Source organism: Treponema sp. R80B11-R83G3, assembly GCF_054786115.1.
Map to the genome: position 1 here is coordinate 1 of NZ_BDHF01000015.1, position 40,921 is coordinate 40,921.

Annotated in this window: 60 protein-coding genes and 2 pseudogenes; 39 read left to right on the top strand and 23 right to left on the bottom strand. The window is 43.3% G+C overall.

What is annotated here, in order from left to right; all coding sequences use genetic code 11:
• Positions 1–675: 675 nt before the first annotated feature.
• The 11 genes from rpmE to ACYVRH_RS03820 form a co-directional block, all read right to left on the bottom strand.
• Positions 676–879 carry a 50S ribosomal protein L31 gene (gene rpmE / locus ACYVRH_RS03770; RefSeq protein ID WP_461251228.1) on the bottom strand — a complete coding sequence of 68 codons (204 nt, stop codon included), beginning with the start codon at positions 877–879 and terminating at the stop codon, positions 676–678.
• Between the two features lie 52 nt (positions 880–931).
• A complete protein-coding gene (gene rho, locus ACYVRH_RS03775; RefSeq protein WP_461255598.1) occupies positions 932–2,518 on the bottom strand; it encodes a transcription termination factor Rho in 1,587 nt (528 codons plus the stop codon).
• Between the two features lie 121 nt (positions 2,519–2,639).
• Positions 2,640–3,188, bottom strand: coding sequence for a CinA family protein (locus ACYVRH_RS03780; protein ID WP_461255599.1), 549 nt, complete (start codon positions 3,186–3,188; stop codon positions 2,640–2,642).
• Positions 3,175–3,603, bottom strand: coding sequence for a bactofilin family protein (locus tag ACYVRH_RS03785; protein WP_461255600.1), 429 nt, complete (start codon positions 3,601–3,603; stop codon positions 3,175–3,177). Before ACYVRH_RS03785 ends, ACYVRH_RS03780 begins: the two co-directional genes overlap by 14 nt.
• 2 nt (positions 3,604–3,605) lie before the next feature.
• Positions 3,606–4,334, bottom strand: a complete 729-nt coding sequence (locus ACYVRH_RS03790; protein ID WP_461255601.1) for a response regulator transcription factor — start codon at positions 4,332–4,334, stop codon at positions 3,606–3,608.
• Positions 4,331–5,962 carry an apolipoprotein N-acyltransferase gene (gene lnt, locus ACYVRH_RS03795; RefSeq protein WP_461255602.1) on the bottom strand — a complete coding sequence of 544 codons (1,632 nt, stop codon included), beginning with the start codon at positions 5,960–5,962 and terminating at the stop codon, positions 4,331–4,333. The genes ACYVRH_RS03790 and lnt overlap by 4 nt, the downstream gene beginning before the upstream one ends.
• A 3-nt stretch (positions 5,963–5,965) precedes the next feature.
• Positions 5,966–6,289 (bottom strand): HU family DNA-binding protein, encoded by a 324-nt coding sequence (locus ACYVRH_RS03800; RefSeq protein WP_461255603.1) that lies wholly within the window; start codon positions 6,287–6,289, stop codon positions 5,966–5,968.
• Between the two features lie 17 nt (positions 6,290–6,306).
• Positions 6,307–6,579 carry a 30S ribosomal protein S20 gene (gene rpsT, locus ACYVRH_RS03805; protein ID WP_461255604.1) on the bottom strand — a complete coding sequence of 91 codons (273 nt, stop codon included), beginning with the start codon at positions 6,577–6,579 and terminating at the stop codon, positions 6,307–6,309.
• Positions 6,580–6,663: 84 nt separating this feature from the next.
• The gene (locus ACYVRH_RS03810) at positions 6,664–6,834 is read right to left on the bottom strand and encodes a hypothetical protein (protein ID WP_461255605.1); all 171 of its coding nucleotides are present in this window, start codon (positions 6,832–6,834) and stop codon (positions 6,664–6,666) included.
• Between the two features lie 73 nt (positions 6,835–6,907).
• Complete coding sequence (locus tag ACYVRH_RS03815) at positions 6,908–7,633, bottom strand: late competence development ComFB family protein (protein WP_461255606.1); 726 nt, start codon at positions 7,631–7,633, stop codon at positions 6,908–6,910.
• Between the two features lie 16 nt (positions 7,634–7,649).
• Positions 7,650–8,963: an HD domain-containing protein gene (locus ACYVRH_RS03820; protein WP_461255607.1), complete on the bottom strand. Its 1,314-nt coding sequence runs from the start codon at positions 8,961–8,963 to the stop codon at positions 7,650–7,652.
• A gap of 51 nt (positions 8,964–9,014) precedes the next feature.
• Between ACYVRH_RS03820 and ACYVRH_RS03825 the strand changes: the two genes are divergently transcribed.
• Together ACYVRH_RS03825 and ACYVRH_RS03830 are read left to right on the top strand one after the other, a co-directional pair.
• A complete protein-coding gene (locus tag ACYVRH_RS03825; RefSeq protein WP_461255608.1) occupies positions 9,015–9,644 on the top strand; it encodes a hypothetical protein in 630 nt (209 codons plus the stop codon).
• A gap of 3 nt (positions 9,645–9,647) precedes the next feature.
• Complete coding sequence (locus ACYVRH_RS03830) at positions 9,648–10,883, top strand: PilZ domain-containing protein (protein ID WP_461255609.1); 1,236 nt, start codon at positions 9,648–9,650, stop codon at positions 10,881–10,883.
• Positions 10,884–11,140: 257 nt separating this feature from the next.
• Here ACYVRH_RS03830 and ACYVRH_RS03835 read toward each other — a convergent pair whose 3' ends face one another.
• The 3 genes from ACYVRH_RS03835 to ACYVRH_RS03845 all read right to left on the bottom strand — a co-directional run bounded on the left by ACYVRH_RS03835 (position 11,141) and on the right by ACYVRH_RS03845 (position 13,466).
• Complete coding sequence (locus ACYVRH_RS03835; protein ID WP_461255610.1) at positions 11,141–11,719, bottom strand: hypothetical protein; 579 nt, start codon at positions 11,717–11,719, stop codon at positions 11,141–11,143.
• A 2-nt stretch (positions 11,720–11,721) separates the two neighbouring features.
• Complete coding sequence (locus ACYVRH_RS03840; RefSeq protein WP_461255611.1) at positions 11,722–11,919, bottom strand: hypothetical protein; 198 nt, start codon at positions 11,917–11,919, stop codon at positions 11,722–11,724.
• A 674-nt stretch (positions 11,920–12,593) separates the two neighbouring features.
• Positions 12,594–13,466: a hypothetical protein gene (locus tag ACYVRH_RS03845; RefSeq protein ID WP_461255612.1), complete on the bottom strand. Its 873-nt coding sequence runs from the start codon at positions 13,464–13,466 to the stop codon at positions 12,594–12,596.
• 164 nt (positions 13,467–13,630) lie between these two features.
• Here ACYVRH_RS03845 and ACYVRH_RS03850 point away from each other — a divergent pair, with 164 nt between their 5' ends.
• The 33 genes and pseudogenes from ACYVRH_RS03850 to ACYVRH_RS04010 all read left to right on the top strand — a co-directional run bounded on the left by ACYVRH_RS03850 (position 13,631) and on the right by ACYVRH_RS04010 (position 30,843).
• The gene (locus ACYVRH_RS03850; RefSeq protein ID WP_461255613.1) at positions 13,631–13,930 is read left to right on the top strand and encodes a helix-turn-helix domain-containing protein; all 300 of its coding nucleotides are present in this window, start codon (positions 13,631–13,633) and stop codon (positions 13,928–13,930) included.
• Between the two features lie 374 nt (positions 13,931–14,304).
• Positions 14,305–14,679, top strand: coding sequence for a 30S ribosomal protein S12 (rpsL, locus tag ACYVRH_RS03855; RefSeq protein WP_461255614.1), 375 nt, complete (start codon positions 14,305–14,307; stop codon positions 14,677–14,679).
• Between the two features lie 11 nt (positions 14,680–14,690).
• Complete coding sequence (gene rpsG / locus ACYVRH_RS03860) at positions 14,691–15,161, top strand: 30S ribosomal protein S7 (RefSeq protein WP_461253676.1); 471 nt, start codon at positions 14,691–14,693, stop codon at positions 15,159–15,161.
• A 257-nt stretch (positions 15,162–15,418) separates the two neighbouring features.
• A complete protein-coding gene (tuf, locus tag ACYVRH_RS03865; protein WP_461255615.1) occupies positions 15,419–16,609 on the top strand; it encodes an elongation factor Tu in 1,191 nt (396 codons plus the stop codon).
• A gap of 104 nt (positions 16,610–16,713) precedes the next feature.
• Entirely contained in the window at positions 16,714–17,022 is a 309-nt protein-coding gene (gene rpsJ, locus ACYVRH_RS03870) for a 30S ribosomal protein S10 (RefSeq protein ID WP_461255616.1), read from the top strand.
• A 123-nt stretch (positions 17,023–17,145) separates the two neighbouring features.
• Complete coding sequence (gene rplC / locus ACYVRH_RS03875; RefSeq protein ID WP_461255617.1) at positions 17,146–17,772, top strand: 50S ribosomal protein L3; 627 nt, start codon at positions 17,146–17,148, stop codon at positions 17,770–17,772.
• 2 nt (positions 17,773–17,774) lie between these two features.
• Positions 17,775–18,413 carry a 50S ribosomal protein L4 gene (gene rplD, locus ACYVRH_RS03880; protein ID WP_461255618.1) on the top strand — a complete coding sequence of 213 codons (639 nt, stop codon included), beginning with the start codon at positions 17,775–17,777 and terminating at the stop codon, positions 18,411–18,413.
• Positions 18,413–18,697 carry a 50S ribosomal protein L23 gene (locus ACYVRH_RS03885; protein WP_461255648.1) on the top strand — a complete coding sequence of 95 codons (285 nt, stop codon included), beginning with the start codon at positions 18,413–18,415 and terminating at the stop codon, positions 18,695–18,697. Before rplD ends, ACYVRH_RS03885 begins: the two co-directional genes overlap by 1 nt.
• Before the next feature lie 9 nt (positions 18,698–18,706).
• Positions 18,707–19,537 carry a 50S ribosomal protein L2 gene (gene rplB / locus ACYVRH_RS03890; protein WP_461255619.1) on the top strand — a complete coding sequence of 277 codons (831 nt, stop codon included), beginning with the start codon at positions 18,707–18,709 and terminating at the stop codon, positions 19,535–19,537.
• A gap of 64 nt (positions 19,538–19,601) precedes the next feature.
• Positions 19,602–19,883: a 30S ribosomal protein S19 gene (gene rpsS / locus ACYVRH_RS03895; protein ID WP_461253681.1), complete on the top strand. Its 282-nt coding sequence runs from the start codon at positions 19,602–19,604 to the stop codon at positions 19,881–19,883.
• 8 nt (positions 19,884–19,891) lie between these two features.
• A pseudogene (gene rplV, locus ACYVRH_RS03900) lies at positions 19,892–20,233 on the top strand (50S ribosomal protein L22); the annotation flags it as partial.
• 86 nt (positions 20,234–20,319) lie between these two features.
• Positions 20,320–21,024 (top strand): 30S ribosomal protein S3, encoded by a 705-nt coding sequence (gene rpsC / locus ACYVRH_RS03905; RefSeq protein ID WP_461253682.1) that lies wholly within the window; start codon positions 20,320–20,322, stop codon positions 21,022–21,024.
• A gap of 3 nt (positions 21,025–21,027) precedes the next feature.
• On the top strand, positions 21,028–21,456 hold the full coding sequence (rplP, locus tag ACYVRH_RS03910; protein WP_461255620.1) for a 50S ribosomal protein L16: 429 nt from the start codon (positions 21,028–21,030) through the stop codon (positions 21,454–21,456).
• Between the two features lie 9 nt (positions 21,457–21,465).
• Entirely contained in the window at positions 21,466–21,690 is a 225-nt protein-coding gene (rpmC, locus tag ACYVRH_RS03915; RefSeq protein ID WP_461255621.1) for a 50S ribosomal protein L29, read from the top strand.
• Complete coding sequence (rpsQ, locus tag ACYVRH_RS03920; RefSeq protein WP_461255622.1) at positions 21,690–21,962, top strand: 30S ribosomal protein S17; 273 nt, start codon at positions 21,690–21,692, stop codon at positions 21,960–21,962. Before rpmC ends, rpsQ begins: the two co-directional genes overlap by 1 nt.
• A gap of 12 nt (positions 21,963–21,974) precedes the next feature.
• Positions 21,975–22,346, top strand: coding sequence for a 50S ribosomal protein L14 (gene rplN / locus ACYVRH_RS03925; protein WP_461255623.1), 372 nt, complete (start codon positions 21,975–21,977; stop codon positions 22,344–22,346).
• A 9-nt stretch (positions 22,347–22,355) separates the two neighbouring features.
• Complete coding sequence (gene rplX / locus ACYVRH_RS03930; protein ID WP_461255624.1) at positions 22,356–22,679, top strand: 50S ribosomal protein L24; 324 nt, start codon at positions 22,356–22,358, stop codon at positions 22,677–22,679.
• The gene (rplE, locus tag ACYVRH_RS03935; RefSeq protein WP_461253688.1) at positions 22,679–23,233 is read left to right on the top strand and encodes a 50S ribosomal protein L5; all 555 of its coding nucleotides are present in this window, start codon (positions 22,679–22,681) and stop codon (positions 23,231–23,233) included. The genes rplX and rplE overlap by 1 nt, the downstream gene beginning before the upstream one ends.
• 8 nt (positions 23,234–23,241) lie before the next feature.
• Complete coding sequence (locus tag ACYVRH_RS03940) at positions 23,242–23,427, top strand: type Z 30S ribosomal protein S14 (protein ID WP_461255625.1); 186 nt, start codon at positions 23,242–23,244, stop codon at positions 23,425–23,427.
• A gap of 9 nt (positions 23,428–23,436) precedes the next feature.
• Positions 23,437–23,835: a 30S ribosomal protein S8 gene (rpsH, locus tag ACYVRH_RS03945; RefSeq protein ID WP_461253690.1), complete on the top strand. Its 399-nt coding sequence runs from the start codon at positions 23,437–23,439 to the stop codon at positions 23,833–23,835.
• A gap of 9 nt (positions 23,836–23,844) precedes the next feature.
• On the top strand, positions 23,845–24,384 hold the full coding sequence (gene rplF, locus ACYVRH_RS03950) for a 50S ribosomal protein L6 (RefSeq protein ID WP_461255626.1): 540 nt from the start codon (positions 23,845–23,847) through the stop codon (positions 24,382–24,384).
• A gap of 9 nt (positions 24,385–24,393) precedes the next feature.
• Positions 24,394–24,756 (top strand): 50S ribosomal protein L18, encoded by a 363-nt coding sequence (gene rplR, locus ACYVRH_RS03955; RefSeq protein ID WP_461255627.1) that lies wholly within the window; start codon positions 24,394–24,396, stop codon positions 24,754–24,756.
• Positions 24,757–24,797: 41 nt separating this feature from the next.
• Positions 24,798–25,421, top strand: a complete 624-nt coding sequence (gene rpsE / locus ACYVRH_RS03960) for a 30S ribosomal protein S5 (RefSeq protein ID WP_461255649.1) — start codon at positions 24,798–24,800, stop codon at positions 25,419–25,421.
• A 66-nt stretch (positions 25,422–25,487) separates the two neighbouring features.
• Positions 25,488–25,670 (top strand): 50S ribosomal protein L30, encoded by a 183-nt coding sequence (gene rpmD / locus ACYVRH_RS03965; protein WP_461255628.1) that lies wholly within the window; start codon positions 25,488–25,490, stop codon positions 25,668–25,670.
• On the top strand, positions 25,670–26,179 hold the full coding sequence (gene rplO, locus ACYVRH_RS03970; protein WP_461255629.1) for a 50S ribosomal protein L15: 510 nt from the start codon (positions 25,670–25,672) through the stop codon (positions 26,177–26,179). Before rpmD ends, rplO begins: the two co-directional genes overlap by 1 nt.
• Entirely contained in the window at positions 26,180–27,508 is a 1,329-nt protein-coding gene (gene secY, locus ACYVRH_RS03975) for a preprotein translocase subunit SecY (RefSeq protein WP_461255630.1), read from the top strand.
• Positions 27,509–27,536: 28 nt separating this feature from the next.
• Entirely contained in the window at positions 27,537–27,650 is a 114-nt protein-coding gene (gene rpmJ / locus ACYVRH_RS03980; RefSeq protein WP_010259325.1) for a 50S ribosomal protein L36, read from the top strand.
• Between the two features lie 14 nt (positions 27,651–27,664).
• Positions 27,665–28,030, top strand: a complete 366-nt coding sequence (gene rpsM / locus ACYVRH_RS03985) for a 30S ribosomal protein S13 (protein WP_461255631.1) — start codon at positions 27,665–27,667, stop codon at positions 28,028–28,030.
• A gap of 15 nt (positions 28,031–28,045) precedes the next feature.
• Entirely contained in the window at positions 28,046–28,429 is a 384-nt protein-coding gene (rpsK, locus tag ACYVRH_RS03990; protein ID WP_461253698.1) for a 30S ribosomal protein S11, read from the top strand.
• Between the two features lie 43 nt (positions 28,430–28,472).
• The gene (gene rpsD / locus ACYVRH_RS03995) at positions 28,473–29,108 is read left to right on the top strand and encodes a 30S ribosomal protein S4 (RefSeq protein ID WP_461255632.1); all 636 of its coding nucleotides are present in this window, start codon (positions 28,473–28,475) and stop codon (positions 29,106–29,108) included.
• A gap of 9 nt (positions 29,109–29,117) precedes the next feature.
• Entirely contained in the window at positions 29,118–30,170 is a 1,053-nt protein-coding gene (locus ACYVRH_RS04000; RefSeq protein ID WP_461255633.1) for a DNA-directed RNA polymerase subunit alpha, read from the top strand.
• Complete coding sequence (rplQ, locus tag ACYVRH_RS04005; protein WP_461255634.1) at positions 30,160–30,627, top strand: 50S ribosomal protein L17; 468 nt, start codon at positions 30,160–30,162, stop codon at positions 30,625–30,627. Before ACYVRH_RS04000 ends, rplQ begins: the two co-directional genes overlap by 11 nt.
• Positions 30,628–30,843, top strand: coding sequence for a hypothetical protein (locus ACYVRH_RS04010; RefSeq protein WP_461255635.1), 216 nt, complete (start codon positions 30,628–30,630; stop codon positions 30,841–30,843). It abuts the gene before it with no gap.
• Positions 30,844–30,873: 30 nt separating this feature from the next.
• On the opposite strand, the gene ACYVRH_RS04015 is transcribed toward ACYVRH_RS04010, so the two are convergent.
• A complete protein-coding gene (locus ACYVRH_RS04015) occupies positions 30,874–31,185 on the bottom strand; it encodes a helix-turn-helix domain-containing protein (protein ID WP_461255636.1) in 312 nt (103 codons plus the stop codon).
• A gap of 180 nt (positions 31,186–31,365) precedes the next feature.
• Here ACYVRH_RS04015 and ACYVRH_RS04020 point away from each other — a divergent pair, with 180 nt between their 5' ends.
• Complete coding sequence (locus tag ACYVRH_RS04020) at positions 31,366–31,704, top strand: hypothetical protein (protein WP_461255637.1); 339 nt, start codon at positions 31,366–31,368, stop codon at positions 31,702–31,704.
• A 69-nt stretch (positions 31,705–31,773) separates the two neighbouring features.
• Positions 31,774–32,100 (top strand): hypothetical protein, encoded by a 327-nt coding sequence (locus ACYVRH_RS04025; protein WP_461255638.1) that lies wholly within the window; start codon positions 31,774–31,776, stop codon positions 32,098–32,100.
• Positions 32,101–32,129: 29 nt separating this feature from the next.
• Here ACYVRH_RS04025 and ACYVRH_RS04030 read toward each other — a convergent pair whose 3' ends face one another.
• The 6 genes from ACYVRH_RS04030 to prfA form a co-directional block, all read right to left on the bottom strand.
• The gene (locus ACYVRH_RS04030; RefSeq protein WP_461255639.1) at positions 32,130–32,384 is read right to left on the bottom strand and encodes a hypothetical protein; all 255 of its coding nucleotides are present in this window, start codon (positions 32,382–32,384) and stop codon (positions 32,130–32,132) included.
• A gap of 8 nt (positions 32,385–32,392) precedes the next feature.
• Entirely contained in the window at positions 32,393–32,788 is a 396-nt protein-coding gene (locus ACYVRH_RS04035; protein ID WP_461255640.1) for a PIN domain-containing protein, read from the bottom strand.
• Positions 32,785–33,054 (bottom strand): hypothetical protein, encoded by a 270-nt coding sequence (locus ACYVRH_RS04040; RefSeq protein ID WP_461255641.1) that lies wholly within the window; start codon positions 33,052–33,054, stop codon positions 32,785–32,787. The genes ACYVRH_RS04035 and ACYVRH_RS04040 overlap by 4 nt, the downstream gene beginning before the upstream one ends.
• Positions 33,055–33,233: 179 nt before the next feature.
• Positions 33,234–34,496: a CapA family protein gene (locus tag ACYVRH_RS04045; RefSeq protein WP_461255642.1), complete on the bottom strand. Its 1,263-nt coding sequence runs from the start codon at positions 34,494–34,496 to the stop codon at positions 33,234–33,236.
• Positions 34,486–35,352: a peptide chain release factor N(5)-glutamine methyltransferase gene (gene prmC, locus ACYVRH_RS04050; RefSeq protein ID WP_461255643.1), complete on the bottom strand. Its 867-nt coding sequence runs from the start codon at positions 35,350–35,352 to the stop codon at positions 34,486–34,488. Before prmC ends, ACYVRH_RS04045 begins: the two co-directional genes overlap by 11 nt.
• A gap of 4 nt (positions 35,353–35,356) precedes the next feature.
• Entirely contained in the window at positions 35,357–36,445 is a 1,089-nt protein-coding gene (prfA, locus tag ACYVRH_RS04055; protein WP_461255644.1) for a peptide chain release factor 1, read from the bottom strand.
• A 260-nt stretch (positions 36,446–36,705) separates the two neighbouring features.
• On the opposite strand from prfA, the gene ACYVRH_RS04060 reads away from it, so the two are divergent.
• Complete coding sequence (locus ACYVRH_RS04060; protein WP_461255645.1) at positions 36,706–37,095, top strand: hypothetical protein; 390 nt, start codon at positions 36,706–36,708, stop codon at positions 37,093–37,095.
• Positions 37,092–38,963, top strand: a complete 1,872-nt coding sequence (locus ACYVRH_RS04065) for a hypothetical protein (RefSeq protein WP_461255646.1) — start codon at positions 37,092–37,094, stop codon at positions 38,961–38,963. Before ACYVRH_RS04060 ends, ACYVRH_RS04065 begins: the two co-directional genes overlap by 4 nt.
• Positions 38,964–38,966: 3 nt before the next feature.
• On the opposite strand, the gene ACYVRH_RS04070 is transcribed toward ACYVRH_RS04065, so the two are convergent.
• Both ACYVRH_RS04070 and ACYVRH_RS04075 read right to left on the bottom strand, forming a co-directional pair.
• Positions 38,967–40,616 (bottom strand): ABC-F family ATP-binding cassette domain-containing protein, encoded by a 1,650-nt coding sequence (locus ACYVRH_RS04070; protein ID WP_461255647.1) that lies wholly within the window; start codon positions 40,614–40,616, stop codon positions 38,967–38,969.
• Positions 40,613–40,921 (bottom strand): annotated as a pseudogene (locus ACYVRH_RS04075) (hypothetical protein); the annotation flags it as partial. The pseudogene ACYVRH_RS04075 and the gene ACYVRH_RS04070, both read right to left, overlap by 4 nt.

The following is a 40,921-nucleotide window of genomic DNA, read 5'->3' on the forward strand; positions in this document are numbered from 1 at the left end:
GGCTTAATAGATGCAATTATATTAATGCATAGTATAAAAAACAATTCAAAAATTTGGACTTTAGATAATAAATTTTTAATAATAATACCGGAAGAATTAAAATATATAGATAGTTAACCGAAACTGTGATAAGATAATTCTCGATGTTTGCGCAAAATTATTTTAGTACTTAAAGATAATCGGAATGAGTTCCGGTATAGGCAAAAGATATTTTGTTTTCTTCAAGCTGATAGATCAAAATCCAGCAACTGTTAAATGTCCAAGTCCTTTCTAGCTTCTTCAATAGATTTGTACCATTTTGTAGGAATATCGCCACGCATTATAGCCTTGCTTTCTTTAATGGCCTGCAAGCATTTTAGCGTTAATAAGGAGGATTTTCGGCGTGAAGGGGACAGTTCTCTCCGTAAATACATTCAGTAGAGGTTTCAGTTTCAGGCACTGCAATCATAGGAATCTCCTCTATTTCAATATACGGCTTTTACGGCAAAATCACAAATTTTATGGTGATTTACAACGAAGTTTTTCCCCTATGGCGGTTTACGACGTTCCGCCGTAGGCGGAATGTAGGGTGGCTGCGCCGCCAGGCGCAAAAGCCACCCGTAAACCGCTGCGATAAGCGACGTTGCGAAGCAATGTCGCTTATCGTGATAGTATCTGCCGTTTTAATGGCAGATACTATTCTTTTATGTTGTACTTCTTCCTGAACCTTTCAATGCGTCCGGCAGTGTCTACAAGTTTTTGCTTGCCGGTAAAGAAAGGGTGGCAGGCTGAGCAAATTTCAACCTTTATGTTCTTTGTGGTGGAACGCGTTTCTATCACGTTTCCGCAGGCGCACGTGATTTTAGTCATCTCGTACTTTGGGTGTATTCCGCTTCTCATATAATCCTCCGAAAATTGTCCAACTCCGCCTTGTTTCAGGCAGTTTAAGGACCTAATCCATGCCCCCTGTTCCAGTATTCATGGATTTTAGGAATGCTTCATTATTCTTACTTTTCTTCATTCTGTCAACTAGCAATTCGATAATTTCGATGTCGTCCATAGGATTGATAACTTTGCGTAAAATCCAGATTTTTTGGATTTCTTCCTCCGTAAGCAGGAGTTCTTCCTTGCGTGTGCCGGATTTCTTGATATTGATTGCCGGGAAAAGGCGGCGGTCGGAAATGCGCCTGTCAAGGTTAATTTCCATATTGCCGGTACCTTTGAACTCTTCAAAAATTACTTCATCCATGCGGCTGCCGGTCTCCACAAGGGCTGTGGAAATGATTGTTAAACTGCCGCCTTCTTCTATATTACGCGCCGCGCCGAAAAAGCGCTTTGGCTTGTGAAGGGCGTTAGAATCAACGCCGCCTGAGAGGATTTTTCCCGACGTGGGGACTGTTTGGTTATAGGCGCGGGCAAGGCGGGTAATTGAGTCCAAAAGGATTACCACGTCTCTTTTGTGCTCAACAAGACGCTTGGCCTTTTCAAGCACCATCTCAGTAACCTGAACATGGCGGCTTGCCTGCTCGTCAAACGTTGAGGAAATAACTTCCGCGCGCACGGTGCGCTCCATGTCGGTAACTTCTTCGGGGCGTTCATCTATTAACAGGACGATAAGGTATACTTCCGGGTGGTTTTTAGTTATTGCGTTAGCTATTTTTTGCATCATTATTGTCTTACCGGTTCTGGGAGGAGCGACGATTAGAGAGCGCTGGCCTTTGCCGATAGGGCAGAACAAATTGATGATTCTTTCGCTTACGCCTTCCGTTGAGGTTTCAAGGTCTAATTTACGGTTGGGGTATAAAGGAGTGAGGTTGTCAAAAGGAATGCGGTTTTGGGCGACGGTGGGGTCATCGTAGTTGACGGTTTCCACCCTGAGCATGGCAAAAAATCTTTCGCCTTCTTTTGGACTGCGAATTTGCCCGTAAACCGTATCGCCTGTTTTAAGCGCAAAGAGCCTAATTTGGCTTGGGCTGATGTAAATATCATCAGGGCCGGGAAGGTAGGAATTTTGCGGACTGCGGAGAAAACCGTAACTGTCCGGCAGAATTTCCAAAGAGCCATAAGCGTAAATAATGCCGCCCCTTTCAGTGTGCGCTTTAAGGAGGGCGAAGACAATTTCTTGTTTTTTAAGAACTACCATGTCATCGTGTGTGATGTTGTAGCAGGAGGCAAGCTCACGCAGGTCTTTCATGTTGAGCCTGATAAGCTCGTTTATTGTAAGGCGCGGTTTGCCGTTGTCCTGATCCTGCCGTGGAATTGGTTTGCCGTACAGGTCGGGCATTGAAGGCAGTTTTGGCAATGCCGGCAAATCCGCCGATACGCCTGTCTGCCCGTTTGTCTGTTCTTCTGATTCGCCGTTTTTGTAATCAGAACCGTTCTGTTCCCCGTATGGCTTTCTGCGGACAACTACGCGTCCCGCTTTACCGCCATTGCCGTTTTCATTGTTTTGTTCCGTTTCTTCTGAATTCACTGTTTCCTCACCATTACCCTCTGATGTTGATTCTTCAGGCTTTCTGCCTCTTCTTACAATTGCCATTTTTACCACCCATGGATTGTATTTTTTTTGACTGGATTCACATTAATTCTAATTAATAAATTGATTCATGATATTGAATGGATACTTAAACTTTAATAATTTCTTTTATTAATGTCAACCCTTAATTTAAGATTTTTTGAATTTCTTCAAGTACCGCACAAGCGGCGCGAAGGCGGACTTCATTTCTGGAACCCTTAAAATGATACGCCTTCGTCTTAATTTCTCCGTCCCGTAAAGCAGTTGCAACCCATACCGTCCCCACAGGGATGCCGCTGCCGTCTCCATCGGGGCCGGCAAGCCCCGTAACTGCGGCTGCAATATCCGCGCCGCTTTTCTTAAATACTCCCCCAACCATTGAACGCGCTGTTTTTTCGCTTACAAGGCCGTCGGCGGAAAGCCCACTTTTTTTTAGCCCAAGCATGGAAATTTTCGCCTCTCTTGTGTAACACACAAAAGAACCCCACAATACAAGCGACGCGCCCGGCACTTCCGCCAATAACGATGAAATTAAGCCGCCGGTACACGATTCCGCCAACGCCAGTTTTTGTGATACGTCTTTTAGTTTTTTTATCAAGCAGACCGCTTTTTTTTCGGCCTGTTTAATTAATTTTTCATCTGTCGGAGTATAAGTCGGATACTCCGTCGGAGTATCCGCGTTATGTTCTGACATTGCCGCGCTGTAAATCCGCTTTTATTTCTTCCGTAGGACGGTGAAAAATTTCCACGTCTTTTTCCACGTTAGTCATTTTGCATTTGCCTTCAAAAAGAACCCCGTCCGCTATACGCAGTCTTGCCGCGCTTACGTCGCCCTGAACTTTAGCGCCGCCCATCATGTCAACCTTGTCCATCGCGTGCACCGTTCCTGAAACATTGCCGTATACCGTAAGGGAATTTACCGTTATGTGATCAGCGTCAACTACCGCCTCTTTATCTACAATTAAATCGCCTGTGGCGTCTATTGTTCCCTTAAAGCTTCCCTGAATGCGCAGTTTTGTCGCAAATTTAAGTATTCCCGTAAAATTTGTGGTCTTGCCCAGAATTACAGTTTCCGCTTTATTTTTCTTTCTTCCTTCACGCTTTGACATTTTTACTGCTGCTCCTGATGTAAGAATTTTCGTATTTGGCTTTCAAGCACGGAAAGCCCGATTTCGTCTTTCTTTAGATTATCCCATTCATTTATTGTTTTTTCTATCCTCGCGTCAAGAGCCGCAATATGCTTGCGCACGGAAAGAATTTTTTCACTTACCGGATTTAAATGCTGGATAAGGGTTTCTTGATTTAAATTTTCGCCGATTGCCGTATTCTTGCAGATCAGGGCGATAGCCCTGTCCAACTCGTCAATGCTTCCGATAAAGATTGAAAGATTTTCTTTTAAATGCCTGTTTAATTCTTCGGCAAGGGCAAGGCGGGTTTCCCGAGCTTTTATCTGTTCGAATAACGCGCGGTTGCGGAAGACCGCGTTAATGCGCGCCAGGACTTCGGAAAAATTGAACGGTTTTGTTATATAATCATCAGCGCCGGCTTCAAAACCGGCAACTTTGTCTTTTACATCGTCAAGGGCTGAAAGCATAATTATAGAAATATTTTCAAAATTTGGATCGCTTTTAAGGATTTTTGTTACTTCGCGTCCGGTTAATCCCGGCATTATATTGTCAATAATGACCAAATCCGGCATGAATTTTTTAACTTTTTCCAAAACTTCAGGACCGTTATCGCATTTTTCCACAACAAAACCGAGTTTGGACAGCATTACTTCAAAGAAGTCAAGATTAATTGTTTCATCATCCGCAATCAGTATCTTCTTCTGAACGTTCATGGCTTTATTGTACACCATAGCGCTTTGAAGATCAACAAGGCGGCAGTCAGAAAAACAAAGAAAATCGCCAAATAATCGCCGTAAAGCGTGTAAATTGCGGTTTTATTTACAAGAGGCACTGTAACATTAAGAAAAGCTTCCGTAAATGGCGTTGCCATTGCCGTTACTCTGCCGTTTGGGTCTATGGCGCAGGTTTGTCCCGTGGATGTTGACCTGACCATGGGACGGTAATTTTCCACCGCTCTGAAGACCGCCATTGAAAGATGCTGATACTGCGCGGGAAGGCTTTTTGACCACGCGTCGTTTGAAAGGTTTACAAGCGCGTCTGCGCCACGGCGTACAAAATTTCTTGACAGGTAGCCAAACGTGTCTTCAAAACAAATTGGAGCGGAAAAAGTAAATCCCTGTATTTTAAAAATGGTCTGCTCTTCGCCCTTTTCCCAAAAATGAGTGTCGGCGCTTTTAAGCCATTTATAAATTGACGGAAACTGTTTCTTATAAGGGAAATGCTCGGTAAACGGAACTAAATGCAGTTTCCTGTAGACGGCGGTGGTTTCCCCTTTTTCAAAAAGCAAGGCCGCGTTGTAGTCCACGCGGAATTTTTCTTTTGGGTCAGGATTTCTTGAGCTGTCCATGCGTCCATCGTCATTTCCAATTAAGAAGGGAACGTCTTTTGAAAAAAGATACTCTAAAAGCTCTTTTACAATCAGCCATGAATCTTGATCGTCACGGTATGTCGTATGCCAGTAAATTCTTGGAATAAACGCGGTTTCAGGCCATACTACAAGGGTAGGTTTTGGAGTAGAAGACAGGGCTTCATCGGAAAGGCGCGTTAATTTTTTAAGGTCATTGCGGTATCCTTGAATTATTTGCCATGAAGACGGAGATTTGGCTGCTTCCCATGGGTCGGTATTGTGCTGGATTAAAGCGATGGGCGCGTTTGGGTAAGAAGAAAAATCTTTGATGTTTATAAAGCCAAAAATTAAAGTAGCGATAAGAGCGGCAAACCAAAAATATGCGGATATTTTTTCTTTAAAGAAGAATGACGCAAACGAAGTTTTTAAATCAAGCTTTTTTAAATTATTAAAAACCTGCGCCAGCCAGAAAGAGGGAAACGTGACAAGGGCGCTAACCCCCCACACGCCCGTGATGCTTGCTATCTGTATTAACGGTATCACGCGCCATTGCGAATAACCCGTTATTCCGTAGGAGTACCCTAAAAATCCTTTTACGCGCAAGTATTCATAAGTAAGCCATACAGCCCATTGAACAATATATCCGCGCTTTGGAAAAAGAATACAGGCCAATTTGAGAAATACAAAAGTAATACTTAAATAAACAAGATAGATACTGTAAACGATTATTCCCGCCAGCGGATGAAATTTTCCAAGCCAGTAATTGAAAAGGGCATAGGCGATTATGCCGTAAATCGCGCCAAAACCCGCGCAAGCCAAAAGATTATTTTTACGAATAATAATAAGAATTGGGATGTACGCAAACCACGCGAGGAATGGCAAGCCGTTTATAAATATTATATTGGGAAAAGAGGCGGCAAAAAGAATTGACGCTGAAAAAATAAGTCCCAACTGGATTAAAACATTTTTAACCCGGTTGTTTCTTGTTTCCATTTGTTACTTTTTAGAGGCTTTTTTATCATCGTTTAAAGCCCATACGGCTTGTTTTAATTCACGGCCTGAACGGAAAGCGACTACGCCATGTGAATGTATAACGATGGTTTCGCCTGTTTTGGGATTTCGCGCCCTTGGACGCGCTTTTCGCACTTTTACTTCAAATGTCCCAAAACCGCGCAATTCAATAACCTGACGGCGAATTAGAGCTTCCTTCATTTCATCAATGAAAAGATCGACAACGCCCCGAATCTCCGTGCGGCTCATTCCCATTTTTTCATAAAGGGCGTCTACAATGTCAACTTTTGTAAATTTTTTCGCTGCCATAGCCTGCCATAAAAATATTATTGCGCTGATTTCATCGTATTATAATAACGCTGCATCCTTGATTTTTTTCTGGCTGCCGCGTTCTTTTGAATTATTCCCTTTCTTGCGGCAGTGTCAATTTTCTTGATCATTTCTTTTAAAGCAGCGTCCGCTCCCGGGTCTTTTTTCTGAGCCAGAACCGTAAATTTTTTTACGCTTGTCTTTACCGCGCTTTTTGCCGATTTATTGCGCAAGCGGCGTTCTTCACTCTTGCGATGCCGCTTTTCCGCTGAATTGCTTTTCTTTGCCAAAGAATTCCTCCAAAAAATTTTTATAAGGAAGTTTTTCGGGAACTGAAGTTTCCGAAAAACTCTACTTAATTTTGCCGTTGTAAATCAGCGGAAATCGGAAGGACGTCTTTCCTTTCGTTTGCACTTTTCACATTCCGCCATGTTTTTTACTTTACCGTCTTCAAATAGAGTTTTCATTTTTATTTCTCCACCGCAGGAACACATAAATTTTTGTGTCGCGCTGGAAGTACGGCTGTTTTTACTGGCCTGTGCCATATTTTTCTCCTAATAATTAGTATGCGGCAAGAATACTATAATCACCTTATGATGTCAAGATGCCTTATGTCAGTTATTGACCGTCATTAATTTCCGCTTCTCCTGGCGGAAAAAGATATAAATCCGGCAGTTTGAAAGTGCGGTTTAAAGCATAGGACTGCGGATTATGAAATTTACTAACCGACGAAATAGTAAAAAAGTGGCTTAAAGGTTCATAGTCTGGAGAATTCACCTTTATTGTAAACTTAAAATCTTTTGTGATATCGGGAACATCCGCGACAAGAGGGGAAGGCCAAAAACTGAATATACTTGGAGTGTTGGAAACTATTCTGTACGGGTTTTGCCAATTAGTGTTCCTCATTTGGACAAGTTCGCCATTGTAAAACAACTCTACATCAATGTCCACAATCGGCTCGAAACTTACGCCGTGGAAGATTCTGCCTGCTATAGTCGGGATGTCAAATAAGGGAGGGGTGATCTTATGCGTAGCATCGCTGGTTCCGTCGTGAGGCGCTGTCGGACGCAGGTTATGATTTACAAGACGCAGACCCTTGTAAATTAGCGCGTTTATATCCGCTTCGCTTTGCTGCTGGTGTATGCCTTCTTGATAAGTTCTTGTAAACCCGCGATTTGACACTATGTAATTCGGAGAAATGCGGTTAAGCGTATAACAGATTGTGTCTATTCTGCATTGATAACACATGCAGAATTGTTCGGGATTACCGCTTCGTTGTATTTCGTCAAAAATTTTCTGTACCGATTCAAATACTACATCTTCGTTTGTATTATGAATGTCCATATTGTTCTCCCCACTCTTATTGCTTAGTATCCGTCGTTTTAATCGCAGACGCTAATTCATAAAGTATACTACATAATTTAGAAAATGTCTTTATTTTTTCCTTATATTTTTGATTAATAAATATTCTGATTGTATAAAGCGTCTGTATAAAGGCATTTACCGTCTGAGGCTTGAACGCGCTGGAACTGTCGCTAAAACTGCGTTTTTCATCAATAATAAAAAGTCCTGTTTCAAAAGAAACGGGTTCGGGTATATCGATTATTATATCTTCCCCCCTAATTTCAAATCCGCGTCGGCGCAGTCCCTCTGCAAGCTTTTCTTCGTATTTTGCCCTGTCTTTAATACTCCTCATAGCCTGAAAATCGACTTTTTCAGATGAAATTTCCGCCGCTGTGGCGTAAAATTTCCCTTCACGCACAGATTTTAAAAGATTTACCCCATTAATTGATGAATCACTGCCATTTTTTCTAATTTTTTGCTCAAGAAGTGTAAAAAGGCTCGAATCGTCAAGGTTATACAGGTCTTCCCCCTTTATTTGACTCGATTCAAGGCCGTTTATCAGTAGTTTTTTAAGCATAGCGGTAACTGCGCGTACATTGCGATGCCAATAAACTGTCCGGTACATCAAATATTTTGAAAAAAGGACGGATTCGACATTAGGAATAAGGCGGGAATCGATGTCTGCACCGTGTTTTTTATTGGGATGAAGTTTTGAAAGAATAAAATCAACATCCTGGGCGCCGTAAGGGACGCCGCAATAACGGGCGTCGCGGTTCATGTAGTCAAGTTTATCAGGATCAAGCGTCCCTGACAGGAGTTTACGGTAAAAATGAAGCTCAGTGCCGGAAACAGCCTTTTCTTTGTCAATTATGGCGGCTGTTAGGGCAGGATCTGCTCCTGTTGCCCCCACGAGGCTTTTCATTGGTTCTTTAAGGATAATTTCGCCTGTAAGCGCCTCATGGGAAGAGAGGGACAGTTCTTTTAAAGAGTGGGTATATGGAAAGTGTCCCAAATCATGGAGTAGACAGGCGGCAAGGAAGGATTTTATCCCTTCCGCCGTAAGCCAGTCTTCTGCGCCCCGTTCCGCCAGATTCTTTAAAAGCCGTTTGCCCAGATGGTATACGCCGATTGAATGGCTTGCCCTTGTGTGCGTGGCGCCGGGATAGACAAGGTATACGGGGCCAAGCTGCATAATCCTGTTCAGGCGCATAAAAGGGGCGGATTCCGTCAATTTAGCCTGTTTTTCCGTCATATAGACGTGCCCCCACAAGACATCCCTTATGGGGTGGGTATAATTATCAATTAATGATTTTTCTTTTTTTTTCTTCATTGTCTGTGATATTATAGATATAAATTATTATTTTTACTAGAATATAAGGTAGTGCGTATTTTAAGGATTGTGCGCCCATTGGCGTTGGGTTTATTTTTATTAATCTCAATCTCCGCCGTGTCTTGGCAGTCGGCGGTTGCTCAAGAGCAGACTGCTCTTGAACAGATGGACGTTGTATCCAGAGGTTCCATCCCTGAAGAATTACTGCGTCCAAAACGGGGTGAATCGCCGCATTATCCAATTGATACTGTAATTGGAGAACTTGGAAGGGGAAAAGCTTCGGAGGTCGCTTTTACTTTTGCCAATAATATCGGTTCCGCTTTATTAGAAGGGGACAAAGCGAATTCCGCTCTTGCTTCCATTGAAAAGGCTGTAAAAGAAAACCTTTTATCCGCGCTGGAAGTTATCGTTCCGGTAAGTTTTAGAATTGGCGGCGGAAGGGAAGAAGCGGACGGCGCGGTTTCATTCTTAGTGCGGTTTATCGGAAAAGATCAGGGGATTACAGGGGAATTGTATATCAGGTATAAAACAAGGCAAAACCAGGGACAGGACGGAGAAGTTAAAACGACAGGTTACTGGGTATTTGAAGAATTGCTTCTTGAAGAAGCGAAAGATCGTGAGGTCGAACAAAAGGAGTCGATATACCGTCATGATTTTTATCCATATGAGAGGTTTTACTAAATTATGGCTACGCCGGTAGGAAGAATAGAAAAAGAATTTCTTTTTAATATTTTATATGAAGAAAAGATTCCTGTAATATATCTAAAAGACAGAATTGAATATAAATTTAAACTTGAACAGCCTGCGGGTGAAGAGTTGGTTTTACGTCCTGAAAAGCCTTTGGGCAAGTTAAAAAACCATATAAAATTGCCGTTTAAATTTGATTACAAGGGGCAGGTGATTGATTTTTCCGCTGAAATATTGGCGCAAAAAGATGAGCTTGTTTTCTGTAAGTCTCCCGCGACATTATATAAAAATTTGGATCGTAATTATTTAAGGGTTGACACTCCGACTGATATAAAAATTCTTTTTACATTCCGGGGAGATCGTTATAATCTGGCGTTTCCAAAGGTTTCGGAATACGAAAGTATTGCGGCGAGTGATCTGGCAAAAAACTTTGATCCCCGCAATCTTTCAGGCTTGATAAGGCAAATAACGGGAATGTTAAGTAATTTTGCGGACGGATACAAGATAGTCAATTTTAAAGATAAAAAACCTGAGTCTATTGAAGAGAGAGTAGTATCGGAGACTGGAAAAACTCTTTTTATTCCCTCAACTGTGGGATTCTTGCCAAAGACGGATCCGTATCCCAAAAAACGCATAATAACCGAGGAATTGTTCCACAGGTATTTGGAAACTACCGGCATCGGCAAAAAATTTCTGGAAGAAAACACCGCGCGTTTTCTAAAGAGTAAATTTGACGACAGCATATTTTCCGACGCATGGGTACCTATTCTGTTTCATGAATATGTTATTGGGTATATTCATATTTGGATTGATAAACAGGGAAAGCTTCCGTTTGATTTCAGCGTGCTGGATAATGTTTACCAATACACGAAAGTGCTTGCCTTTGCGTTAAAAGAGAACGGATATTTTGAACATGGAAAAGTGGAAAATCAGTCGTTTGAAGGCAGGGTTCTTGATATAAGCGCATCCGGTTTATTATTTGCCTATCCCCTTGGCTCCACTCTTCTAGCGACTCTTTTAGTTGACTCGGAATTATCAGTTACTATAGAAACTTCAGACCGCACGATTAACGTTCTCGCAAAAATTGTCCGGCGTTTTAAAGATAAAAATGCGGGCTATTTAGGTTGCCGCTTCATAAACATGGTTCCCGAAGATACGCGCTTCCTTTTTGAACATCTGTACGGCAGACAAATTGATGATACAGATTCTGCTTTCTTGGCCGGGCAGGTTTAATTCCAAAGACCTCACACTCTTTAAACAAACGCCTGACCATTTGCAAGTGGTCAGGTTAGATAAAAAATGCCATTTATTCCCGAAAACTTCCAGACTCTCCTGTCCGGCATAAAAAAATACCGATAGTTACAGAGATGAGTATTCAACAATTATTCGTGTTTTTAGAGGCTTCGCATTAAATAAAAAACCGCGTTTTTTTTGCGATAATTGCGGCAATGAAGTGGGCAGCGAAGTAAAAAACTGCCCCTGATTGTGTTTTATGTTAAAACTTTTTCAATAAGCTCGTGTTTTCTCACTAATTCCGTATATGCCTCAATAAAAAATAGAACATGAGAAAACGCGAATATATCATAGCAATTGTTGAGCTTTGAGTAATAAAGCATTTTATAAACATGTGTTGGATAGCTATCATGTTGACATTCTGGAAAAACAAAACCCCTGTTAAATATTTCTTGTTTATTTTTATCGGATTTATCGTTGGCGTCTTGTAAGATAAAAGACCAAACAATAGCTAAAGCTACATGGAATCCTAATATTTCATTAGCGATAAAAGAAGAGCTTTTTAACATTTGTTTTGCGTGAAGATATTTCAACTCAAATGGTTTGTTTATAATTATAGAGTATAGCATTACTGATGCAATTTTATGCCTGTCAATTCGCCCGTCTGGATTGTGCATATATGTGTGGACTTTATTCTTGTATTCCTCATAGGTTAGCCAAACTCTTTCTTTAAATTGCCCATCATTAAAAATAATATCGTCATCATTTGACAACATCTCATTAATTTTGGGCTTAATGATATTTTCCCATAATCTTTCATAAGTATTAATATCCACTATTACTCCATATCAATATGTGGATAGTTTAAAAATTTCACTGTTTCAATGGGAATATCTGAGTTGTGAGAGGTCATCATTTTATGGAATTCTTCTTTAGTACATTTTTTATCTAATTCTTTTGGAAATTCTACTAAATTTTTCGTTAGAATCGAGTCTTCTAAACTAAATAGCTCTCTCTTTACTTCAGTATTTGTCATTTTTTACCACCAATTAGGAAGGCAATTCTTCCTAGGCTAGCAGGGTATTTCTGAGGGCTGTCGTTCCAGTTACCCTATGCCGTCCGTGGCACTGGAAGCCCCTTATATTAAGTATACAGAATTTTACCATTGGTTGTCCAATGTAAAAAATACCCCTTACGAACCCTAAGTTCGCAAAGAAAGTGCGAAAAAACCCACGGTAAAGAAACCTGTCTATTATTTTAGCATTTCTAACGAATTTTGTCTAGTATTTTTTCAAAAGATCCTCACACAAAGGTACAAAAAACACAAAGAATAAAGGAATAGGGGTTATTTCTGTATTATACTGCGCCCGGTTTTTTTATATCAGGTTGATATTTTTCATATTTACGGGCTAAAAAGAAGATGGTTAGACCAAGTATTACAATCACTATTGAAATTATTAATTGAAAAATCATATTACCTCCCCATTATTATATACCATTTTTGCAAGTCTTTATTGTGTTTTATTCGAAAGATCCTCACACAAAGCTCACAAAGGTACAAAGAACACAAAGAAGGAAGAGGGACTAATGAGCAGTGAGCAATTAGCAGTGAGCAATGTTGTTGTTCGTTATCAATGCGTAAACTTTCACGATAAGATAACGGTTAAAAATCTTCTCTCCATGCACTGTATCATGCATGGAGAATAATTTTCAATATTCTTGTTTATTAAATTGACTAAATGGAATGGTCGTTGTGGCTTGAGTAAGATTATATGTAATAGGACTGTTACCACTTCCTGTATAAAAATAGGTAGCGTCATCGTTTAAATTATCAAGTGTACCATGTATGTCAATATAAAATAAAATATAAAAACTACCTGTGCCGGTAAATGATCTACTTGTTGTTGCTGACATCAATGGGATTTCAACAGTTGCGCTATTGATATTTACCTGATTAAAAGCAACTAAATTCATTTTATTATTAGAGTTGTTAGCAATAGCTACTATGATTTGCTTTCCGGTTAACGTGACTCCGCCTTCAGTTGTAGGAACACCGGTGATAACCAGAGTTTTTGGCTCTTCGTCGCTATCGCCGCCTGTATCTGGGAGAGAAAGTTCAGTAAAATTACTAAATGACACTGTTGTAGTCTCTGAAACAAAATTTACCGTACTTAATTTAAAAGCCCTTGTTTCATCAGAGTACCAGTTTTCAAATAATACATATATGTCATATTTTCCATTTCCAGTCCACCGAGCAGAAGCAACATAAAGAGGGATTTTCATGGAAACGGCAGCAGGACCGTACATTATTTCAATATCATCGTCCGAATAAGTACCAGCAACAAAACCTTCCATCATTAATGCTTGTTCTGGAGCAGTTCCAACAACAAATAACCCCAAATCTATATCCCAATCCTCGTGCAATTCGCCAGCAACAAACTCAATTGGAATACCATTAATAATGAGTGTTTTTGGATCAGAGTTACCATTTTTATTAGGCGAATCGTCCTCACACCCAAAAACCGTCATTCCGAATACCAGAACAATTACCAGTATTCCCAACCAGATTTTCCTGTTTACCATTTTTTTCTCCTTAATTCAGACATCAATTTTCTTTCTGTACCATTGTTTCAACGAAATCACTGTACAATTTTTAAAAATGCCTGATTATAATTATATCAAATATAATATAATATTATATCAAATGTGTCAATATAATATAGAAATATATCAATAATAATAATAAAATGAGTCTTGAACGGCTGGTTATTGATAATATAAAGAGAATTCGTAAAGAAAAGGGAATTTCGCAGGAAAAACTGGCTGAAGCGTGTAATACCGCTACCAGTTATATCGGTTTAATGGAAATTTATCGAAATGTTCCTAAACTTTCTACTATAGAAAGAATAGCGGAAGCTTTGAATGTTGACCCTTTGGAGCTTTTTGAGCAACCCAACCAATATCCGGCTATAAAACAAAAAAACTTGTTAAAAAAAAGGATTTTATCCGCTGTGGATAGGGAAATTGATAAAATATTGGGGCAGTAGTCTGTAAGCAAGCTGAGTCTTATAATTTCACGATAAGATAACGGACAAAAACCCCTGATTCTTCTTTGTGATCTTTGTATCTTAGTGTTCTGCGCACTGACGGCTGCCTAAAGTCAGCCTTGCTTTATTGTAAACAACGGCGTTTATTGGTGCTACATTATGCGGCATTATTCATCCACACGGCTACGCCGTGCGATTATTTAATGTGTGAGAAATCTTCTGGATAATTGATAAATAAAAATTCACATTTTTTTTCAAAACCGCTTGACATTTTTTTTAAATTTCTATAGATTTTGGTTTCTACCCCTTATTTTTCTTAGGGGCAAGGAGACAGTCTAAAACTGTGTCTAAGTATATTAAGGAGTTTTTGAGGAATGCCTACTATTAACCAGTTGGTTCGTTTTGGACGGCAGAAAGTTACTTCCAAGACGAAATCCCCGGCACTTAAATCTTGTCCGCAAAAGCGGGGGGTTTGTACCCGTGTAATGACCGTAACGCCCAAAAAGCCCAATTCGGCTCTTAGAAAAGTTGCCCGTGTGCGGCTTTCCCATGGGACGGAAGTTACCGCTTATATTCCGGGAATCGGACATAATTTGCAGGAACACTCAGTTGTTTTGGTAAGAGGCGGGCGTGTCAAAGACCTCCCCGGCGTGCGCTACCATATTATCCGAGGCGCAAAAGATACTTTGGGCGTAACAGACCGCAAACGCGGGCGCTCCAAATACGGCGCGAAACGCCCCAAGGCTTAGGTAGATAGATTATGGGAAGAAAGAAAAAAACAATTGATAGGGGAATCCTCCCCGATCCTAAATATAACAGCGTTGTAGTTTCCAAGTTTGTAAACAGAATGATGTGGGAAGGGAAACGTTCCCTCGGTCTTCGCATCATTCATGAGGCTCTTGATATTCTTCAGAAAAAAACAGAAAAGCCACCCCTTGAAGTTTTTTTAAAAGCTTTAGATAATGTAAAGCCTGTAATAGAAGTTAAGTCCAGACGCGTAGGCGGAGCGACTTATCAAGTTCCCGTGGAGATTCGGGAATCAAGGCGCGAAGCCCTCGGTATGAGGTGGATAATAAGCGCCGCCCGGGCGCGCTCGGGAAAAGGCATGGGAGATCGGCTTGCTGCCGAGCTTATGGATGCCTATAATGATACCGGTACCGCCTTCAAAAAGAAGGAAGATACCCACAAAATGGCCGAGGCCAATAAGGCATTTGCCCACTATAGATGGTAGATGATATGTAAATGGTAGGTTTCCAAACCGATCATGGCAACTTGCTGCGCAAGTTGCTTGCAGTTGCTTCGCAACTGCCTGTTTGATAACCGATGGTTGTCAAACTGAAAGTGAGAAAGGTGGAACGATGTGGATGCTGCGTAACGTGCAAACTTGCATAGACGGCTGATTTTCCGCTTAATTCCCCACTCAATGAAAGTATTTATGTACGGAAAGTACGAAGAAAATATATTTAGTGTTCATTAAGGAGGACACAGATGGCAAAGGATAAATTTAATAGAACAAAGATCCACATGAATGTTGGAACGATTGGTCACGTCGATCACGGCAAGACTACTCTTTCTGCGGCTATTACCATGCACTGCGCCAGAAAATTCGGCGACAAGGTAATGAATTACGATGACATTGACAATGCTCCCGAGGAAAAAGCGCGCGGTATTACCATTAATACACGCCATCTGGAGTATCAGTCAGACAAGCGCCATTACGCGCACATCGACTGTCCCGGCCACGCCGACTACATCAAAAATATGATCACGGGCGCCGCGCAGATGGACGGCGCTATTCTTGTAGTATCAGCGCCCGACTCGGTCATGCCCCAGACCCGCGAACATATCATTCTCGCCCGTCAGGTAGGCGTACCCAACATGATTGTCTATCTTAACAAGATCGATCTTCTTGACGATCCCGATTTGGTGGAACTTGTCGAAGAAGAAGTAAAAGACGTTCTTACAGCTAACGGTTTCCCCGGCGACAAAGTACCCATCATCAAAGGTTCGGCGTTTAAAGCCATGTCGGAGCCGGATAATCCCGAGGCTGTCAAATCAATCGAAGAACTGCTTGCGGCGATGGACTCTTATTTCCCCGACCCGGTGCGCGATTCTGAAAAACCGTTCATTATGCCGATTGAAGACGTGTTCACTATCCAGGGGCGCGGCACTGTTGTTACGGGAAAAGTGGAACGCGGCGTTCTTAAACTTAACGAAGAAGTTGAAATTGTCGGCATTAAGCCCACAAAGAAAACGGTTATTACCGGCATCGAAATGTTCAATAAATTGCTCGATGAAGCCCAAGCGGGCGATAACGTCGGCACTCTTCTTCGCGGCATTGAGAAAAAAGAAGTTGAGCGCGGACAGGTACTCGCGAAACCCGGTTCAATTACGCCTCACAGCAAATTCAAGGGGCAGATTTACTGTCTGTCCAAAGAAGAAGGCGGACGCCACAGCCCGTTCTTTACCGGTTACAGGCCGCAGTTCTATTTCCGCACAACGGATATTACCGGTACTGTAAAACTTCCCGATGGCAAAGAAATGGTAATGCCAGGCGATAATACCGAAATTTTCGGGGAACTGATTCATCCTATCGCCATGGAAAAAGGTCTTCGCTTCGCTATTCGCGAAGGCGGCAAAACTGTCGCCTCCGGTCAGGTTGTCGATATAATAGAATAGGGATAGAGTAAGGTTTACCTGACCACTTAACTTGACTAAATAATTCTTAGTTAGGTGAATAGATAAAGTGGTCAAGTTAAGTGGTCAGGAGGTCAGGAGGAACAATGGCTAAGGAAGGTATTCGCGTAAGGCTGCGCGGTTTTGACGTTGAATTAATTGATCAGAGCGCGAAATCGATCGCCATGGCGGTAAGGAAAGCCGGGGCGAAAGTTACAGGGCCTATCCCGTTGCCGACGCGAATTAATAAGGTGACGGTGTTGCGTTCACCTCATGTTAATAAAAAGAGCCGCGAACAATTTGAAATGCGGACTCATAAAAGATTGATTGATATTGTTAATCCTTCTGCGGAAGTGATGGATTCATTAATGAAGCTTGAACTCCCCGCCGGCGTTGATGTTGAGATTAAGCAGTAAGATCATCTGACCACTTAATTTTAATGTTAGGTGGTTTGTGATACCACACAGTATCAAAATTTTTGATGCTGATTATTAAAAATGACCGCTTTTTAAAATTAAGTGGTCAGACGGAGTACTACAATGTTAGGGCTGTATGCCAGAAAAGTAGGAATGACCCAGGTTTTTGACGACACGGGCAGCCTTTTGCCGGTTTCGGTGTTAAAGGTTAACCCAAACGTCGTCCTTGCCACAAAAACAAAGGATACTGACGGTTACGAAGCCGTGGTCGTCGGCATAGACGACGCGAAGAAAAATCGCGTAACAAAAGCGAAGGCCGGGCAGTTTCCCGAAAACATTCCCTTAAAGAAAAAGATTTGCGAATTGCGCGATTTTGAAAAGAAAGTAAACGTGGGCGATTCCCTTGGAATTGAAGTGCTGGAAGGCGCGAGGTATGTCGATGTATGCGGCATTTCCAAAGGCAAGGGTTTTCAGGGCGTTGTAAAACGCTACAAGTTCGGCGGCGGGCGCAAGACCCACGGATCAAAATTCCACCGCGAACCGGGTTCGACGGGACAGAGTACGTATCCCGCGAAGACTTTTAAGAACGTAAAATTGCCCGGACGAATGGGACGGGAAAAAACTACTGTATTAAGCCTTAGAGTTGTAAAAACAGATCCTGAAAAACAGCTCATTATGGTTCGCGGCGCGGTTCCCGGCATTAATAAAGGGCTTGTGTTTGTCCGCTTTGCGGTAAAGAAGGGACGGTAAACATGAACTGTAAAGTGTTTTCAAAAGAAGGCAAAGAACTGCGAACCATTGCCTTAAACGACGATGTTTTTGGTCTTCCTGTAAACGAAGATTTAATTTGGTACGCGATTAATAACGAGCTTGCCAATAAGAGGCAAGGTAACGCCTGCACAAAGGGCCGCGCCGAAATTCACGGCTCAAACGCGAAACCGTATAAACAAAAGGGTACAGGCCGCGCCCGCAGAGGCGATAAAAAATCGCCCGTTCTTGTCGGCGGCGGAACGATGTTTGGCCCTAAGCCAAAAGATTTTTCATACGCGATACCGAAAAAAGCAAAAAGGCTCGCCCTAAAATCCATTCTTAGCTTAAAAGCGCAAAGCGACACATTAAAAATAATCGAAGATTTTTCAATTGATTCGGGCAAAACAAAAGATTTGGCAAAACTTCTCGATAATTTCGAGCCGGGGCTTCGCACGGTGTTGATCCTTAAAGACGACGATCCAAAAATTAAAAGAGCAGCCGCGAATATTCCCTGGGTTAAATACCTTTCCTATAACCGCTTGGAAGCGCATGAATTGTTTTATGGCCGCCAGGTGCTTATGTTGGAAACTGCCGCGAAAAACCTTAATGATTTTTACGGTGAAAAGGAGGCAGCCCTTTGATTCAATACGAAGATATTTTAATTGAACCTGTACTTTCAGAAAAAGCAAACCACCTTCGCGAAGAAGGAAAATATGTTTTTAAGGTAGCTCAGTCGGCTACAAAGCCGCAGATTAAGGAAGCGGTGAGCAAATTGTTCAATGTGCATCCTATTTCCTGCACCACAATGGTTGTCGGAGGCAAGCCCAAAAGGCAGCGCTACAAGAAAGGGTATACTTCAACTTGGAAGAAAGCGATTGTAAAGATTCCCAAAGATGAGAAGATTACTATCTTCGAGGGCGTATAAGGAAAAATTATGGGTATTAAGACATATAAACCAATAACACCGGGAATGAGGCAGTGGACAAGCTTGGATAATTCAGAGTTGACCAAGGGCGCAAAACCGGAAAGAACCCTGACAAAGGGACAGAAAGACAGAGCTGGACGCGATTCATTTGGGCGTATCAGCGTGCGCCACAAAGGCGGTGGACATAAACGCAAATACCGCGATATTGATTTTAAGCGGGATAAGATCGGCATTCCGGGAAAAGTCGCAACTCTTGAATACGATCCTAACCGCAGCGCGAACATCGCCCTTATCAATTACAAAGACGGCGAAAAACGCTACATTGTCGCCCCCAAAGATTTAAAAACAGGCGCGACAATTATCAGCGGCCCTGACGCTCCCATTGAGCCGGGCAACGCTCTTCCCCTTGAAAATATTCCGTTGGGATTTACCGTTTACAATATCGAATTAACGCTCGGCAAGGGCGGGCAGATGGCGCGTTCCGCCGGGACAGGAGCGCTTATTGCCGCAAAAGAAGGCGACTATGTTACGCTAAAACTGCCGTCTGGCGAAATGCGCATGGTGTTTAAAAAGTGTTATGCGACAATCGGCAGCGTTGGCAACGAAGACCACATGAATACGACATTGGGCAAGGCGGGACGCAAGCGCTGGCTGGGAGTTCGCCCTACGGTGCGTGGAATGTCCATGAACCCCGTAGATCATCCGCATGGCGGCGGTGAGGGCAGAAGCAAGGGTATTCATCCTGTTACTCCATGGGGACAGCCGACTAAGGGATATAAGACCCGCAAGAAACATAAGCCTTCTTCAAGGTTTATTGTCAGCAGGGGCAAGAAGAAGTAACATGAAACAATTTAATTATATGCGCGGCTGTAAAGCAGCGGGAGAAAGAGGTTAGGAAGGGAGTATGTCAAGATCCGTAAAGAAGGGCCCTTTTATAGAAAAGAGCCTGTATAAAAAGGTGTTGGAATTGAGCAAGTCCGGGGAAAGGAAAATGATTAAAACCTATTCCCGCTGTTCAACAATTATTCCCGAAATGGTAGGCGGAACAATTTCCGTTTACAACGGAAAAACATGGGTTCCCGTATATATTACGGAAAACCTTGTAGGCCATAAACTTGGCGAGTTCGCTCCCACACGGATTTTCCGCGGGCATTCGGGCTCTGACAAGAAAGCTGCGGCAAAATAGGCGGGGTTATGAAAGAAGAAAAAGGTTATAAAGCAATCAGCAAATTTCTTATCGGCTCCCCTTACAAGATCAGGCCTGTAGCCGACCTTGTCCGCAGAAGGACGTACCCTGAAGCTATTTCCATTTTGGAAAATATGCCTCATAAGGGCGCGAAACTGATTCGCAAGACGGTTAAATCCGCGGCTTCCAACGCGTTAGCGGATAACAAAAAACTTGACGAGGATATGCTTTATGTTAAAGAAATTTTTATTGATGACGGGCCGCGTCTTAAAAGGATTTGGTACCGGGGCAGGGGCAGAGCGGATATGCAGGTAAAGCGGATGTGTCACATAACTGTAGTGGTTGATGAAACTACAGCTTCACAGGGCGATGCGGCTAACGCGAAAAAAAGTACCGCGTCAAAAGGCGATAAACCTTCAAAAAAGGCGGCTAAATAATGGGACAAAAAGTTAACCCGACAGGGCTTAGAATCGGTATTAATAAAACTTGGGGTTCCCGCTGGTATGTCGATCCTAAAGAGTATGTTGACGCTCTTCATGAAGATTTATATCTGCGCAAGCTGATTATGGGCATGCCGGAAACCAAAGGCGCCGATATTGCCGAATTGGAAATTATCCGTCATCCGCAAAGAATTACTATTACAATCCATACCGCGCGTCCGGGCGTAATCATCGGCGTTAAGGGCGCGAATATCGAAAAAATTGGCAATGACTTACAGAAGAAAATAAACAAAAAAGTACAGATAAAAATTAAAGAAGTGCGCAATGCCGATAACAACGCGCAGATTGTCGCGCAGAATATCGCGCGGCAGCTTTTGGCGAGATCGTCTTTCAGGCGCACAATGAAGCAGGCGATTACAAACGCGATTAAAAAAGGCAACGCGCAGGGCGTAAAAGTGCGTCTTTCAGGACGGCTTGGCGGCGCGGAAATGTCCCGCACTGAAGAAGCGAAAGAGGGGCGCATCCCCCTTCATACTTTGAGGGCGGATATTGATTACGGTTTTGCCGAGGCGCATACCCCATTTGGTTCAATCGGCGTAAAGGTTTGGGTTTACAACGGCATGAAATACGGCAAAGAACAGAAAGAAGACGCAGGCGCTCTTGTCCGCAAACGGCGGGATAGGGCACCTGCCAGGAGTTAATATATGCAGAGTCCAAAACGTGTAAAGCGCCGGAAGGTGCAGCGGGGCAATATGCCCGGAAACGCCACAAGGTGTAACTCTGTCGTGTTTGGCGATTACGCTCTTGTCGCTTTGGACAGGATGTGGATAACCAATAGGCAGGTGGAAGCGGCGCGTATCGCCATTAACCGCCATGTGAAACGCGGCGGAAAAATGTGGATACGCATTTTCTGCGACAAGCCGTTTTCAAAGAAACCGGCTGAAACCCGCATGGGCAAAGGTAAAGGCGCTCCCGAATACTGGGTGGCGGTAGTAAAACCGGGAACCGTTATGTTTGAGCTGGGCGGCGGCATTAACCGCTCCCTTGCGGAAGAAGCGATGGCTTTAGCGGGATCAAAACTCCCGATTAAAACAAAATTTGTCGCTCGCGCTGACATGGAATTGGGAGCTTAGGAGAAAGGGATGAAAAATTCATTTAAAACATTGTCGTTTCCCGAACTCAGGGCCAAACGAGAAGAACTTAAAAAGAAGTACATGGAATTCCGTTTTAAAAATGTTATCGGCCATGTAGACAACCCTCTGCAAAAGCGCATAATGCGCCGGCAGATTGCAAGGCTTAACACGTTGATCCATGCGCATGAAATTGCGGAAAAGAAAGGCGCCAAAAGCGCCGCGGAGGCTAAATAATGTCAGAACTAACAACGGCAGCCTTAAGCGGCAAAAAAGAATTTATCGGAACTGTAAAGAGCAATAAGATGGATAAGACGATTGTAGTTTCAATCGAAACTCTGACCCTCCATCCTCTTTACAAAAAATACATCAAGAGGGCGAAAAAAGTAAAAGCCCATGACGAGAAAAACGAGGCTAAGGTCGGCGACCGCGTCCGCGTAATCGAATGCAGGCCTATGAGCAAAGAAAAATGCTGGAAGCTTGTAGAAATTATAGAGCGAGCCAAGTAGGGGAGACGGAATATGATTCAAGTAGAGAGCTTCCTGAATGTGGCTGATAATTCAGGCGCCAAGCTTGTCCAATGCATAAAAGTTTTGGGCGGCACAAAACGCAGGTATGCGGGAATTGGCGATATTGTTGTAGTGGCGGTAAAAGAAGCGCTGCCCACATCCGTAATAAAGAAGGGCACTGTGGAAAAAGCGGTTGTGGTGCGCACTCATAAAGAGTACCGCCGCCCCGACGGGACATATATCAGGTTTGATGATAACGCCTGCGTCATTATTGATGCCGCGTTAAATCCAAAGGGAAAACGCATCTTCGGGCCTGTGGCGCGGGAATTGAGGGAGAAAAGCGAATTTATGAAAATCGTTTCTCTTGCCCCAGAGGTTTTATAGGAGTAGGACATGGCTGAAGCATTACATAAATTTAAACTGAAAAAAGAAGATACTGTCCAGGTAATTGCCGGAAAAGACAGGGGAAAGCGCGGCAGGATTTTAAAGATACACCGCGATTCAGACAGGATCGTAGTTGAAGGCGTAAACATCGTTAAGAAAGCGATGAAAAAAAGAAAGCAGCAGGATCGCGGCGGGATAGCCGAAATTGAAGCGGCTATTCATTCGTCCAATTTGATGATTGTTTGCAAGAAATGCGGACCTACCCGCATCGGGTATAAAATGGACGGGAATAAAAAGGTCAGATTTTGCAAGAAATGCGGGGAGGTGTTGTAATGGATAAAAATTATGTGCCCCGGCTTAAAAAGATTTACAAGGAGCAGATCGCTCCCGAATTGTTTAAGGAATTTGAATACAGTTCCAATATGCAAATCCCCAAGCTTCAAAAAATTATTGTAAGCATGGGCGTAGGCGAAGCGTTGCAGAATAAAAAATTGTTAGACGCCGCTATTGATACGTTGACTCAAATTACGGGGCAGAAAGCGGTAAAGACAAAGGCGAAGAAAAGTATCGCTAACTTTAAAATCAGGGCAGGGCAAGAAATCGGAGCGAAGGTGACTCTTCGTGGGACGATGATGTACGAGTTTTTTGACAGGTTAGTGAACGTCGCTCTTCCGCGCGTTAAGGACTTCCATGGAATCAACCAGAACGCGTTTGACGGGCACGGAAATTATTCGCTTGGAATTCAAGAGCAGATTATTTTCCCGGAAATTGACTTTGATAAAATTGAAAAAGTAGCCGGGTTAAATGTAGTTATTGTAACATCAGCAAAAACAGATGCTGAAGCAAAAGCATTCCTTTCTAAATTTGGAATGCCTTTTAGGAAATAGGGGGTATAATGGCACGAAAAGCGATGATTATCAAGGCGCAGCGGACTCCAAAGTACAAAACAAGGAAAGTAAACCGTTGCAGGATCTGTGGAAGGCCGAGGGGCTTTTTACGGAAATATGAGATGTGCCGTCTTTGCTTTAGAAAACTCGCGAGCGAAGGGCTTATTCCCGGCGTTACAAAATCTAGCTGGTAGGAGATAAGGATGAGCGTATCAGATCCAGTTGCGGACATGCTGACAAAGATTAGAAATGCCGGCATGGCAGGACATGAAAAAGTAGATATTCCCACCTCCAGGCTTAAGCTTGAGATAGTCAAAATATTAAAGACCGAGGGGTATATTAAAAATTTCAAGAAGGCGAATCAGGAAGGAGCGAATGTTATCCGGGTTTTCCTTAAATACGATGACAATACCGCTCCGATTATTCACGGCATAGAAAAGGTGTCAAAACCCGGCCGCCGCGTATATATGGGATACCAAAATATGCCAAGGGTATTGAACGGATACGGAACCCTGATCGTTTCCACGTCGCAGGGTGTTACAACAGGCAAGAAAGCAGCCGAGAAAAAAGTCGGCGGCGAAGTTATCTGTACGGTGTGGTAAGAGGGGTTTATGTCGAGAATCGGAAAAATACCGGTTAAGGTTCCCGGTGGGGTGAAAGTTACTTTTCAAAACGAAGAGATGTTTGTAGAAGGCCCAAAGGGAAAACTTAAACAAAAATACAATCCTATAATCACTTTTGAAGACAAGGGCAAGGAAATTGTCGTTGGCAGAAAAGATGAGCAAAAACAGACAAAGGCGTATCACGGCCTTTATCGCAACCTTTTGAACAATATGGTAATCGGCGTATCAACTGGTTTTAACAAATCGCTTGTGGTAACCGGAGTCGGCTACAAAGCCGAAGTGCAGGGAAAACTCCTGTCTATGAGCCTTGGTTATTCAAACGACATTTATGTCGCCGTTCCCGACGGGCTTTCCGTTACGGCGGACGCAAGCGGGAAAATCACTATTACGGGAATTGACAAGCAGCGTGTTGGAGAATTTGCGGCGCAGATTCGCAAATTAAGAGGGCCTGAGCCGTACAAAGGCAAGGGCATCCGTTATGATAATGAAATTATCAAACGGAAAGTCGGCAAATCGGGCGTTAAGTAGGGTAAGGGTATGTTACAAAAAATGCTGGAGAAAGCCAGAAAGCGGCTTAGAAGAAAAATTCACATACGCAAAAGGGTGTGTGGCACCGCCGAGCGTCCGCGAATGACAGTTACAAAGAGCAACCGCCGTCTTTCTGTTCAAATAATTGACGACGACAAAGGTCACACCCTTGTCTCGGCTTCGTCTCTTGAAAAGGATTTGAAGGATATTAAGGCGACTGTCGCCGGAGCGGGGCAGTTAGGTGAAATAGTAGGCAAGCGCCTGTTGGAAAGAAACATCAAGACTGTTGTTTTTGATCGCAACGGGTATTTGTATCACGGAATTGTTAAGGCTTTGGCCGACGGAACCCGGAAAGCGGGAATAAGTTTCTAGGGGGAATAATGGCGAAAACAAAAGATATTATTGATGATTCAATGAGCGAAGACAATATCGAAGATAACAATACCGATTCTGCGGTTGATACTGATTCCGCCGAAACTGCGCCTGAGGGCCGTCATGAAGGCAGGGGAAGGCGCGGTCGCGGGCGCGACAGGGATCGCGGGGATCGCGAACCTGTAGAAAAAGAATTTATCGAGAAATTGGTAAAGCTTAACAGAACAGCCAAAGTAGTGAAGGGCGGACGGCGTTTCTCATTCTCCGCGCTTACCGTAATCGGCGACCGCAAGGGAAAAGTCGGCTATGGTTTTGGCAAAGCAAACGACGTATCGGAAGCTATCCGCAAAAGCATCGACAGGGCAAAGCGCAACATGATTCATTTGCCCGTGAAGAATGGGACAATTCCCCATGAAGTAAAAGGGTTTTTTAAATCATCTTATGTGCTGTTAAAACCCGCCCGCTCAGGAACTGGAATTATCGCAGGAGGTCCTGTCAGGGCGATTATGGAAGCTGGAGGAGTTACTGACGTGCTTTCAAAGTCTATAGGATCATCAAGTCAATATAACGTGGTCAAGGCAACATTTGATTGTATAAATAAAATGATGGATGCCAAGATGATTTCAAGAAACAGGGGCAAATCCCTGAATGAGCTGTGGGGGTAGCATGAAACAAGTTTCATGTTCGATTATAGTGTGCGGTTATCCAACCGCACGGGACAGAGGTTAGATATGGATAAAATAAAAGTCAGCCTTATACGCAGTACGATAGGCGCTCTGCCAAGACACCGCGCAACAGTCCGCTCTTTGGGGCTTCGAAAGATTGGCTCCAGTACCGTGCAGGAAAAGAGTCCGGCTGTTTTGGGAATGGTAAAAGCAGTCGCTCATTTAGTATCAGTAGAGGATGTTAAATAATGGCGCACGATTATGATTTACACGCTCCGGTAGGCGCGAACAAGAAAAAGAGAATAATTGGCCGAGGTCAAGGTTCCGGTCGTGGAACAACAGCCGGCAAGGGTAACAAAGGCCAGCAGGCGCGTTCCGGCGGCAAGACTTATGTCGGTTTTGAAGGCGGACAGATGCCTTTGTACAGGCGCCTTGCCCATAGAGGTTTTTCCAATTATCCGTTTAAACAGGAATGGCAGATTGTCAATCTTGGTGAGATTGAAAAGCGCTTTGATGCCGGTGAAACAGTAGAGCTTGCGTCCCTTCATAAAAAAGGGCTTGTTAAGGGCGTTGAACCAATCAAGATTTTGGCTAACGGCAATTTAACCAAAAAATTAAGTTTTAAGGTTGACGGCGTTTCTTCTTCGGCAAAAGGAAAAATTGAAAAAGCTGGCGGCGACGTTACGGTAATTCCCGCTCCAGAAAAAGCGCGCCCTAAAAACAAGAGTAAAAAAGCGAAAGCAGGTGGAAAGAAATAAATGGCTAATCCGATAATTGGAATGTTTAGAATAAAGGAACTTCGCGAGCGTATTCTCTTTACGATAGGAATGCTCTTGGTGTTCCGCGTTGGCGCCGTGTTCCCGATCCCCGGAATCAATGTAACTGCATTGTCCCGTTACTTTATGGATCAGGCGAATTCGGGAAATCCAATAGTAGACTATTTGGACTTCTTCGCCGGCGGCGCGTTCTCTAACTTCTCAGTATTCATGCTTGGCATCATGCCATACATTTCAATGTCGATTATCATGCAGTTATTGCTTATCGTCTTCCCAAGTTTAAAGAAAATATCGCAGGAAGAAGGCGGACGCAAAAAAATACAGCAATGGCAGCGTTACGGAACTGTTGTAGTCTGCCTTATCCAGTCTTACGCCGTTACGCAATACGCGCAGGCAATTTCCCGCAGCGTTAATAATCTTCTATTTATAGGCATGGGGTCGTTTACGTTAATCGCCATGCTGACTGTAACGACAGGAACCATGTTTCTTATGTGGATGGGTGAGCAGATAACAAAGCGCGGCCTCGGTAACGGAATATCACTTTTAATCTTTGCCGGTATCGTGGCGCGTCTTCCCCACGCGGTTTACGAGTTAATTGACATGATGAGGAAGGGGACTCTTAACCCGGTATTTGTCGTTATCGTTTTTGTAATGTTTATCGCCGTTGTCGCGCTTGTCGTTCTTGAACAGCAGGGGCAGAGAAAAATTCCCGTGAATTACGCGAAACGCGTCGTGGGCAGAAAAATGTACGGGGCGCAGAATACATATATTCCGTTTAAAATTAATCCTTCGGGAGTAATACCAGTCATCTTCGCATCTTCAATTTTGATGTTCCCGTTGCAAATCGCGCAGACTGTAGGCGGTAATGTGGCGTGGCTTGCGAGGGCGGCGCAATTGTTAAGCCCAAGGGGAACTCTTTACAATATACTGTATGTGCTTTTAATTATTTTCTTTGCCTATTTCTATACGCAGGTTTCGCTTAACCCCATAGAAATAGCCAAACAGATTCGGGAAAACGGAGGTTCCATTCCCGGGATTAGGTCGGAGAAGATCGAGGAGTATCTTACCAAAATCCTGAACCGCATTGTGCTTCCCGGTTCTTTATACCTTGCCCTGATAGCGGTCATTCCGACCTTTATCCAGTGGGCGTTTAAGTTTCCAACGTCAATTTCCTATTTGATGGGCGGCACATCGCTGTTGATTATGGTGGGCGTTGGTTTGGATACGATGAGCCAGCTTGAAGGATTGTTGAAAATGCACCATCATGAGGGGTTGGTCAAGCGCGGAAAACTGCGCGGACGGAACTTGTAAGTATTAAGGATTTAGGAGATTATAAGGAATGAAAGTTAGAACCAGCGTGAAGCCCATTTGCGACAAGTGCAAAGTCATTAAGCGCAATGGGATTGTTCGCATAATATGCCAAAATCCCAAGCATAAACAAAAACAGGGTTAAGGAAAGGAGAGTACATGGCGCGTCTTGTGGGAGTTGACCTCCCAAATAAACATGTGAATATCGCATTGACCTACATTTTCGGCATAGGCAGGCCAAGCGCGGATGCTATTGTCGCAAAGGCAAAGCTCGATCCTATGAGACTTATTAATGATCTGTCTCAGGAAGAATTAAACGAACTGAGAAACATCATTGAAAGCGATTATAAAGTTGAGGGCCGTTTACGCACCGAAGTAGCGTTAAATATTAAACGGCTGATGGATATTGGCTGTTACCGGGGACTGCGGCACCGTAAAGGACTGCCGCTTCGCGGTCAACGCACAAGGACAAACGCCCGTACTCGCAAGGGTAAAAAGAAAACCGTTGCCGGTAAGAAGAAATAGTTTTTGGAGGAATAAGTGGCTGCTGCTGCAAAAAAGAAGAAAGAGAAAAAGTCAGTATATGAAGGTAATGTCTACATTCAGGCGACCTTCAACAATACTATTGTTACGATTACCGATCTGATGGGAAACACAGTTTCTTGGGCATCATCGGGGATGTTGCAATTCAGGGGCGCGAAAAAATCGACTCCCTTTGCTGCCCAGTCGGTAACAGAGACCGCCGCTCAAAAAGCGTTACAGGCGGGGTTAAGGGAAGTGCATGTGTTTATTAAGGGGCCGGGCATTGGCAGGGAATCGGCTATCCGGCAGCTTGGTGTAATGGGCATCAAGGTAAAATCAATCAGCGACGTTACTCCGATACCGCATAACGGCTGTAGGCCAAGAAAGACCAGACGTATATAAGTCGCAATGCGGTAAACCGCAGCGATAAATTAGGAGAGGAAGTATGGCAAGATATACCGGCCCTGTTTGCAGAATGTGCCGTGTAGAACAGAAAAAATTGATGCTCAAGGGGAACCGCTGTAAGAGCGATAAATGCCCGATGAATAAAAAGAGGGCAGCCCCCGGAAAGGATCCAAAATCCCGCCCCGGCAAAAGGTCAGATTACGGCGTTCAGTTGCGCGAAAAGCAGAAGCTTAAAAGAATTTACGGAATGGTTGAAAGCCAGTTCCGTCTTTTCTTTGAACGCGCGCAAAGAATGCCAGGCATAACGGGTGAAAACCTTTTTGTATTGCTGGAAAGGCGGCTTGATAATGTCGTTTACCGTCTGCGTTTTGCCTCATCCAGAAGCCAGGCTCGTCAGCTTGTTTTGCATGGGCATATACTGGTAAACGGAAAAAAAATTACGGTTCCTTCCTACATTGTAAAACCTGAAAATGAAATCAGCGTTGCGGAAGGAAGCAAGAGCATGACGGTTATTAAGGACGCGTTAAGGGAATTCGGCAAATCGGGCGTGATGCCCTGGCTCAGTCTTGATCCTGACGCGATGAAAGGAAAGTTCCTTGCTTCTCCAAGAAGAAGCGATGTTACAGATTTAGGCGACATTAAGGAACAGATGATTATCGAATTATATTCTAAGTAAGGAGTACTCATGGCCCGTAAGAACCTTATGGCAGGATTCAAGCGCCCTAAAAGCTTTACATTTGAGCATGGCGAGCTTAGTCAGAACTATGGAATGTTTATTGCCTCTCCGTTTGAGCCGGGTTTTGGCACGACGGTTGGCAACACTTTACGCAGAGTTCTCCTTTCATCAATACAGGGGTACGCGATCACCGCCGTAAAAATAGAATCAATTGACGCTAACGGAACTACACATAACGTATCCAGTGAATTTGAAACAATTCCAAACATTGTGGAAGACACTCTTGAGGTGATAAATAACCTGAAGCAAATTCGCCTTAGGCTGCCCCAAGACGCGGAGCAGGACGTTCTGCTTTATGAATGGACAGGCAGGCATGATATAAAGAGCGACGACTTTGCCCGACCGGGGCAGGTAGACGTGCTTTCATCAGGCCAGCATATAATGACTTTGATGGACAACGCGAATATCAGGTTTGAGATTCAAATTGATCTTGGGCGCGGATATGTTCCGTCTGAAGTAAACGAGCGCTACATCGAAGTTATAAATACAATTCCCGTAGACGCAATTTTTTCTCCTGTAAGAAAAGTAAAATTCAACGTTGAATCCACGCGGGTAGGGCAGCGCAACGATTATGACAAATTAGTTCTTGAAATATGGACTGACGGAACCGTAAAACCTGAAGACGCGCTAGCCGAGGCGGCAAAGATTGCCAAGGATCATTTTTCCGTTTTTATTAATTTTGACGAGAACAACATCGGTCTTGATGATGATCTTGACGATGAAAATGATCATATTAGAAAAGTTCTTAATACTCCTGTAGAGGAGTTGGAACTTTCGGTTCGTTCTTCAAATTGTTTGAAGAACGCGAATATTAAAACAATAGGGGAACTTACGCGTAAAACAGAGGATGATATTGCCAGAACGCGCAATTTTGGCAAGAAGTCGCTTCAGGAAATCAAGGAAAAACTTAAAGAATGGAACTTGAGCCTTGGGATTACCGATTTGAACGTCCTGAAGAACGCGCGTATGGAGCCCAAAAAGGATACGGAAGATGAAGCATAAAAGAGGATTTAACCCCCTGCAGAGAATGGCGTCTCACCGAAAAGCGTTGCACCGCAATATGGTGACTTCTCTTTTTAAGCAGGAACGGATCAGGACTACAAAGGCAAAAGCTCTTGAAGTTCGCAGAACGGCGGAAAAGATGATTACCCGCGCCAAACTCGATACGATTCATAACAGACGGATTGTTTCAAGCCGTTTGTATAACGAGGGTATTGTCGCAAAACTTTTTACGGTTATCGCACCCAGAATGAAAGACCGCAACGGCGGGTACACCCGTATTATCAAACTTGGAGAGCGCAAAGGCGACGCAGCCGAAGTTGTAATTCTGGAGCTTGTTGATTATAAGTTGGATACCAGCGAGAAAAAGAAGGGGAAAAAAGGCGAAGAAAAGTCCGCCGCCAAGAGCGACAAGCCGGCTAAAGAGAAAAAGCCTAGAGACGGCAAGAAGGGGAAATAAATGGCAAAACCACATAGAGGTCAAAGTCTTAGGGAATTATACGCGCGAGGCCGCGGAGAGTGTCCGATTTGTAAAAGAAAAAATGTTAAAGTACTCTACGAACAGGAATCCGGCGGCAAGAAGTTTAAAATATGCAAAACTTGCAAAGCCGCTGTAAAAAACGGGACAAAGAAACTGCCTGCCGTTGAAACTGCGGGTGAGAGCGTTACGGCGTAGATTTATTCGGGAAGAGTTCACACGAAGTAATTATTGGATTTCTTTAACTGCTTCTTTTATGGATTCAAGATGTTCTTGAATTTTTGGCAGATGCCTACAAATAATTTCTATTGGTTTCTTATTATTTTGGACGGCGTGATTAGCAAGAAATTCAACAGATGTATTTAATGAAACCGCTATACGTATTGCCTCGTTTACACGTGGATATATACCCTTCGAGATCCACCCTTGAAAAGTATTAAAACTGATACCGGAATTTTTTGCTACCCATTCTTGGGTGGTATTCTGCGTCTTTATCTCTTTTTTGACGTTTTTCCAAAAAATTGAAGCGTCATCATTCATACTCAAGTTATATTATAGAAGGAAAAACAATAAAAAATGTCTAAATAGACAGAAAAAGCCTTGACAAAACAGTCTGAATAGATATATATTACAAATAATATGTCTATATAGATATATACGATGTCTTTGTTTGAAGACTGAAATAAAAACTGCGGGAAAGACCGCAAAGGAGCTATTTTTATGAAGAAGAAATTTGCGTTAGTTCTTATTATGGTCATGCTGGTCAATATGATTGCTTGGGCAGATACCAGTACTGAAAAAGAAAAAAAAGAAGAAGAAGAGACTTTGGGTGCTTTAGTAGTTATAGGAGTAGTTGTTGTAGCTGCATTACTGGTTACGGGTATTTTCGCATTATTATCTGAAGCTGATGCCCCTGATGATGGGATTAAATTAACTTCAATGGAGACTGCTTTCGCGCCGGAAACATTGTCCGGTTCTTTTATGAAATTGTTGCAGCATGTCGAGTTTGGTCAAAAACAAAACGGCGACATATATGCAGGATTCCGTTTTCAATATTAATGTGAATACGTTTTATATAAGTTATTCGTAAAAATCCGCAATGATGCAAAACTACGAAGGAAAGATTAAATGAAAAAGAAAATGGCGTTATTTCTTGTTATGGTTATGCTGGTCAATATGATTGCTTGGGCAGATACTAGTACTGAAAAAAAAGAAGAAGATGAAGGCGTCTTAGGAACGGTTTTAGTTATTCTCGCCCTCGTTGGCTTAGTCACCGTATTAATCGTTTCTGTGGCTGAAGCCGATGCCCCTGACGACGGGGTTAAATTAGCTTCAATGGAGACTGTTTCCGCACCAGAAAAATCGTTTGGTTCTTTTATAAAATTACTGCAGCATGTCGAGTTTGGCCAAAAACAGAATGGCGATATATATGCGGGATTCCGTTTTCAATTTTAGGGTACTGGAAGCGCATAAAGATTTCGGATTTATTCTTTAAAAGGATCACTTTTAATAATTGGAGCGTTTAATCTATCCGTTACTCCATTAAAAAATTCAAACGAAAGGCCTTTTTCAAAGTTTTTAAGGGCGTGGGCGTTTAACAGTTCTTCAGTGTATGAGTACAAAGGATATATTTTTGTGTTTTTATAACTCCTGTCAAAATGGGTGATAACGGGAATTATTCCGTAATTTTCTATGGAGAGTTCTACTGTCGATTTTTTTACGAAAGTAAGGGAAATCATTCCGCCGATTATTCTTTCCCTTTCTCTTTGGTGAGAGGCAAAATTACCAAGCGAGTAATAGCAAATAGTTTCTTTCCGAATTTAATAGCTGTTGCCAGCCCGATAGCGTCGCCAAGAGGAATGGCGTATTGGGCTTTCAATCGGGAAGTTTCAGAAAAAATCGTATTGTCAATAAAGTCAATCAAATTAATAGGCATTTTGTAAATTTCATCAAGAATAACATCGGATTTTCCCTTTCCAAAAACACGGCAGAAAAGGTAATAAACTTCAATCAAATTGATGGAGTGCATATAGATTTCGGCTTGCCCTGCCAGAGCCTCATCAAGCAAGACTCTAATTTTATCAAGCCCTTTTTCCTTTTTGTACAAGGCAATAAGAGAGCAAGCGTCCAAAACGTATGTCAATTATCTTCTCCAAATAAACGCCGGTACTTGGCTTCCTCAAGCTCATTGTCTTCCCGGCGCGTTTCTAGAAAGCTGTCCACTGAAACGGGCGCGTCTTTACAAATTTCCCATATCTTTTCTAAAGAGGCTTTAAGCTCTTCAGGCGTTTTTATTTTTGGAGACCAGACAAGTTCAAAACGGGCAACCGCCTTTGTCGGTACTTCGCGGGGAACGTCAATTATCAACCGCCGGTTTTCCAGTATTTCTACAGTTTGTGTAATAGTCATAGAGTAAATATAACATGAAAAGGAGTAAAAATCAACAACCAATGAAAAAGTATCACGCATGACATACAAAAGTACCTGATCTTATCGTGAAGTCCACGCATAGCCTTCGGACAAAAATTCCTTCTTTCCCTCCTTCATGATCTTTGTCCCTTTGTGTTCTTAGTGTGAAATTTTTCTAATTATTCTTTAAAAGGATCACTTTTAATAATTGGAGCGTTTAATCTGTCCGTTACTCCTTTAAAAAATTCAAACGAAAGGCCTTTTTCAAAGTTTTTAAGGGCGTGGGCGTTTAACAGTTCCTCCGTATATGAATATAACGGGTATATTTTTGTGTTTTTATAACTCCTGTCAAAATGGGTTATAACGGGAATTATTCCGTAGTTTTCTATGGAGAGTTCTCCTGTTGATTTTTTTACGAAAGTCAGGGAAATCATTCCTCCGATTATTCGTTCCCTTTCTCTTTGGTGGGATGCGAAATTACCGAGCGAGTAATAGCAAATAGTTTCTTTTCCGTCTGGACGGGGCAGTTTATCCATGCGCTGAAGGACGTGCGGATGATGTCCGACGATGAGGTCTACATTTAGTTGGGAAAGAAAGGCGGCAAGGTCAGTTTGGGTTTTATTCGGCTGGAGCATGTATTCGTCGCCCCAGTGCATGGAGACGATTAAAAAGTCACATAACGGACGCAGGGAGGTTATTTCTTCTTCCATTTTTTTTCTTTCAATCAGGGAGACAAGGTTTGGATTGTCTTTGGGGAGCGTATTGCCGTTAAGGCCGTAAGTATAGGATAAAAATCCAAGGGTTATATTGTTTTTTGTTATAATACGGGCGCTTTGCCCTTCTTTACGCGCTCCGATTACGGTAAATTCCGTAATTGTATCAAGATAATCAAGAGTGGATTTAAGGCCTGCCGCCCCTTTATCCATCGCGTGATTATTCGCTAGATTTATAATGTCAAAGCCGGTATCCAAATGCGTTTTTGCAAGCGACTGAGGAGTATTAAAAGCGGGGTATCCCGAATAACCGAAGCTCTCGCCAGCCATAACCGTTTCCTGATTTATAAACGCGAGGTCTGCGTTTTGGACTATGCTTTTAATTTCGGTATAAATTGGCGAGAAATCATAAACCCCTTTTGTTAAATGCGAATTAATTAACGATTCATGAAACAAATTGTCGCCCGCCGCGATGAATGTAAGGCTGTAAATTACGGGTTCTTCTTTTTTGGGAATCACAGAAGCAAGGTCTTTTTCTTTATCTTTTTTGGGAACTTCGGAAACAGAATCTTTTTCCTCTTTTTTTGGGGGGACTACGGAAACTAAGTCTTTATCCTCGCCTTTATCGGTTACTATTTGAACGGTATCTTTATCCTGTACGCCTGGTTTAGTTTGACATGATAAAATAAAAAATAATAAACAAAAAATAATAAATATTTTATTTTTCAAATCTGCCTCCGATAACCCTGTTTGCCCCGCTAAGGTCTTTGTATAATTGTATATCTAAAAATCCTTTTTTTTCAAGTAAATCTTTTATCTTATCCATTTGTCTGGGATCGGCTTCCAAGAGCAGAAAGCCTTTTTTTTGCAAATAATCGGGGGCTTTTTCTATTATACGCTCTATTATTTCCAGTCCTGAAATTCCGCCGTCAAGGGCGATGAGCGGTTCATTTTGCACTTCTGCGGATAGGGTTTTTATTTCTTCCGATGGAATGTATGGCGGGTTTGAGACAATTAGGGAATAGGTTGTTGGTTGGGAACCGGAAAGCGCGTCGTATAAATCGCCCTGGAAAAAATTTATTGAACTGTTGCCAAGGAGTTTTTCCGCGTTGCGAATTGCGGTGTTCAATGCGTTAGGTGAAATATCAGCCGCTGTAATTTCACAGGCGGGCATTTCGTTTTTTAAGGAAATCGCGACCGCCCCGCTTCCTGTGCAGAGGTCTAATATGCTGACAATAGAGCCATGCTCAGCGCTTTTTTGAATAATATCTATCGCTGTTTCTACAAGGGTTTCGGTTTCAGGTCTAGGAACAAGTACGGATGTGTTTACTTCAAACTCTAACTCTCTAAATTCTTTTTTACCGATGATATAGGCGGCACATTCGCCGTTTGCCCTTCTTTCTATAAGAGCGCAAAATTCCGCGCACTTTTTTTCTGAAAGACGGTCTGTTCCTTTTGCGATAAGTTTGGTGCGGTTTGTATTTAGTATGTGCGCTAGCAATAAAGAAGCGTCAAGTCCCGGGGTTTTTATACCGGCATATTTTAAGTCAGCGCCTCCCTGCGCCAGAGCTTCACGGATTAACATATTTCTATTCGCCGTCTGCGGAATCTGACGCGCTGCTTTGCAAAAGTTCTTCCTTTGCTGAAAGTTTCAGCGCGTCAAAAAGCTCGGACGTATCGCCCTGCATGATAAGATCAAGTTTATAAAGAGTAAGGTTGATGCGGTGATCCGTTAGGCGATTCTGTGGAAAATTGTAAGTTCTGATTCTCTGAGAGCGGTCGCCCGATCCTACCTGGCTCTTTCTTGCCTCCGCCCTTTGCGCGGCGGCTTTTTCTTCTTCCATCTCGTAAATGCGCGCCCTAAGTATGCGCATAGCCTTTGCTTTGTTTTTTATCTGGCTCTTCTCGTCCTGGCAGTGTACCGTAACTCCTGTCGGCAGGTGCGTTATGCGCACTGCGGAATCCGTAGTGTTTACGCACTGGCCGCCCGGGCCGCCCGCGCGCATTACGTCAATGCGGAGGTCTTCAGGCTTTATGTCAATCTCGGTCTCGTCTGCTTCCGGCAAGACTGCCACCGTAACCGCGGAAGTGTGTATCCTGCCCGAAGCCTCAGTCGCCGGAACCCTCTGTACCCTGTGAACTCCCGACTCATAACGGAGATTTTCGTACACGTTGTTTCCGCTGATTGAAAAAACAATTTCTTTTATGCCGCCAAGCTCCGTGTCGTTTGAGTTCATTACCTCGAACTTCCAGCCCTTTGATTCGGCAAAACGGGAATACATACGGTAAAGGTCGGAGGCAAAAAGCGCCGCTTCTTCACCGCCTGTTCCCGCCCTTATTTCCATAATGATGTTTTTCTCGTCCAACGGATCTTTTGGAATAAGGAGGACTTTTAGTTTTTCACTTTCCGCCTCAAACTTGCTTTCCAGATTTTTAAGCTCCTCTCGCGCAAGCTCCTTCATTTCATGATCTTTTTCTTCCTGAATAAGAGTTTTAGTATCATTGATTTGCTTTTCCAAATCCTCAATGTTGTTATGCAACTGTGAAATTTCGCTTAAGCGGGAGTGCTCCTTCATTACGTCGCGGTAACGGTTCTGATCTTTTACCAGCGAAGGATCCTGGATAAGTTGGGTTAATTCGTCGTGTCTTTTAAGCAGTGACGCCAGCCGCTCGTTCATGGCTTAGCTTATCAAAAATTTATGTTTAGGGCAAGTTAATAATTATTCCAGTGTACCGCCCAATATATACAACGGAATGTTGCATTTGTGATTTTATCTTTTAAAAAGCAAAGGTGCAGGGTATTATGTTAAAAATTAATAATTTACTGATTATTTCTTTATAATTTCCAAATATTTGCCAAAGAGGTTTTATAATACGTTACGACAGTACACTAGTGTACATATCTTTATTTTATGATATAATAACACTTGAGGGGAAATTGGAAAAAATTTATCAGCTTATAATAAACTGGTTTCAAAAACTGTCCGCAGGGCAGAAGAGCCGGCTTGCGATTATTTGCACGGTTGTTTTTGCCGCTGTGCTGACATTATCTGTATTTATTTCGTTAAAAACGCACGGTGGGGAAAAAAAAGAAAAAGAAACCAAACCTCAAGAATCTGTTGTTTCCGTTCCCATTCCCCCAGAAGAGCTGTTTTTGCCGGATGAGCCTGATTATGTTCCTGGGGTGCTTTTGGAGCGGGATAAACGGGCAAACTGGACTGATGAAGACGCTTCCGAGTATTGGCAGGACCCACTTAAATATGGCGAAGAACAGTGGCGTGAAAAAATTGAAACCTCTATTGATGAATTTATGGAGCAGGTTCCATGAAAAAAATTAACTTGATTTTTTTAATTGTATTATTCGTTTTTTTATTTTCTTGCGCTGGAAAGCCGAAAGTAAAGACTGCGGAAAACAATGAACAGGCAAAAGAAAATGTTGTTGAACAGGCGGAAAAACCGACGGAAAAACCGGCGGAAAAAACTGATGAATCAGCCGTTGATAAGCAAGCGCCTGTTGATTTGGCGGCTGACGCTACGGAAAAATCTGCGGATACGCCGACTGAAGCGTCAGCGGAAGAACCGATGGAAAAATCTGTGGATGTATCGACTGATGTGTCGGCGGAAAAACCTGCGGAAGAGCCGCTTAATGAGGAAATAACACAAGCCGATTCCGGCAAGGAACTTATTGCAGACGCGGCATCGTCGTCTAAAAAGATTGAACCTGACGCGGCGCAGGAACCTGCGGCTAAAACGCCCTCTGTTTCATCCGCGCCGTCTTCACAGACACAGGCTCAGTCACAAGCGCAACCTCAGACACAGACGAGGCCGCAGTCACAGACGCAACCACAGACGCAGGCTCAAACGCAAACACAGGCGCAACCGCAGTCACAGACGCAACCACAGTCACAGACGCAACCACAGACTCAGACGCAAACACAGACGCAACCGCAGACTCAGACGCAACCACAGTCACAAACACAACAACAGACACAGACGCAACCGTCGGTCGAAGAAAAAACAGGCTCATCTGAAACCGCTTCTTCCGATGATGATTCTCAAAATAAAAAAGAGCCTTCCCCTTCCATAACAAGCGGCAATTCCGCTCCCGCCACAAGAATTGAGTCTCTGACTCAAATGGGAATTATGCCGCAAGATAAAGAAATTATTTTTTCGCGGATTGTACGCGCGACAGTTGGGCAAATAGTTGAGATTCCCTTCCGAGGAAACGGATGGGTCTATCTTGGGGAACTTACCTCGCAGCGCGGAATAGTTTATTCTTCGCGGCGCAACGATTCTGATGGGCAGAGTTTTATTTTTACGCTGGAGGAACCGGGAACTTATGCTTTAAAATTTTACCGGCAGGATTTTATCAGAGACTATATAATAAATGATCATGTGCAGGTAGTTGCGGGGGAAGCCCCTTCCGCCGGAGCCGGCTGGTTTAATCCGCCTGTAGAGCGCGATAGGGTAGTGGCTCAACCGCGCTGGCCGTCTCTTGTTGAAGAAACGCAGATTCGTAATGGCACAAGACCAGCCTCTGAACCTGTTGTTACAACTGCAGCCGCCTCAGCTAAAGAGACTGCGCCCCAACAAAAGGCCGTTTCCGATCAGGAAACAAAAACTCCGCAGAGAACTGCTCCTGTGAGGGAAACAAATCCTACGGATAAAAATCCCTCGCAAAACACTCCGTCTTCTTCCGCAGTAAGCGGACAGACTTCGCAGTCAGGACAGACTTCGCAGTCAGGACAGACTTCGCAGTCAGGACAGACTTCGCAGTCAGGACAGACTTCGCAATCAGGACAGACTACACAGTCAGGACAGACTGCCGCTACTGCGCAAACTACACAGCCTGCTACAACAACAACAGCGGAACAGCGCGGCAGTGATTCCACACAAAAACCTGAAAAATTAGCGCCTGATGTTTTATTGCAAAAAGCGAAGGAATCGTTTGATGGGGGAAATGTTGCGGCGGCAATAGCGTTACTCGAACAATTTATGGCGGATTATCCCGGTGGAAGCGATGATGTTTATTGGCGGTTAGGGCAGTACTACGAAGCCAATAGCCCGAGCAGGAATATTCTTAGTTCTTTGGATTATTACCGCCGCCTTGTGAATGAGTATCCTCAGAGCGGGCGCTTTAATGACGCAAGACGAAGAATAGCGTATTTGGAAAGGTACTATATTAATATTCAGTAACGGTTAAATTCTCAATCTTTCCAAATGGTGATACGCGGCGCTGCGCAATTGTTTTACGCTCTGATCTTTAAGATAGTCGTCAAAAGTCATCATGCGGTCGATATAGCGGTCGGTATTTTCTTCCTGAGGAAGAATTTCGATAATCCGGGTCGCGATTGAATTGATAAATTCGTGATCGTGAGAATTAAAAAGTATAACGCCGGGGAATGAGGTAAGCCCGTCATTGAGGGCGGTTATCGCTTCAAGATCAAGGTGGTTTGTCGGCTCATCAAGGATTAAAACATTCGCGCCGGACAACATCATCTTGGAGAGCATACAACGCACTTTTTCGCCGCCTGAAAGGACGTTTACGGGCTTGAGGGCTTCTTCCCCCGAAAAGAGCATACGGCCTAAGAAACTGCGGACATAAGTTTCGTCCTGATCGGGGGAATACTGCCGTAACCAATCGGTAATTGATAAATTAGAACTGAAAAAAGAAGAGTTGTCTTTTGGAAAATAGGAAAAAGAAGTGGTCTGCCCCCACGTGTAATCGCCGCTTTCCGCCTTTTTAACGCCTGAAATAATGTCAAATAACGCTGATTTGGAGGAGTGTTCAAGGCCGACAAACGCTATTTTATCGTTTTTATTTACCGTTAGCGAAAAATCTTTTAAAAGAGCCGTCCCCTCAAAAGAAAAATTTAATTTTTCCGCGCGCAGGACATTATTGCCAATTTCACGATCCGGCTTAAAACCGGCATAAGGAAATTTTCGGCTTGTTACGGGAACATTTTCAAGGTCAAGTTTTTCCAGTACTTTTTTTCTGCTTGTCGCCTGTCTGCTTTTGCTCGCGTTAGATGCAAACCTCTGAATAAACTCCTTTAATTCCTTTGCTTTGTCTTCCCGTTTTTTTAACTGATCCCGCGCCTGTCTCTGCAATATCTGGCTCATCTGATACCAGAAATCGTAATTGCCGGAATATGGGGTAATTTTGCCAAAATCAATGTCGCATACGTTAGTGCAAACCGCGTTTAAAAAGTGACGGTCATGCGAGACGACAATTACCGTGTTGGGAAAGTCAATTAAAAAATCCTCAAGCCACGAGATTGATTCCAAGTCCAGGCCGTTTGTCGGCTCGTCAAGGAGCAGTATGTCGGGGTTGCCGAAAAGCGCCTGCGCCAGAAGGACGCGCACTTTTTTTGATTCGTCAAGCTCAGCCATGAGGCGGCTGTGATCTTCCTCGTCAAGGCCGAGGCCGGAAAGAAGCTGGCCAGCCTGCGCTTCAGCTTCCCAGCCGCCTAAGTCCGCGAATTCAGCCTCAAGCTCGCTGGCGCGAAGACCGTCTTCTTCGGTAAAATCTTCTTTCGCGTAGATTGCTTCGCGTTCTTTTTGCACTTTGTAGAGTTTCGGGTAACCCATGATTACAGTTTCAAGCGCCTGATACTCTTCAAAAGCGAAGTGATCCTGCTTTAAAACAGCGATACGCTGGTTTTTTGAAACCGATACCTCTCCCTTGTCATGCTCTATCTCGCCTGAGAGAATTTTCAGGAAAGTTGATTTGCCCGCCCCGTTGGCGCCTATTATCCCGTAACAGTTGCCGGGAGTGAATTTTAAATTTACGTCTTTGAAAAGCGTCCGCTCTCCGAAGATTAGGCTTAAATCAGTAACAGTTATCATTTTTTCTTAAATAGTCCTATAAGTTTTGATATTAATCCTTTTTTAACTGGAGCAGTTTTAACGCTCGTCGTTTCAACGGCAGCCGTTTCAACGTTAGCTGTTTTATCGCTTGTCGTTTCAACGGCAGCAGTTTTACCTTCCGCAGTTTTTGCGTTAGCTGTTTTATCGGTAGCAGATTTTCCCGCGTATTTCTTTTTATACAATGCCATTCGCTCTTCCATAGAAAGACGCGAAAGGTCCTGTTCTTCATTTTGAGGTTTAACAGGTTTCTTTTTATATTCAGTTTCAGAAGGACTCTTGCTTTT

Excerpts from the sequence above, each read along its gene's own strand:
- rpmE (WP_461251228.1), bottom strand. The coding sequence starts at position 879 with ATGAGAAGCGGAATACACCCAAAGTACGAGATGACTAAAATCACGTGC.
- rho (WP_461255598.1), bottom strand. The coding sequence starts at position 2,518 with ATGGCAATTGTAAGAAGAGGCAGAAAGCCTGAAGAATCAACATCAGAG.
- ACYVRH_RS03780 (WP_461255599.1), bottom strand. The coding sequence starts at position 3,188 with ATGTCAGAACATAACGCGGATACTCCGACGGAGTATCCGACTTATACT.
- ACYVRH_RS03785 (WP_461255600.1), bottom strand. The coding sequence starts at position 3,603 with ATGTCAAAGCGTGAAGGAAGAAAGAAAAATAAAGCGGAAACTGTAATT.
- ACYVRH_RS03790 (WP_461255601.1), bottom strand. The coding sequence starts at position 4,334 with ATGAACGTTCAGAAGAAGATACTGATTGCGGATGATGAAACAATTAAT.
- lnt (WP_461255602.1), bottom strand. The coding sequence starts at position 5,962 with ATGGAAACAAGAAACAACCGGGTTAAAAATGTTTTAATCCAGTTGGGA.
- ACYVRH_RS03800 (WP_461255603.1), bottom strand. The coding sequence starts at position 6,289 with ATGGCAGCGAAAAAATTTACAAAAGTTGACATTGTAGACGCCCTTTAT.
- ACYVRH_RS03810 (WP_461255605.1), bottom strand. The coding sequence starts at position 6,834 with ATGGCACAGGCCAGTAAAAACAGCCGTACTTCCAGCGCGACACAAAAA.
- ACYVRH_RS03815 (WP_461255606.1), bottom strand. The coding sequence starts at position 7,633 with ATGGACATTCATAATACAAACGAAGATGTAGTATTTGAATCGGTACAG.
- ACYVRH_RS03820 (WP_461255607.1), bottom strand. The coding sequence starts at position 8,963 with ATGAAGAAAAAAAAAGAAAAATCATTAATTGATAATTATACCCACCCC.
- ACYVRH_RS03830 (WP_461255609.1), top strand. The coding sequence starts at position 9,648 with ATGGCTACGCCGGTAGGAAGAATAGAAAAAGAATTTCTTTTTAATATT.
- ACYVRH_RS03840 (WP_461255611.1), bottom strand. The coding sequence starts at position 11,919 with ATGACAAATACTGAAGTAAAGAGAGAGCTATTTAGTTTAGAAGACTCG.
- ACYVRH_RS03845 (WP_461255612.1), bottom strand. The coding sequence starts at position 13,466 with ATGGTAAACAGGAAAATCTGGTTGGGAATACTGGTAATTGTTCTGGTA.
- ACYVRH_RS03850 (WP_461255613.1), top strand. The coding sequence starts at position 13,631 with ATGAGTCTTGAACGGCTGGTTATTGATAATATAAAGAGAATTCGTAAA.
- rpsL (WP_461255614.1), top strand. The coding sequence starts at position 14,305 with ATGCCTACTATTAACCAGTTGGTTCGTTTTGGACGGCAGAAAGTTACT.
- rpsG (WP_461253676.1), top strand. The coding sequence starts at position 14,691 with ATGGGAAGAAAGAAAAAAACAATTGATAGGGGAATCCTCCCCGATCCT.
- tuf (WP_461255615.1), top strand. The coding sequence starts at position 15,419 with ATGGCAAAGGATAAATTTAATAGAACAAAGATCCACATGAATGTTGGA.
- rpsJ (WP_461255616.1), top strand. The coding sequence starts at position 16,714 with ATGGCTAAGGAAGGTATTCGCGTAAGGCTGCGCGGTTTTGACGTTGAA.
- rplC (WP_461255617.1), top strand. The coding sequence starts at position 17,146 with ATGTTAGGGCTGTATGCCAGAAAAGTAGGAATGACCCAGGTTTTTGAC.
- rplD (WP_461255618.1), top strand. The coding sequence starts at position 17,775 with ATGAACTGTAAAGTGTTTTCAAAAGAAGGCAAAGAACTGCGAACCATT.
- rplB (WP_461255619.1), top strand. The coding sequence starts at position 18,707 with ATGGGTATTAAGACATATAAACCAATAACACCGGGAATGAGGCAGTGG.
- rpsS (WP_461253681.1), top strand. The coding sequence starts at position 19,602 with ATGTCAAGATCCGTAAAGAAGGGCCCTTTTATAGAAAAGAGCCTGTAT.
- rpsC (WP_461253682.1), top strand. The coding sequence starts at position 20,320 with ATGGGACAAAAAGTTAACCCGACAGGGCTTAGAATCGGTATTAATAAA.
- rplP (WP_461255620.1), top strand. The coding sequence starts at position 21,028 with ATGCAGAGTCCAAAACGTGTAAAGCGCCGGAAGGTGCAGCGGGGCAAT.
- rpmC (WP_461255621.1), top strand. The coding sequence starts at position 21,466 with ATGAAAAATTCATTTAAAACATTGTCGTTTCCCGAACTCAGGGCCAAA.
- rpsQ (WP_461255622.1), top strand. The coding sequence starts at position 21,690 with ATGTCAGAACTAACAACGGCAGCCTTAAGCGGCAAAAAAGAATTTATC.
- rplN (WP_461255623.1), top strand. The coding sequence starts at position 21,975 with ATGATTCAAGTAGAGAGCTTCCTGAATGTGGCTGATAATTCAGGCGCC.
- rplX (WP_461255624.1), top strand. The coding sequence starts at position 22,356 with ATGGCTGAAGCATTACATAAATTTAAACTGAAAAAAGAAGATACTGTC.
- rplE (WP_461253688.1), top strand. The coding sequence starts at position 22,679 with ATGGATAAAAATTATGTGCCCCGGCTTAAAAAGATTTACAAGGAGCAG.
- ACYVRH_RS03940 (WP_461255625.1), top strand. The coding sequence starts at position 23,242 with ATGGCACGAAAAGCGATGATTATCAAGGCGCAGCGGACTCCAAAGTAC.
- rpsH (WP_461253690.1), top strand. The coding sequence starts at position 23,437 with ATGAGCGTATCAGATCCAGTTGCGGACATGCTGACAAAGATTAGAAAT.
- rplF (WP_461255626.1), top strand. The coding sequence starts at position 23,845 with ATGTCGAGAATCGGAAAAATACCGGTTAAGGTTCCCGGTGGGGTGAAA.
- rplR (WP_461255627.1), top strand. The coding sequence starts at position 24,394 with ATGTTACAAAAAATGCTGGAGAAAGCCAGAAAGCGGCTTAGAAGAAAA.
- rpsE (WP_461255649.1), top strand. The coding sequence starts at position 24,798 with ATGAGCGAAGACAATATCGAAGATAACAATACCGATTCTGCGGTTGAT.
- rpmD (WP_461255628.1), top strand. The coding sequence starts at position 25,488 with ATGGATAAAATAAAAGTCAGCCTTATACGCAGTACGATAGGCGCTCTG.
- rplO (WP_461255629.1), top strand. The coding sequence starts at position 25,670 with ATGGCGCACGATTATGATTTACACGCTCCGGTAGGCGCGAACAAGAAA.
- secY (WP_461255630.1), top strand. The coding sequence starts at position 26,180 with ATGGCTAATCCGATAATTGGAATGTTTAGAATAAAGGAACTTCGCGAG.
- rpmJ (WP_010259325.1), top strand. The coding sequence starts at position 27,537 with ATGAAAGTTAGAACCAGCGTGAAGCCCATTTGCGACAAGTGCAAAGTC.
- rpsM (WP_461255631.1), top strand. The coding sequence starts at position 27,665 with ATGGCGCGTCTTGTGGGAGTTGACCTCCCAAATAAACATGTGAATATC.
- rpsD (WP_461255632.1), top strand. The coding sequence starts at position 28,473 with ATGGCAAGATATACCGGCCCTGTTTGCAGAATGTGCCGTGTAGAACAG.
- ACYVRH_RS04000 (WP_461255633.1), top strand. The coding sequence starts at position 29,118 with ATGGCCCGTAAGAACCTTATGGCAGGATTCAAGCGCCCTAAAAGCTTT.
- rplQ (WP_461255634.1), top strand. The coding sequence starts at position 30,160 with ATGAAGCATAAAAGAGGATTTAACCCCCTGCAGAGAATGGCGTCTCAC.
- ACYVRH_RS04010 (WP_461255635.1), top strand. The coding sequence starts at position 30,628 with ATGGCAAAACCACATAGAGGTCAAAGTCTTAGGGAATTATACGCGCGA.
- ACYVRH_RS04015 (WP_461255636.1), bottom strand. The coding sequence starts at position 31,185 with ATGAATGATGACGCTTCAATTTTTTGGAAAAACGTCAAAAAAGAGATA.
- ACYVRH_RS04020 (WP_461255637.1), top strand. The coding sequence starts at position 31,366 with ATGAAGAAGAAATTTGCGTTAGTTCTTATTATGGTCATGCTGGTCAAT.
- ACYVRH_RS04025 (WP_461255638.1), top strand. The coding sequence starts at position 31,774 with ATGAAAAAGAAAATGGCGTTATTTCTTGTTATGGTTATGCTGGTCAAT.
- ACYVRH_RS04030 (WP_461255639.1), bottom strand. The coding sequence starts at position 32,384 with ATGATTTCCCTTACTTTCGTAAAAAAATCGACAGTAGAACTCTCCATA.
- ACYVRH_RS04040 (WP_461255641.1), bottom strand. The coding sequence starts at position 33,054 with ATGACTATTACACAAACTGTAGAAATACTGGAAAACCGGCGGTTGATA.
- prmC (WP_461255643.1), bottom strand. The coding sequence starts at position 35,352 with ATGTTAATCCGTGAAGCTCTGGCGCAGGGAGGCGCTGACTTAAAATAT.
- prfA (WP_461255644.1), bottom strand. The coding sequence starts at position 36,445 with ATGAACGAGCGGCTGGCGTCACTGCTTAAAAGACACGACGAATTAACC.
- ACYVRH_RS04065 (WP_461255646.1), top strand. The coding sequence starts at position 37,092 with ATGAAAAAAATTAACTTGATTTTTTTAATTGTATTATTCGTTTTTTTA.
- ACYVRH_RS04070 (WP_461255647.1), bottom strand. The coding sequence starts at position 40,616 with ATGATAACTGTTACTGATTTAAGCCTAATCTTCGGAGAGCGGACGCTT.